47 protein-coding genes, 3 tRNA genes and 4 pseudogenes (1 of these 54 running past the window's edge) are annotated in these 57,671 nt (G+C 36.3%); 13 read left to right on the top strand and 41 right to left on the bottom strand.

Annotated elements, in window-relative coordinates:
• Positions 1–91 precede the first annotated feature (91 nt).
• From L950_RS05605 to nagA, 24 genes and pseudogenes are all read right to left on the bottom strand, one after another.
• Positions 92–166: transfer RNA gene (locus L950_RS05605), tRNA-Val, on the bottom strand.
• A 30-nt stretch (positions 167–196) separates the two neighbouring features.
• Positions 197–271, bottom strand: a tRNA-Val gene (locus tag L950_RS05610).
• Positions 272–301: 30 nt separating this feature from the next.
• A tRNA-Val gene (locus L950_RS05615) sits at positions 302–376 on the bottom strand.
• Positions 377–559: 183 nt separating this feature from the next.
• Positions 560–2,545: pseudogene (locus tag L950_RS05620) on the bottom strand (putative porin).
• A 28-nt stretch (positions 2,546–2,573) separates the two neighbouring features.
• Positions 2,574–3,386, bottom strand: a pseudogene (locus L950_RS05625) (purine-nucleoside phosphorylase).
• A gap of 68 nt (positions 3,387–3,454) precedes the next feature.
• Positions 3,455–4,944: pseudogene (locus L950_RS05630) on the bottom strand (sodium:solute symporter).
• 30 nt (positions 4,945–4,974) lie between these two features.
• A complete protein-coding gene (gene murQ / locus L950_RS05635; RefSeq protein WP_021191946.1) occupies positions 4,975–5,787 on the bottom strand; it encodes an N-acetylmuramic acid 6-phosphate etherase in 813 nt (270 codons plus the stop codon).
• Between the two features lie 84 nt (positions 5,788–5,871).
• A complete protein-coding gene (locus L950_RS32080) occupies positions 5,872–6,468 on the bottom strand; it encodes a polysaccharide deacetylase family protein (protein ID WP_231576901.1) in 597 nt (198 codons plus the stop codon).
• A 38-nt stretch (positions 6,469–6,506) separates the two neighbouring features.
• Complete coding sequence (locus L950_RS32085) at positions 6,507–6,989, bottom strand: glycoside hydrolase family 9 protein (RefSeq protein WP_231576902.1); 483 nt, start codon at positions 6,987–6,989, stop codon at positions 6,507–6,509.
• Positions 6,990–7,027: 38 nt separating this feature from the next.
• Positions 7,028–8,335, bottom strand: a complete 1,308-nt coding sequence (locus L950_RS32090; RefSeq protein ID WP_231576903.1) for a glycoside hydrolase family 9 protein — start codon at positions 8,333–8,335, stop codon at positions 7,028–7,030.
• 20 nt (positions 8,336–8,355) lie between these two features.
• Positions 8,356–10,176, bottom strand: a complete 1,821-nt coding sequence (locus L950_RS05645) for a PQQ-binding-like beta-propeller repeat protein (RefSeq protein WP_021191947.1) — start codon at positions 10,174–10,176, stop codon at positions 8,356–8,358.
• Positions 10,177–10,379: 203 nt separating this feature from the next.
• Positions 10,380–12,227, bottom strand: a complete 1,848-nt coding sequence (locus L950_RS05650; RefSeq protein ID WP_021191948.1) for a RagB/SusD family nutrient uptake outer membrane protein — start codon at positions 12,225–12,227, stop codon at positions 10,380–10,382.
• 10 nt (positions 12,228–12,237) lie between these two features.
• Positions 12,238–12,630, bottom strand: coding sequence for a hypothetical protein (locus tag L950_RS32095; RefSeq protein ID WP_231576904.1), 393 nt, complete (start codon positions 12,628–12,630; stop codon positions 12,238–12,240).
• A 32-nt stretch (positions 12,631–12,662) separates the two neighbouring features.
• Positions 12,663–15,509: a SusC/RagA family TonB-linked outer membrane protein gene (locus L950_RS05655; RefSeq protein ID WP_316930546.1), complete on the bottom strand. Its 2,847-nt coding sequence runs from the start codon at positions 15,507–15,509 to the stop codon at positions 12,663–12,665.
• Positions 15,449–15,727, bottom strand: coding sequence for a hypothetical protein (locus L950_RS32100; RefSeq protein WP_021191949.1), 279 nt, complete (start codon positions 15,725–15,727; stop codon positions 15,449–15,451). Before L950_RS32100 ends, L950_RS05655 begins: the two co-directional genes overlap by 61 nt.
• 57 nt (positions 15,728–15,784) lie before the next feature.
• Positions 15,785–17,008 carry an exo-beta-N-acetylmuramidase NamZ domain-containing protein gene (locus tag L950_RS05660; RefSeq protein WP_021191950.1) on the bottom strand — a complete coding sequence of 408 codons (1,224 nt, stop codon included), beginning with the start codon at positions 17,006–17,008 and terminating at the stop codon, positions 15,785–15,787.
• 482 nt (positions 17,009–17,490) lie between these two features.
• A complete protein-coding gene (locus tag L950_RS05665) occupies positions 17,491–18,132 on the bottom strand; it encodes an N-acetylmuramoyl-L-alanine amidase (RefSeq protein ID WP_021191951.1) in 642 nt (213 codons plus the stop codon).
• A 52-nt stretch (positions 18,133–18,184) separates the two neighbouring features.
• Positions 18,185–19,816 (bottom strand): SusD/RagB family nutrient-binding outer membrane lipoprotein, encoded by a 1,632-nt coding sequence (locus L950_RS05670; RefSeq protein WP_021191952.1) that lies wholly within the window; start codon positions 19,814–19,816, stop codon positions 18,185–18,187.
• A 162-nt stretch (positions 19,817–19,978) separates the two neighbouring features.
• Entirely contained in the window at positions 19,979–21,349 is a 1,371-nt protein-coding gene (locus L950_RS32105) for a TonB-dependent receptor domain-containing protein (protein ID WP_231576905.1), read from the bottom strand.
• On the bottom strand, positions 21,343–22,851 hold the full coding sequence (locus L950_RS32110; RefSeq protein WP_231576906.1) for a TonB-dependent receptor plug domain-containing protein: 1,509 nt from the start codon (positions 22,849–22,851) through the stop codon (positions 21,343–21,345). Before L950_RS32110 ends, L950_RS32105 begins: the two co-directional genes overlap by 7 nt.
• A 293-nt stretch (positions 22,852–23,144) precedes the next feature.
• Entirely contained in the window at positions 23,145–23,528 is a 384-nt protein-coding gene (locus tag L950_RS05680; protein ID WP_021191953.1) for an acyl-CoA thioesterase, read from the bottom strand.
• 327 nt (positions 23,529–23,855) lie between these two features.
• A complete protein-coding gene (locus tag L950_RS32115) occupies positions 23,856–24,152 on the bottom strand; it encodes a hypothetical protein (protein ID WP_231576907.1) in 297 nt (98 codons plus the stop codon).
• Entirely contained in the window at positions 24,149–25,462 is a 1,314-nt protein-coding gene (locus L950_RS05685; RefSeq protein ID WP_231576908.1) for a glycoside hydrolase family 10 protein, read from the bottom strand. The genes L950_RS32115 and L950_RS05685 overlap by 4 nt, the downstream gene beginning before the upstream one ends.
• Positions 25,463–25,531: 69 nt before the next feature.
• Positions 25,532–26,644: an N-acetylglucosamine-6-phosphate deacetylase gene (gene nagA / locus L950_RS05690; RefSeq protein ID WP_021191954.1), complete on the bottom strand. Its 1,113-nt coding sequence runs from the start codon at positions 26,642–26,644 to the stop codon at positions 25,532–25,534.
• A 68-nt stretch (positions 26,645–26,712) separates the two neighbouring features.
• On the opposite strand from nagA, the gene L950_RS36275 reads away from it, so the two are divergent.
• The 10 genes and pseudogenes from L950_RS36275 to lipB all read left to right on the top strand — a co-directional run bounded on the left by L950_RS36275 (position 26,713) and on the right by lipB (position 39,378).
• Positions 26,713–26,844, top strand: a complete 132-nt coding sequence (locus L950_RS36275; protein WP_316930544.1) for a DUF6728 family protein — start codon at positions 26,713–26,715, stop codon at positions 26,842–26,844.
• A gap of 10 nt (positions 26,845–26,854) precedes the next feature.
• Positions 26,855–27,241 carry a RidA family protein gene (locus L950_RS05695; protein ID WP_021191956.1) on the top strand — a complete coding sequence of 129 codons (387 nt, stop codon included), beginning with the start codon at positions 26,855–26,857 and terminating at the stop codon, positions 27,239–27,241.
• Positions 27,241–28,167: an EamA family transporter gene (locus L950_RS05700; protein WP_021191957.1), complete on the top strand. Its 927-nt coding sequence runs from the start codon at positions 27,241–27,243 to the stop codon at positions 28,165–28,167. Before L950_RS05695 ends, L950_RS05700 begins: the two co-directional genes overlap by 1 nt.
• A 65-nt stretch (positions 28,168–28,232) precedes the next feature.
• On the top strand, positions 28,233–28,838 hold the full coding sequence (locus L950_RS05705) for a hypothetical protein (RefSeq protein WP_156169546.1): 606 nt from the start codon (positions 28,233–28,235) through the stop codon (positions 28,836–28,838).
• A 115-nt stretch (positions 28,839–28,953) separates the two neighbouring features.
• Positions 28,954–29,475, top strand: coding sequence for a hypothetical protein (locus L950_RS05710; protein WP_132769398.1), 522 nt, complete (start codon positions 28,954–28,956; stop codon positions 29,473–29,475).
• Between the two features lie 641 nt (positions 29,476–30,116).
• Complete coding sequence (locus tag L950_RS05715; RefSeq protein ID WP_021191960.1) at positions 30,117–33,176, top strand: SusC/RagA family TonB-linked outer membrane protein; 3,060 nt, start codon at positions 30,117–30,119, stop codon at positions 33,174–33,176.
• A 73-nt stretch (positions 33,177–33,249) separates the two neighbouring features.
• Positions 33,250–34,852 (top strand): annotated as a pseudogene (locus L950_RS05720) (RagB/SusD family nutrient uptake outer membrane protein).
• Positions 34,853–35,048: 196 nt separating this feature from the next.
• On the top strand, positions 35,049–37,154 hold the full coding sequence (recG, locus tag L950_RS05725; RefSeq protein WP_021191964.1) for an ATP-dependent DNA helicase RecG: 2,106 nt from the start codon (positions 35,049–35,051) through the stop codon (positions 37,152–37,154).
• A gap of 225 nt (positions 37,155–37,379) precedes the next feature.
• Positions 37,380–38,567 (top strand): GTPase HflX, encoded by a 1,188-nt coding sequence (gene hflX / locus L950_RS05730; protein ID WP_021191965.1) that lies wholly within the window; start codon positions 37,380–37,382, stop codon positions 38,565–38,567.
• A 112-nt stretch (positions 38,568–38,679) separates the two neighbouring features.
• The gene (gene lipB, locus L950_RS05735; RefSeq protein ID WP_021191966.1) at positions 38,680–39,378 is read left to right on the top strand and encodes a lipoyl(octanoyl) transferase LipB; all 699 of its coding nucleotides are present in this window, start codon (positions 38,680–38,682) and stop codon (positions 39,376–39,378) included.
• A 60-nt stretch (positions 39,379–39,438) separates the two neighbouring features.
• Here the strand turns inward: lipB and L950_RS05740 are convergent, their stop codons facing one another.
• From L950_RS05740 to L950_RS25960, 4 genes are all read right to left on the bottom strand, one after another.
• On the bottom strand, positions 39,439–39,993 hold the full coding sequence (locus L950_RS05740) for a hypothetical protein (protein WP_197086271.1): 555 nt from the start codon (positions 39,991–39,993) through the stop codon (positions 39,439–39,441).
• Between the two features lie 262 nt (positions 39,994–40,255).
• On the bottom strand, positions 40,256–40,657 hold the full coding sequence (locus tag L950_RS05750; protein WP_021191969.1) for a hypothetical protein: 402 nt from the start codon (positions 40,655–40,657) through the stop codon (positions 40,256–40,258).
• A 218-nt stretch (positions 40,658–40,875) separates the two neighbouring features.
• Positions 40,876–41,268 carry a hypothetical protein gene (locus L950_RS05755; RefSeq protein WP_021191970.1) on the bottom strand — a complete coding sequence of 131 codons (393 nt, stop codon included), beginning with the start codon at positions 41,266–41,268 and terminating at the stop codon, positions 40,876–40,878.
• Between the two features lie 138 nt (positions 41,269–41,406).
• Positions 41,407–41,823, bottom strand: a complete 417-nt coding sequence (locus L950_RS25960) for a hypothetical protein (RefSeq protein WP_021191971.1) — start codon at positions 41,821–41,823, stop codon at positions 41,407–41,409.
• 101 nt (positions 41,824–41,924) lie between these two features.
• Here L950_RS25960 and L950_RS05765 point away from each other — a divergent pair, with 101 nt between their 5' ends.
• Both L950_RS05765 and L950_RS05770 read left to right on the top strand, forming a co-directional pair.
• Positions 41,925–42,647, top strand: coding sequence for a hypothetical protein (locus L950_RS05765; protein WP_021191972.1), 723 nt, complete (start codon positions 41,925–41,927; stop codon positions 42,645–42,647).
• Between the two features lie 346 nt (positions 42,648–42,993).
• Entirely contained in the window at positions 42,994–43,392 is a 399-nt protein-coding gene (locus tag L950_RS05770; protein WP_021191973.1) for a hypothetical protein, read from the top strand.
• A gap of 261 nt (positions 43,393–43,653) precedes the next feature.
• Here L950_RS05770 and L950_RS32120 read toward each other — a convergent pair whose 3' ends face one another.
• From L950_RS32120 to L950_RS05785, 6 genes are all read right to left on the bottom strand, one after another.
• Positions 43,654–44,448 carry a sulfatase-like hydrolase/transferase gene (locus L950_RS32120; protein ID WP_021191974.1) on the bottom strand — a complete coding sequence of 265 codons (795 nt, stop codon included), beginning with the start codon at positions 44,446–44,448 and terminating at the stop codon, positions 43,654–43,656.
• Between the two features lie 38 nt (positions 44,449–44,486).
• A complete protein-coding gene (locus L950_RS32125) occupies positions 44,487–45,011 on the bottom strand; it encodes a sulfatase-like hydrolase/transferase (RefSeq protein ID WP_021191975.1) in 525 nt (174 codons plus the stop codon).
• Between the two features lie 23 nt (positions 45,012–45,034).
• Entirely contained in the window at positions 45,035–45,202 is a 168-nt protein-coding gene (locus L950_RS32130) for a hypothetical protein (RefSeq protein WP_021191976.1), read from the bottom strand.
• Positions 45,203–45,481: 279 nt separating this feature from the next.
• Complete coding sequence (locus tag L950_RS35050) at positions 45,482–45,610, bottom strand: hypothetical protein (protein ID WP_021191977.1); 129 nt, start codon at positions 45,608–45,610, stop codon at positions 45,482–45,484.
• A 17-nt stretch (positions 45,611–45,627) separates the two neighbouring features.
• Positions 45,628–46,263 carry a hypothetical protein gene (locus tag L950_RS05780; protein ID WP_021191978.1) on the bottom strand — a complete coding sequence of 212 codons (636 nt, stop codon included), beginning with the start codon at positions 46,261–46,263 and terminating at the stop codon, positions 45,628–45,630.
• A 397-nt stretch (positions 46,264–46,660) separates the two neighbouring features.
• Positions 46,661–47,881, bottom strand: coding sequence for an exo-beta-N-acetylmuramidase NamZ domain-containing protein (locus tag L950_RS05785; RefSeq protein WP_084825384.1), 1,221 nt, complete (start codon positions 47,879–47,881; stop codon positions 46,661–46,663).
• A 211-nt stretch (positions 47,882–48,092) separates the two neighbouring features.
• On the opposite strand from L950_RS05785, the gene L950_RS05790 reads away from it, so the two are divergent.
• Positions 48,093–48,890, top strand: coding sequence for a hypothetical protein (locus L950_RS05790; RefSeq protein ID WP_021191980.1), 798 nt, complete (start codon positions 48,093–48,095; stop codon positions 48,888–48,890).
• A gap of 183 nt (positions 48,891–49,073) precedes the next feature.
• Here L950_RS05790 and L950_RS05795 read toward each other — a convergent pair whose 3' ends face one another.
• The 7 genes from L950_RS05795 to L950_RS05820 form a co-directional block, all read right to left on the bottom strand.
• Positions 49,074–50,141: a DUF5007 domain-containing protein gene (locus tag L950_RS05795; RefSeq protein WP_021191981.1), complete on the bottom strand. Its 1,068-nt coding sequence runs from the start codon at positions 50,139–50,141 to the stop codon at positions 49,074–49,076.
• A gap of 17 nt (positions 50,142–50,158) precedes the next feature.
• On the bottom strand, positions 50,159–50,848 hold the full coding sequence (locus L950_RS05800; RefSeq protein ID WP_021191982.1) for a hypothetical protein: 690 nt from the start codon (positions 50,846–50,848) through the stop codon (positions 50,159–50,161).
• Positions 50,787–52,295 carry a RagB/SusD family nutrient uptake outer membrane protein gene (locus tag L950_RS05805; protein ID WP_231576910.1) on the bottom strand — a complete coding sequence of 503 codons (1,509 nt, stop codon included), beginning with the start codon at positions 52,293–52,295 and terminating at the stop codon, positions 50,787–50,789. The genes L950_RS05800 and L950_RS05805 overlap by 62 nt, the downstream gene beginning before the upstream one ends.
• Before the next feature lie 73 nt (positions 52,296–52,368).
• On the bottom strand, positions 52,369–52,872 hold the full coding sequence (locus L950_RS32135; protein ID WP_156169550.1) for a hypothetical protein: 504 nt from the start codon (positions 52,870–52,872) through the stop codon (positions 52,369–52,371).
• A gap of 41 nt (positions 52,873–52,913) precedes the next feature.
• Positions 52,914–55,544 carry a SusC/RagA family TonB-linked outer membrane protein gene (locus L950_RS05810; RefSeq protein WP_156169552.1) on the bottom strand — a complete coding sequence of 877 codons (2,631 nt, stop codon included), beginning with the start codon at positions 55,542–55,544 and terminating at the stop codon, positions 52,914–52,916.
• A gap of 498 nt (positions 55,545–56,042) precedes the next feature.
• A complete protein-coding gene (locus tag L950_RS05815) occupies positions 56,043–56,846 on the bottom strand; it encodes an MBL fold metallo-hydrolase (protein WP_021191984.1) in 804 nt (267 codons plus the stop codon).
• Between the two features lie 93 nt (positions 56,847–56,939).
• Positions 56,940–57,671 carry the 3' portion of an L-serine ammonia-lyase gene (locus tag L950_RS05820; protein WP_021191985.1) on the bottom strand. It continues 696 nt past the right edge of the window, so the window shows 732 of its 1,428 coding nt (coding positions 697–1,428); its start codon lies beyond the right edge, outside the window — the gene reads right to left on this strand; the stop codon is at positions 56,940–56,942.

Here is a 57,671-nt window from a genome sequence, read left to right on the forward strand (position 1 = left end):
GTCGATCCAGTGACCCTCTGCTTGTAAGGCAGATGCTCTGAACCAGCTGAGCTAATTCTCCGTTAAGTATTTTGAACACTTCTGTTTGTCGTGGAGAATACTGGGTTCGAACCAGTGACCCTCTGCTTGTAAGGCAGATGCTCTGAACCAGCTGAGCTAATTCTCCGTTAAGTATTTTGAAACACTTCTGTTTGTGTGGAGAATACTGGGTTCGAACCAGTGACCCTCTGCTTGTAAGGCAGATGCTCTGAACCAGCTGAGCTAATTCTCCGTTAAGTATTTTGAAACACTTCTGTTTGCGTGGAGAATACTGGGTTCGAACCAGTGACCCTCTGCTTGTAAGGCAGATGCTCTGAACCAGCTGAGCTAATTCTCCATTTTTTTCAGACTTTCAATAAATTAGCTGAGCTAATTCTCCGCTTTAGTTCTTGGTATATAATACCTTTCCCTAATTGCGTATGCAAATGTACTGCAAAATTTCGACTCTCAAAATTATTTCAAAAGTTTTACGCTTAAAAACGCAATCCACTAGAAGCCACGCATATAATTTTCAATATTTTTAGTCATAGAATTTCCAAGAAACACCAAATCTTATATTCGCATCATTCATCGGATAACGACGAACAGTATAATAGCCTTTTGGCATGCCCAAATATTGGTTTACAAAATTACAACTGATAAAAAGTGTCACGCGTTGTATGTTTGCTGTAGCCCACGCATCAAATATAGGATAAGTCGAAAATTTAATCCCTGCATTATCATTATAAAACTGACTTGCATTAATTGAATAAGATGGTGTTGTAAACGGAGTGTTGAAACGTGCATCAACTCCAATGTTGAAATCAACCACTTTATAAAGCACATTGCTGTAATACAAACTATGCCAGGTATATATTTCAGGAGTTGCAAGTGTTTCCTGTTGATCTGTTTTTTGATATACAATTAAGTTATCCAAGGTAAATTTACTAAACTTGAACTTTTGTCCTACTGAAACCTTTAATAGATTAACAGATCCCAATTGCGCCGGTTCAATTAATTTAGCCAGGCGTGGATCATTTTTCGGATTATCAATCTCTTTAAAGTAAAGATAGTTATCCATTAAAAAGTATTCAACCTTTCCATTGAACCCAATTTTTGGATTGCTATACTGAAAAGCTAGATTTTGTGTTTTTGTTTTATTAAGATCCCGCTCCCATTGATGGTACGTATAATTCATTCGATTAAACACCATTTCTGGTGATTTATTCTGCGAATAAGCCGAAAGCGTAATTTTACCAACATTAGAACTTAATAAAAAGTCGGCTTTTGCTTCATAAAGATAATCACCAAAATTATGACCCATCACTATCTGATTGACTTTACCTGTCAGATTGACTCGATCTGAGAACTTATACCCCAGCTCCCCCTTTAGCATACCATTTTGATAAATCTGTTATTGATACCACTATCTGAATACCAATACATATCATGTTGAAAAGCAACATTTAATTTCGCTTCATTTAAAAATAGATTTCCCCCTCAAGTAAAAGCTATATTCAAATTCATTTGAAATAGAAGTAATTTCCGTTGTATCCTGCGTTAATCTGGAAGAACCATATGGGAAAGCACCATTAGCATCGGTTTCATTTTTAAAAAAATTATATTTCTGAATCCGTACAGAACTGTTATGTGCAACGCTATTTGTAGGGTAAATCTGCATTGTAGGCTTACCTGCATCAACGGTATCAAGATGACCTAGAAACATCGATTGACGAATGAAAAATGAATTATCACGCCATTCATTTCGAGGTCTATTGTCTCCTTGCCCCTGTAATCTTACGGGGTAACGATCGGATGATTGCTTTTCCTTATCTTTGAATATATTATCTGACAAAATCGAACCATTCTCTGAAGCATCAAGTTTATTAAACACTAAATTTGTCAACAAATTATAGCGGTGATTTTCGGACTCGTACCAAGCAAATAAAGCCGATTTGATATCGGAATACTTCTGATTGGTATAATATCCATCTGCTCTTGTTGCATGAAATTCTCCACCTATATTAAGTCTTGGATTTATATTTTGTGCAAGTCTTGCACGAAATACTTGATCATCAAAGAAAAATCCTACAGCATAAAGTTCCGAAAATCTGGCACGTGCCCTAAAATATTGAATAGAATCCGGTCTGTACAAGGTACGCTCCAAACTGTGAAATCCACTTTGAAAACCTATCGTTTTACTAGGTTGAAATAATAGGTCACGCGTTGCCAAACCATAGGAACCTAAATTGATACTGGGATTCCATGGTAAATTCTGTTTATTGTAATACTGAAAATTACGATGTGATGTATCTATTTGAACGGTGTAGGTTCCTTTTTTCATCATATCCAATGTTGTATATCGAATATATTTAGCAGACAAAATAACAGAATCCTGTTTCGCATCTTCTTTTGCCCGAGCAGAATCTAAAGCACTACTCCATTCATCATTACTTTGTGCTTGAACTTGATTTACAAAACCAAGAATACAACAAAAAATCGCTAATAAGCGCAGGGTCACCTTCATTAATATTTGAACTAGTATTGTTTAAAAACTATTGCAAAGCTATTAATTCTTTCAAAATTAACGTCATCTTTGGTTCAGCTTTTGCAGCTATATCTACGATGTCCTGCAAAGAAACAGGTTGCAGATGATCATGAAACCTCATCAGTAATCACAGAGATCGCAAAAACAGGTATATCCATATGATTAGCGACAATAACTTCAGGCACAGTACTCATCCCCACAATATCACCGCCAATCAATCTCATGTAACGATACTCGGCTTTAGTTTCCAAATTTGTCCTGGGGCAGCTACATATACAACCTCATGTGCCCTAATTTCTTTGTGGACAGCAATGTCTAAACCTTGCTTTACCATTTCACGGTTATAGGGTTGACTCATATCAGGAAAACGTGGACCGAATGCGGCTAAGTTTGAACCACGTAGCGGATTATCTGGCAACAAATTAATGTGATCGGAAATGATACCCAAATCACCTTTAAGAATATTAGGGTTTAAAGATCCTGAGGCATTTGAAACAAAGAGCTTCTGAATGCCCAAGACTTTCATGATACGGATTGGAAATGTAATTTCTTTCATATTGTAGCCTTCATAATAATGAAGTCTACCCTGCATCGCTACAACCCTACGACCATTCAGCATACCGAATATCAATTTACCGGAATGAAATTCAACTGTAGAAATGGGAAAGTTGGGGATATTGGAATACATCAATGAATACTGGACGTCGATCTCATCGACCAACTTACCCAATCCAGTACCTAGTATTATTCCAAATTCAGGCTGAAAATCGCCTATTTTCTTGCGGATAAATCCAGCGGTTTCTTCTATCAATTGATACATACGTGCAAAAAAACTAATTTAATCAAACTTAACTTAATTTTTTGCACGTACAAATCACTTAACTTTTTTTAATTATGTGAAAGCGCTCTATCGGAGGCTTTACCCGGAGAAGTTAAAATCAACAGTAAGAATGTTATAAAACCATTGATAATGATCAAGTCTAAACCGATTACATACGGCGTATAAACTTCTATTACATAAGTTTCAAAATATACAAAATAGCTGGTGATATTACACAAATGAAAGGCACTAGTTTGTCTTTAACTGCGTATTTTGTAGCAATACCTACAACAAACAGTCCCAACAATGGACCATATGTGTAACTTGCAGCTGTAAAGATTGCGTTTACGACCGAATCATCATTAATTAATTTGAATACTAAAATCACCAATAACATAACAATAGAAAAGCCAAAATGTACATAATTACGTTGCTTAACCAATACTGGATCATTTGGATTCTCTTTTTTATTAAAATTTAGGAAATCAATACAATACGAAGTCGTCAAAGCAGTTAATGCTGAGTCAGTAGTTGCAAATGTAGCTGCCGTCAATCCCATCATAAAAATTATTGCCGGAAGAATAGCCAAATGATTTAAAGCAATTTCAGGATATAAATAATCACGAGTAGCGAGCTGACTGATATCAATTCCATTTTTCTCTGCATAGATATAGAGCAGTGCTCCAACTGCTAAAAAGAAAATATTGATCACCACAAATACACTGGTAAAAGTAATCATATTCTTTTGAGCCTCTTTGATTGTTCCCATGGAGAGGTTCTTCTGCATCAGATCCTGGTCTAATCCTGTCATGGCAATGGTTACAAAAATCCCCCCTAGAAATTGTTTCCAAAAATTAGCTTTGCTACCAACAAAATCATCCCAAAAGAATATTTTAGAATAGCTACTTTCTTTAACTGCTTCGAAAGTATCAACAATTCCAAAATTTAGTCCTTTAGCCATAAAGTAGATGGAAAGAATAACCGCTGTTATCAAAAATGTTGTTTGCAGCGTATCCGTTACAATTATTGTCTTCAACCCGCCTTTATTTGTATAAAGCCAAATTAACAACAGACAGATTACAACTGTAACTACAAAAGGAATATTCCAAGCATCAAAAATAAAATGTTGCAATACAATAGCAACCAAATAAAGACGAAAGGCAGAACCGATCGTTCTTGAAATTAAAAAGATAGCTGCTCCTGTTTTATAAGTTGTATGACCAAAACGTTCTTCTAAATAGGTGTAAATAGACGTTAGGTTCATCCTATAATATAGCGGTAACAAGACATACGCGATGATAATAAAACCAACGGCATTTCCCAGCACAAACTGAAAGTAGCTAAATTCTGAAGCACCAACTGCTCCCGGTACTGAAATGAAAGTCACTCCTGACAATGCAGTACCAATCATTCCAAAGGCAACCATATACCATTTCGAATTGCGATTAGCCACAAAAAAAGTGGAGTTGTCTGATGATCCCTTTGAAGTAAAATGCGCTACGGCAAGTAAAACAGCAAAGTAGACCACCAAAAATGATAATAAAATTATTGGTGACATAAGTTTGTTTTATAATAGGTGATTTAGTGTTTAGTGTGTTTCTTGATATGCCTCTATTGCCTGGCGCACATGACCAAATTTTTCCAATAATTCTGTTGCTTCAGCTTCCGTTGCATTCGTTTCATCCATAATAATACGAACCCCGCGAGCCATTAATTTATGATTAGATAATTGCATATCAACCATTTTATTTCCCTGCACACGCCCCAATTGGATCATAATGGAGGTACTTAGCATATTCAGTACTAATTTTTGAGCAGTCCCTGCTTTCATACGTGTAGAACCTGTCACGAACTCAGGTCCAACCACTACTTCCACAGGCAATTGCGCCTCTCTTGCTATAGGTGAACCACTATTGCAAACGATACAGCCTGTTACTAATCCCGCGGCATTAGCGGCTTGTAAACCTCCAACTACATAAGGAGTCGTTCCTGACGCGGCAATACCGATAACAACATCCGTTTTATTAATACTATATTCAGTCAAATCCTTCCAGGCTTGTTCTGTATCATCTTCAGCAAATTCAACTGCTTTTCGGATAGCCGTATCTCCTCCTGCAATCATTCCGATAATCCAATCAAATGGAACACCATAAGTTGGAGGACATTCTGATGCATCCAAAACACCTAATCGTCCACTTGTACCAGCACCGATATAAAAAACACGTCCTCCATTTTTCATCTTAGCTACACACTCATTAACCAACGCCTCTATCTGCGGAATAGCTTTTTCAACAGCCATCGGAACGGTCTTATCTTCGTTATTAATATTCGTCAACAACTCCAAAACAGTCATTTTTTCTAAATCCTGGTAATGCGATTCTTTTTCGGTTGTATTTATCATCCTATCTTCTATATTATCCTTTATTCTATTGTAATAACACACGAATATCGACAAATTGATATTCCTCTTTCTTTAACTTATCTATCATTTACCTAAGCGGTGATAAAATTTATCTTTTCGACGTGAGTCTGTGCCCATATGTATGAGTATGATAAATCCATTTAATCCGTTTAGCTTTTTATTTTGTTCCCATAGCCCCATTTCAATATCATCAGAAGATAAATATCGTTTACCCATTTCAGGATAACTATAATCGGCGGCAGTTCGTAATCCAGGAGTATAATTAATGGGCACATATCCCATTTCCTCACTCCACGCGACAATCTCCTGATTGTACCATTCATACGAAGGAATAAAATATTTGTTATCGGTTCGAAAACCTAATTTTTCTAATTCCCTGAAATTTATCTCCAAATCTTGGATAAATGAATCCTTTGTTACTAATAAACCTTGTCTATTGTCCCAATCACTAAACAATAAATGTTTATCAGAGTGAGCAGAAAGATAATGTTTATTCCTTTTAATCTCCTTTACAACAGAACGAAATTTCGATGTTCTCAAAAAGTCTCCTGTTAGAAAGAAAGAACCCTTTACATCCTTTTCTTTCAATATTTTTAGCACCGTCAATCCACCATCAGCTAAATCATGCCCTGTAAAAACCAGCGCTAGTTGCTTTTGCAAGCTATCTCCTCTCACGATAGCTCCAAAAGAATCTTTAACTACTTTTTTATTTGAGGCTCCTCTAATGCCTTTTGTTCTTGAGAAGCTAACAAATAGATCAATGAAGCAGTACCATCCATTGTAGGTTCATTTGTACTGTAGTCACCATAATCGTCATGATAAACAACAAGATCACTTTGAAATGCGGCATACGGATCCTCATTCAGCAATTTAATTCCGATCAGATTACGATATGTCGAAGTCATTATGGGACCATCAACCAACCCACCATCAATTGGAAAATTCTTTAAATGAGTAAATGCAGAATGCGGATTAACAGGTGTATCTCCCCACGAAGGCAGACCATAAACCATGCTTGTGCCCCAAGGATTTGTACCAAAGATCCAATCTATATTTGCTTGTGCCAATTCATCGTATTGTGTATCCTGTGTCAATTCTTTATACCATAAACATTGAATAGCGAACGATACAGTTAAATTATTACTGCACCAAATAAAAGGAACACCCCCTATAAAAGGCATTTGTTTTTGCTCGTTCAAAGACCGACGCTATTCCAGACTTATAATATGAGACAATCTCCTCGCGAATCATTGCCTTTTAACAGTTTTCCCAGTTCATAATGCCCTAAATTAATAAATGGATACCATTGGTAATGTGCTGCGGTATCTGTTTCCATCCATGGCGTAATTTTTTCCTGTCGCGCATAAGCTATCGATTCATTTAAAAACCGCTTCTTATTTGTTGCCCCATAAAACATTGCTCCGGCCAGCTCCATATCATCAACCCAATTATCCTCGGCATAAATATAAGGAGACTTCACTGATACTGTTTGTGTTACCCCAGGTTTTATTAATGCAAAGTTATATGCTGTTTTGGCTTTTTTAGCCAAAGTTTTAGCATATTTAATATCATCATTTCGAAACAAAGAACTACCCAGATGGAAAGCGCTCGAAAACTTGGCTGCCGTTGAACTTGTACCTGTTGTATTATTCATAAACTTACCACGTTGCTGCGGTTCGCCATTTATAAAATACACCGGTCTTTCAAAACCTCTTCCATAAAAAGGATCTTCACCAGGCATTCTCATATTTGTATGATCACGGTCATCTGCAATCTGGTTAAACATTAAGTTTGGAGCAGGATGCATCTTTAGCAACCAATCCAATCCCCATTTTGCTTCGTCCAGCACATCAGCGCGACCATTCTGACCATCCAATCCATTTGCCTGCTTTTGATCACCAAATACTTTTGGAAAATCTCTATAAGCAGCTAACAAATGATAAGTAGCATTTGCCGAAGTCGTTGAATATTGCAAATAATCGGAAGCATCATGCCAGCCTCCTCCTGCATCAATACGTGAGCTATCTGCAATACCTACCTTATTAGCATGTAATATAAAACCGTCGTGTGTATGACAGCTATCTTTTAGAAACGGGTTAAAAAGCGTTCTTTGTTGCCGCATATAACGAAGTGCAAAATCGGCAGCTCCTTTATAGACATCCTTTCCAATTTTAAAAACTGGTGATTTCACTTTTCCAACTCTTAAATAATAAGAACCCGTATCGCGATATGCTGAAAAATCAAACCTAAAGCTTTGCACAAATGGTCCATAAGTTCCAAAATCTTTACCGATTATATTCGAAAATACACTTTTCTGTGTTTTCGCATCAATCAGTTCAAACCGAGTATAATCAGCCTTTTCCTTTGCTCCAAATACCGCAACTTTAATTCCTGCAGGTGTATACCCTAATTGGTTCACTCTTATCCATGCCTGTTCTTGCGCTTTCGCAAAGTTAAAAACAAAACATGCAAAAACAAGCATAAAAACTCGCTGTAAATGTAATAAGTTTTGCGTAGTTAATTTCATAATTTAGAACTTTTATAAAGTTAAAATTTTAGTTTAACAATTTTACCGTCCATTGTACTGCAAACTAACCCTTTATTACCCATAATCAACGGCGGATTGACCATACCATTTGATATTTTATATTGCCACAATACAGCTCCTGATGAGGCATTAACAGCTGACAGCAAACCTGAATGACTTGGTACAAAAACAATTTTATTGTTAGCGCTGATCGCTGACGGGGTTAGTTCATAAGGAAGTTTCAAATCTGATTTCCATGAGACTTCCATTTTATCAGCTTTGGTGGAAATACCAAGTAAATCACCATCCATTGTTTTCACATATACATATTTATGATCAGTTGATAAACCCATTGACTCTCTAACTCGTATCGTATCCTTCTTCTCTCTCCAGATAACCTTTCCATTTTTCGCATTTAAAGCTGTCATAAATCGATCTGGAGCTACCACATAAATGGCATTATTCACCGCAACGGGATAACAAGCAGCAGCTGAAAACATCCGATTAGCATGACCATTATTCCACTCCCACTCTAATTTACCTGACTGCGCATTTAAGGCATAAAAACCATTACCCCAAGAACCAAAAATAATTAGATTTTGATAATAAGTTGGGAGCGTAGAAACATACCCCTTTACGTCCTTAAAATTCCACTTTTCCTTTCCAGTCAGTACATCCAATGCTCTAAAAACTCCATCCGAACCGCCGATGTATGCCGTGCCACTCTGAATCAAAGGTGATCCCAAAACAGCTTTTCCTGTTTTAATTTTCCATTTTAACAGTCCACTTTCTGCATCCAACCCATAGATATAATGATCTGAAGAACCGACAACGACAACACCCTTCCATGCAGCTGGTGTTGAATAAACTTTACCACCAGTTTTAAATGACCATTTTTTCTGTCCCGTATTATTATCCAAAGCAAAAACATCACCTGAAGTATTTGCGGCAATGATCAAATCCTTATAAAGTGCCATTCCAGAACCGATATCACTCTCATCTTGAAAAACCCAATCCACAGCAACTTTAGAGGCGAATTTTTCATTAACAGCGTAATTTGGTCTCGGATATTTCTTTTTATCTAGTTCAAAATGATGATTTTCTAACGCGATCACTGCCCAAGGATCCAAGTAAGTTCCATCAACTGTACGTTCTTGATAAGTAGCCTTACCCTGGTCAATCGTCACAATATTATAACCACCATATTCATTCTTCGCGCGCAAATTTGACCTCCCCATGATCCCAGGTATACCCTCCCAGTCGTACACTTTATTTATATGACCATGTCCGCAAAAAGCCAATTGTACATTTCTAGATTTCACACGATCCAACGCTTCAAACCAATTATTTAAAGAAGAATCCTGCGGATAGTGATTGATATATATGAGAGGGACACTACGATCAGGATTAGCACTAAACACAGAATCCATCCACACTAGGTTTTCCCTCGGAATCTGACCGGGACTCATCCGCATGTTAGGACCAGAGTTTGTTCCCAAAAACATAAATCCTTTATATTTAAAGAAGAAGGTTTCACCTCCAAACACACTACGAAAAGTATTGGCCCCATTTTCAGACCAGTTACCATCATGATTTCCAGGTATTATATACCATGGCAATGACAAACTATCCAGTATCTGCTTGGCCAATTTCAATTCATGATCCGCACCAAATTCTGTAATATCACCTGATAAAATAACAAAATCAATATCCTTTAATGTATTCAGATCTTTTACTGTTCGGCGTAAATCTTCTTCTCCAGTTGCACCGCCAACATGCGTATCTGTTACATGGGCAAATTTGAAAGTTTGCGCATGCAAGAAATTGAAGGCAAAAATCATTATGCAAATAATCGTATAGGTTCTTTTTATCATGATAGGAATCAGTTATTAACGTAAATATACTTAAAAAAATGCACAAACATGCATGTTTGTGCAATAATAAAAAATAATAACGCAAACAAATACTTTTGTAAAATGGTCAATGGGACCAAATAAAAAGAGCCACTTAAATTAAGTGGCTCTAATAACCCAGTAGCCGAAGATTACCAGCCTGCTGTTTGTGTTAAAGTATATCCTCTGTCTACATATTGTTGCACTTGATTAAGTCCAACAGGTGACATATATGATCGTTCTGTGAAAGCGACTCTATTTGTAAAGTTGGCGACAACATAATAACCTATCATATCACTTGCATTTGCACCTGTAAATGTCACTATAGTACCATCAGCCTTCATAACTTTCAGCTTATTTTTATATGAATCTGCTAAATTAGTACCAGCAGCATTTTTAGGTAAATCTTTCAATGCATTAATCCAAGGACCAGACATATAATCTGGTTTATTAAAATTCATATAATTCAATTTTTTCCAACGTCTGATATCATTCAAACGAGCGCCCTCATATACGAACTCCATGCGACGTTCCCTTCTGATTTCCCACATCAAAGGCGACACATCACCATCTTTAGAAGGATCATTTGGAATCGCAGACAATAATAATGGCGCTGTTTTCTTAACACCTTTTCTCACTGCATCTGAATCTAATGGTCGATTTCTTATTGCATTGATTGATTTATCCAAGTCTGTTTGACTCACAGCAGTACCCCCATAATTTTCAGCCAATACCTGTTTAGCTTCAATCCAATTCAAGACCACTTCTGCCAAACGGGCCACAGGAGCATCATTTGTATTTGTATTACTTGTCCATTTCGCTGGATAAGTTTTACCGATGTAAGTCAATGCGTCCCTACTCGAAAATTTATGAACATAAGCTAAAGTTACAGCGGCAGTATTGACCGTATCCATAAAAGTCGCTTCAAATCTTGGATCTCTAGATGCTGCCAACGCCTTTAATGAAAAATCATTAGCTTTAGCTGCTGTTGAATTTTGCCACACTTTACCATCATTACAGATAAAAGATTTCAGCAAGCTCAAATTTGACGCTTTATCTTGACCTTCATATCCATTGCTGTACGAACCGATTGCATGCGTAACTTTCACCGCATCATTATAAGCTCTAAAGAAAATCACTTCCGGATTACCAGTTAGATCTTCAGAAGCAAATAAACTTTTAAAATCACTTCCAAAGGTATATTTACCTGAATTCATCACATATTGAGAAGCCTCAACCGCTAATTCTAAAAACTTTTTCGCTCTCGTTTTATCCACATTATGATAATGCTCCCAGGTACCTTCAAATAGCATCCAATTTGAAATCAGAGCTGCAGCTGTATAGCGCCCAACATAACCTTTACCATCATCAATACGCATATTTTCAAGAACAAACTTACAGTCTTCATACACTTTATCCATCACTTCCGTTCTTGGAGTACGCGCTTTATACATCGTATCAAAGTCTCTTGGATCAACTTCCGCATCAAAGTAAGGAACATCACCAAATACACCTACTAAACGAGAATATTCGTAAGCTCTGAAAAATTTTGCAACAGCAGTCCAGTGATTATATTCTTCTTGCGATAAATTAGGTTTTGCTTTATTCTCGATCCGGTTCAACATGATATTTGCTTTCCGTACCCAATAAAAATTCCAAGAAGGACCTGAATATTGCGTCAACATTTCAGTCGTAGCCGAAGAAGAACCACGCGTAGTAGGAACTGTCGATTCAAAACTAGCCTGAGATCCTTCTGAGGTAAAATCATCCGCCCAATTATATCCTCTCAATGGAGCAAATGCTACACCAAAACCAGAGTTATATCCTACAAAAAAGTTTGTATAAAAATCGTTGGCATACAATCTTACATCGCTTTGATTTCTCCAAAATTCAGCATCATTCACTTTAGTTGTTTCTGAACGATCTAGTAAGTCCTTATTACAAGAAACTAAACCTACCGTTGACAGTAAAACTGCTATAATATGTTTATTTAATTTCATTTTCCTAGTATTAAAAGTTTAACTGAACACCAAATGAAGCACTTTTGAATGTTGGAGTACCAACACCTGTACGACCGCCATTATAGTTGGTAGCATTAAAAATAGACTCTCCTTCCACCTCTTCAGGATCAACTGGCAATCCATTTAACTTGTCCCACGTAAAGAAATTTTCCAATGAAACGTATACCCGTAAATTATTAATTTTCACACGATCCAAAACATTTTTAGATATTGTATATCCCACTGTTAAATTTTTAATTCTCAGATAAGACATATCCAATAAGTATCGCGATTGAATCTGCATATTGTTCACATTGGTACCGCCTGCATTATTAAATGCCGCAGGATAAAATGCATCCTGATTATCTGGTGTCCAATAATCATTAACAAAACTTGCTGGCATCGCCCCATCAGAAACATTAAAGCCCGGAATAGCTAAAAATCCTGTTCCCCAAACTTACGCTGGCCAACACCCTGAAAGAAAGCTGAGACATCAAAACCTTTAAAATCTGCACCGATTCTGAATCCATACTGATATCTTGGTGTTGAATTACCAATAATCTTCGTATCTCCAGGATTATCAATTGTACCTTCGCCATTATCAATTTCTCCATCACCATTTAAATCCTTAAATTTCACATCTCCCGGACCATAGTAAAAATTAGATGAATTTTGATATCTCGGTTGATAGACGGCTTTCTCTCCATTAGGGCCTTCTTTCAGTAAATATGCTTTCTTACCACCATTTAGGTAATACTTTGACATATCTTGATTAAGATCTACCAATTGAGCTTTTCCGTTTCCATCTAACACAAAATCATCATATTGATACAATCGATCAGTCTCAAAACCCCAGATATCTCCATACACACGCCCATTATAATTCACGCCTGTTGTTCTTGATTCTGTATAACCAGTAAATACCGATTTAGAGTCGTCAATATTAGCTCTTAAGTTGATGCCAAGACCATTTTCAAACCGATGGTTAAAATCCACAGCAATTTCAATCCCTTTGGTTGTCAAGGTACCATAATTCCCCACTGGAGGTGTCGCACCTAAAGTCAAGGTTGTTCCCTCTAGTGGTGCAAACATGTTATTTGTCTTCTTTTGATACCAATCAACTGTAAGTCCTAATTTGCTCTTAAAAAAACGTGCATCTAAACCCACATCCAGAGTTTCCAAATCTTCCCAACTTACACGTGGTATATTCAATTTCGGAGATCCAACAGAGTTTGTTAATACCCCATCAATAACCCAACTCGTTTGGCCGGCATTCATATTGGAGATATACAAATCAGAAGGAACAGTTTGATTACCAATAATACCCCAAGAACCTCTGAATTTCAACTGGTTCAATGTTGGTTTAGCCCATTCCATAAAACGTTCTTCCGAAGCTACCCATCCCGCAGAGAACGATGGGAACCATCTCCATTTCAACTCTTTCGGAAATTTGGATGAACCATCATAGCGAAGATTTGCCTCAAATAGATATTTATTCTTATAAGCATAATTAATCCTGCCAAAGTACCCTAATTGAGACTCCCAATATTCACCTCCACTACCTGTAATTGTACCTACAGCAAGATCAAACTGTGGATTGGTAATATCAATTAAATCTGCTCTTTGTGTCCAATGATACTGTCCAGCAGAAGCAACACGATTCATACCTAACATAAATTTAAACACATGATCATCATTCAAATTTAAGTCATACGTACTATACGCATTGAAAGTATGCTTTTGCTCATTTTCAGATCGCATATAAATATGATCCTGCGCCGAACCATTTGCTGTATACGTATCATTAGAAAGATCATACGCTTGTATTGCTCCTGCATCGGTAGCAGAGACAACAGCTCCATCACTATTAACATATACTGGATTGCCGTTTGCGTCAACCCTTTTCTTCGCCGCTACCCAAGAATTTGCTGCTGTATATCGCGTCCCATTTCTTCTCCATGAAAAATCTTCATTGGTAAAATTATAGTCAATATCTACCCGCCAGTTTTTCTTAATATTTACCGTCGCACCAGCATTTAAATTAATGTAGTTACGTAACATAGAGGCATCATTCGCTGCATTATTCTCACTCCAGGGACTTCTAATTGGGTTTCCATTTTCGTCATTTCCCATCGGATACAAAGAACTCCATCGATACATGTATAACCACGGATCTGCTGTGGTGGAGTTTGTGGCATATGGGTAGGTCTTATTCCTTTGCGCAAACATGGCACCTCCGCGAACAGTAATGAATTTATTCAATTCAGTACTCAGACGTAAGGTAGCATTATATCTTGTGAATTTGTCTGCATCACCAGGTTTCAACATGCCGCTTTGGTTTAATGAACCAAATGAAGCAGTATATTTTGTTTTATTAACACTACCATTTAAGGATAGATTGTGAGTTTGCGTAGGTGCCCACTCTTTAATCATATAATCATATGGATCATAAGTACGTATACCAAATTTCTTCGTTGGTGCTGTTGGATTCACATACCAATCTCTTCCGTATACGGTCGGGTCATCCGCCCCAATAGTAGAACCATATTTTTTATCCCAATCAACAGCTTTTTCGTAACTCTCTCTATTTATTTTATAAAAGGCTCCTGTTTCCGTTTCTCCAACCCTTTCCATTGCATCTACTGTATATTTCAATGCATTCAAACGTCCCATTTCATACCGTTTAAAAGGATTCTGAAAGGAAAAATTGTTGGAATAATTCACATTGATTTTTTCAGATGTATTTCCTGTCTTACTTGTAATCAATATAACACCAAAAGCCGCCTTAGATCCATATATAGAAGAAGCTGCGGCATCTTTTAAAACGGTAATCGACTCTACATCCTCAGGGTTGACATATTGAATACTTGGTATTTCAACATTATCTAATAAAATAAGTGGATTAGATGTCCCTTGAATAGAAGAAATCGCACCACGGATTCTGATTTTTGGGTCAGCCCCAACCTCCCCACTAGGTATAGTAACACTCAACCCTGGCGTTGTACCTTGGATTGCACGACCAATATCTGCAATAGGCCTACTCTGTAAATTCTCTTTGACATTAATAGTAGACACAGCTCCTGTTACATTTCCTTTTTTCTGCGTACCATAACCAACCACAACGACTTCTTCCAAAGCTTGATTGCTAGATTCTATGGTTACATTGACTGTATTAGAAGTTACAGTCACCTCTTTTGTTGCATAACCCACAGAAGTAAATCTTAATTTACTTCCAATTGGAGCAGCAATTTTGAAATGACCTTGACTATCAGTTTTGTAGATGCCGTCCCTCCAACAACTACTACGCTTACCTCAGACATGGGCCCATCTGGTCCAGTCACTATCCCCTGAATTGCATTTTGAAGTACAGATTTGGATGAAGCTAAAAGTGACTGTGTTACTTTAGGATTATTTAGAATACTCTCTTTGCTCACATTACTGAAAGACTTAGAAGGCACACTTAATCCCACTGCAACAGAAAATAGTATAAATTTTCTCATTGTATTGTAGCGTTTTAAAATAAATGATTGCTTATATTGATAATTAGTTTGTTTGTTTTATTCAAAATCTGGGTAGATCAAATATTTTTTACGCATCAATTTATATGCGTCTAAATCCTTAGCCCATGATGCTCTAATTTCTTCTTCCGATTTACCCGCAAGAATCTGCAATCTTAATTGATCTGTTCCCGCTAGCTTGTCAAAAAAGGCAGGTCGAGCAAAGAAAGTTGACTTATCAGGAGTTTTATTGTAAAAATCCAAGAGATATTTCAGGGTAAACTTGTGCTCCGAAGGAATTATATTTCTCAGATCAACACCATAATTAACAGCACCTTTACCTTCCACATGTTTTGTCATACCATGGCGATCACCTGGAGTAAAAGTAAATGAACCATAAACTGGATTGGTATAACCAATAATTTGAAAAGGCCAGTCCGTTCCACGTCCCACGGAAATATCAGTCCCCTCAAAAAGACATAATGATAAATACAGCCGAACCGATAACGCATTTGGAAGACTTGGTGAGGGAATAACCGGCAGTTCATACATCATCTTATGATCATATCCTTTTACAGGGACAACCGTAACATCACATTGCTTTCCATTTTCTAACCATTTTTCACCATTAACCATCTTCGCCAATTCACCAATTGTCAACCCGTGAATCATCGCTATTTTGTGCCATGAAACATCAGATTTAAATTTATCATCATGTCTTACTGGACCGTCTACTTGATCTCCATTTGGATTAGGTCGATCCAAGACAATCAATTTCTTATTATGTTTTGCACATAATTCCATTATACGATGTAACGAAGTGATATAAGTATAGAACCGAGCTCCAACATCCTGAAGATCGAAAATCATAACATCGATAGTGTTTATGATTGAATCCTGTTTCTGATTACCGCCATATAAAGTATATAAAGGCAATCCTGTTTTAGAGTCAACATCATTTCCAAATTTCTCTCCCCTTTCTACATCACCTCTAAATCCATGCTCAGGCGCAAAAGCGAATTTTAAATCCACTTTCTCCCGAAATAATAGATCAACCAGATGTTCCTTTGATCGTCCAACAACAGAAGTTTGATTCCCCATTATCCCAACCTTCTTACCTTTCAACATCGGTAAGTAAATTGCAAGTTGATCTGCTCCCGGTAAAATATCTGTATTATTAGTGACAGTAGAAGAAGAAGTCTTGCTTACAATTGCTGATTTACTAGCACACGAATTGAAAGCAAGAAAACTTGTCAATGCAAGGAATGCAAATAGTCTTTTCATAGTTAAATTAAATTGATGATAGCGTACCTACCATACTGCCAAATAGTTGATAATTCGTCAATAAATGTAAGTAGATGTTTTCGTTTTCTAAATTAAATAACTCATAAAAACGCAAAACAAAGTAAGTGATCACTTTTATTTTATCCATATTCAATTGCTATTTATTTAACATTTTTTAACAGAAAAAATCACTTCAATAACGCAACTAATTAAATAACAACATATTAAACAAAATTTAAAGATGTAAAAGTGGTTCAAATAGTGTAACAGATACACCTTAATGTAACATTACTGATACATATGCAGAATGTAGCATAAAACAGCAAACGACACTTTCTTAAGAAAAAGATAAGAGAAATATCTTTCGGGGATCAAAAGCGACAAAAAAAACTCCTCAAATGCAATGAAATCCTCAAAAAAATATAAATAACAAAAAAGGAACCCATACGAGCTCCTTTTATTTCATTGATCGATTCGATCTATTATAAAGATAAAAGTTTCAAATCAGTCAGATTTTCCCTCAGCTTTAACATAAAGGCATCCCCTGGATCTGATTTAGACGTAAAATAGTCAGGATCAGTCTCTTTCCAATATTTAGTCTTTCGAAAAGCTCCATATTCATGATGGCCAATTACAAAATCAATCGGGTACTTACTTTTCAAGTATCTGATCAGCTTCTCATTTGCTTTTAACTGCTTTTCGGTAAGTGGATACTTATCTCCTCCAATATTTTCAATACCGATAGCACAATAGTTTAAACCAATAGTGTGTCTCGCAAACACCGTATCGGGTAAAAACTGATAAATGGTTCCATCTCTATCAATAACATACTGGGAAGAGACGTTTAAAGCACTTGCTTTTCTAAGTTCAGGCCTTCCGGGCAATAGCACTGGATTGAATGTATTAAATGTTGCCTGAACACTGTTATTCGCGGTCCAGTGCACTACTACCATTGTTGGCTTAATAATGGCCTTTTGCTGTACAATACCATGCCTTTTTTTCAAATAATCTAAAGACAATTGCTCACGCTCAGCATTCCAAATAATTGGTTTTTGAATAATTTCAGATGTCTGCGCAAATGAACGAATGGCAAAAAATAAAAATAGAAAATAAAAATATCTCATTTCACTAATATATAAAAGGGTTTACAAAAAAAATGTAAACCCTAATTATTTTTTATTTATCCCACCAAATACGTTGATTTTGATATGTTGGCAAATCCGCCTCCGCATTAGCCGCTTTTACTTGAGTTAGGTTATAATTAATTTCATAAGATGGAATTGCAAACCGTCTAGGCCATTCTATTTGCGACGGATAAGCAGTGGCAAATACATGGGACGGCCTTTTAAATCCTTTATAAATACCCGTTGATTCATTGTAATTCCCTGATGCATCCGTACAATAATTCATTCTTCTCAAGTCAGACCATTGCTCAGGGGAGTACGAAAGAGCGATATATTTTTGAATCATGATATGACTTAAAGTTAATTTTCCAGCTTCCTGCACTATGGAAGAACTTGCCATATATGCTGCTACATCAGAAGCCTTAACACCCATTATTTCCATATGCGCCTTGATACCGGCTTGATAAGCGGTTAGCGCAGCTCCCAATTCTCCTTTTTTAAAGCGAACTTCTGCTTCAATGAACTTCATTTCAGAATTAGTTAATAATAATCCTTTACCTCCTTTTTCAGTATACCAAGTTCCTGTTGAAAGTACTCGTCCATTTGCTGCAACCTCCTTACGCATTGAAATATAAACAGAATCTTTATTTGAAAATTTATTTGTCGCGCTGGCATAAACATAAGAAGCAGGGCCTGTTTTTGGCAAATCCGAAGTCATATCTACAAATAAGGTTTGACGATAACTGCCATCTGGATTCTGAGAACTTGGAACTAATAAGTTTAATCGCGGATCAATAACATTAGCATTACCAGAGGGGGCGCCATGATAATTATTGGTAATATAATTATAATATAATTGCGTAATACGGGCTGAAGTCCCTGTATTCCCCCACTGCAAAGAAGCTTTACTCTGATCACTTGTCGTAGCTGTCTCATCGATATATTGTATAATTGTACTCTCATCATTTAAAATTGGAGCTTTCGCCAAAGCGTCTAATACAGCTTGTGAGTTATATGTAGGTAATTTACTATAATGATTTAAAAATCTAGCTTTTAATCCATAAGCTAATTTCAACCAATTCTGTACGTTTCCCTTATTATAAATGTCTCCGGCAGATAATGGAGCTGCTCCAGAAGCTTGTTCTTTAGACAAATCTAAGATAGCCTCATCAATTAAAGCTAAAATTTTGGTGTACACATATTCTCCATCATCAAACTTAGGTGTGAGATTATTAACTTTATCAAACTCGTCATACGGCAACATTCCATATAAATCAGCCATATAACCAAAGCCCCAAGCTTTAATCAGTTTTGCTACTCCAATATAGTGGTAAGCTCCAACTTTAGTTGCACTCTCAATTAATGGATCAATATTTACCGCAGTATTCACATACCATGATTGCCAAGGCCAGCCTGTTGAAGAAGCTGTTGAATTCCACCTGGTTAAATTCCAGTTGTTGTTGTTAGCATTTACAACTGCCAATTGTTGACCTAAAAATGAAGTACGTGTACCTGCAGACTCATATCCATCGATAAACTGAGCCAACATTGATGGCAGTCGTTGTTGAGGTGTAGGTACTGTTGAATTCGCAGAATTAGGATTTTCATTGACATCTAACCATTTACTGCAAGAATTGAGTAGCAATAGTATAGAAGTTGTGGCTATATAAAATATTTTTTTCATTACGTTAGAATTTTAAATTAACACCAAATGTAAATCCAGCAGTTGCAGGAACGCCTGCATAATCAATACCTACCGAACCTGATCCGATAACACCCGCCCCCGCTGCACTTGTCTCCGGATCCATCCCTGAATAATTTGTAAGCAACCACAAGTTTGTTCCGGTTACATTAAAAGAAGCACCTTTGAAAACTTGGATCTTTTTAAGATAGATGATGGTAAACTATAAGTCAATGAAACCGAGCGTAAACGCAACCAATTAACTTTTTCAACAAAAAAAGGAGTGTTATTTGCATAAATATCTCGATAATATTTTTCTGTAGCAATAACTTCACGCGTTACTGTCTCGTATTCTTTTGTAACTGGATTTAAAGATTTTCCTGTAAAGGTAAGTGTCTGGCCTCTATTTTCTGTTTCTTTACTAAGCCCATAAGTTGTCATCAGATATTCTGTCCCATTCAAGATATCTCCACCTTTACGAAAATCAAATAAGAATGAAAAATCCCAATTTTTATACGTGAAATTATTAGTTAATCCTCCAATAAAATCTGGTTCACGATTGCCAATTGGTGTAGTAGTCAATGTGGATGTCAAAGGATTTCCTGTTTCCCAATCTAATAAAAGATTTCCGTCTGCATCCTTCTGCCATGTTGATCCCGACAGGCCCATAAAATTCCCATTACCAAAAGAAGCAGCTTTACCGTTTCCCACCTGCACATCAGTAACATATAATATTGGGAGTGCCGCAGGAAGCGATTTAACAACACCTTTATTATGTGAAAAATTCAACATCATATCCCAAGTGAAATGATCTCGTTTTATTGGAGTTGCATTTAACGAAATCTCAAAACCTTTATTTTCAATTTCACCCGTATTTACATAACTTAAGATATAACCTGTAGCGTTTGAAACACGAGGTTGTAAGATTTGATCTTTCGAATTATTTTGATAGTATGTAAAATCTAGCCCCAATCTATTTTTTAGGAATTTCAATTCCGTACCAAATTCCATAGAGGTTGTTGTCTCAGGTTTTAATTGATCATTACCTCGTGTCCAGGCATTTCTATAACCTCCACCTATCGTTAATTCAGGACCAAACAAATAAGTATTGGTTTGATATGCCGGAGCATCTTTTCCCACTTGAGCATACGATGCTCGTAATTTTCCAAATGATAACATATCATTCTTTTCCATTAGCTCAGTGAAAATTAAACTTCCTGAAACAGATGGGTAGAAAAATGAACGGTTTTGGATTGGCAAAGTTGAAGACCAATCATTTCTTCCAGTAACACTAAAGAACGCCAAATTTTTATATCCCGCTCTAAATTCACCATAAACACCTAATAAGCGCTTATCCGTGATTACTTGATTTAAATATTTATCTCCATTTTCGGCATTATTGATACTTTGAAAATTTGGAATAGAAAAATTTTCTGCACGTAAAGAATTTGCCTGTATGTGAGTATCTTCAGCAGAAGTCCCTAATAACAAATTTAAATCCCAGTCTTCAGCAATTACTTTATGGAAATTTAACATGAAATTGAATTCAAATAGGAGTATTGTCTTTTTCCTTCAGAAAGCATACCATTCTGCCAGGCCAATTTGACTGCAGATCCAGGAGAAATTAATGTACTAAAATCCGTAGTATAATTATCGATACCTAGACGATATGTAGCATCTAACCAACTCGTAATTTTAGCAGAGGCATAAGCAGTACCTAAAAAACGATCTGTTTTATCATTTTGTGGATTCTTATTAATCGTCCAATATGGATTATCCGCATTATCTAACAATGGAATATTTGGCAATAATAAATGCTGTGAACCATCAGGATTTATCCAATCTCGCATATTTGAATTTCTCGGCCAAGCAATTATAGATTCCATATAGCCCGAACCAGAACCACCCCATAAACCAGATCCAGTTAAAGTTTTACGAGTTGAGGAACGTGCAAAAGAAGCATTAGCACCAAAGGTAAAGATATCTGTTTTCTGCTCTGCATTAAATCGAAATGTAGTCCGGTCGAAATCTGTTGTTGGCACAACACCGCTCTGTTTAATATTTGAACCCGATAGATAGAAGTTCCCTTTTGCAGATCCGCCAGAAACATTAAATGAATTATCATATGTAGTTGCGGTTTGATAGAAATCTTCCATATTATTATAGATTTTCTCCCCATCTTTAAAAGCATCACCCCAGGATAAGCTAGTTTCAGGAATAAATAAACCATTGTAATATGATCCTTGTTTAAACTTATCCTGTTGCTTTGGCAGACGATTAACCCAATTAGTACCGATACGCGAATTAATACCAATAGAAGTTGCACCTTCTTTACCCTTCTTTGTGGTAATAACCACAGCCCCGGCCGCTGCCCTCAAACCATAAAGCGCAGCAGCAGCCGGGCCTTTTAATACTGAAATAGACTCAATATCTTCGGGATTAATATCTAATGCTCGATTACCATTTGTCGTTGAAATATTTGTATTTCCGTCAAATGCTGAATTATCACCTTGACCAGTCGAATTATCCATGGGCATACCATCAATAACAAACAAAGGTTGATTATCTCTTTCTAAAGATGTGCCACCACGAATAACAATAGATGCCGAACCTCCGGGGGAACCTCCAGAGTTGGTTACATTCACACCTGCAATCTTACCATTCAGAGAATTGATCACATTAGGATTTTTATTCTTCATCAGCTCATCGGCCTTAATATCCTGAACAGCATAACCTAAAGCTTTTTTCTCCTTCTTTATCCCCATAGCAGTTACAACTACCTCGGTCAATGCTTCTTCACTGTTGGAAAGGGCAATATTGACGGTAGAGCTTGAGCCAACAGTCTGTTGCAATGGTTTGGAACCAATAGTGCTAAAAATAAGCACATCTCCAGGATCTGCTTTAATGGTAAAACTTCCATCTGGATTGGTCTGCGTACTTACTGCTTTGCCTTTGATGCTTACAGTCACATTCGACATTGATGTCCCATCAGATGCATTGGTCACTTTTCCCGAAATAGTTTTCGTTTGTGCCCACAACTGGTAGATAACATCACTCCCGAACAGAATAAGAGTAATTTTTTATTCATGATAATAATTTAGTTAGTAGCAATTGTTTATATCGGATGTTTCGATCCCGACAGGTTTATACGAATTACTTTACAATAGTATAAAAAGGTTCTAAGCTTTGCAAGATTATGCGTAATTATTTTCAAAAAATGCCATAAAACACACTTGAAAATCATTAAGTTATCATACAATCGATTGATAAACCTTAAAAACAAAAAATACAATATGCAAAAGACCGCACCACTAAATTATTATCACCATCATCACAAATTTATTTTCACATCGTAATGTTGTCTGATATATTCCTGTTGTTCTTGAGAGTCAAATTCCAAATCGAGGGTAGCCCGCTCTCTCTCCTTCTCAATTTCGATTTTAATCACACTTTTATAAAACCGAAAGATCTCCTTTTCACTTTCCAATATAAGTCGCGGAACACGAACAGATTTGCCTTCAGCATTTTTCGCAATCATTGTAAAATATGATGAATTGCAGTGTTTTGTCTCACCAGATTGAATATTCATCGATTCAACACGAATTCCAACTTCCATCGAACTATTTCCTACATAATTGACCGAAGCGATAAGTGTTACCAACTCCCCTACTTCAATAGGCTTTAGAAAGTCCACTTTTCCAACGGACGCTGTCACACAATAATTTCCGGAAACTTGGAGGCAACTGCAAAAGCAATTTGATCCATCAATGACAAAATATAGCCGCCATGAATCTTTCCGCCAAGTTGGCGTTAGAGGGTAACATCAACTGAGATATCCGTATAACAGATTCACCAGCTTTTTATAAGTATCTTCCATATCTAAATATACTTCAGATAAATACGAACTCCAAATCGCTTGTTATCAAGCAATGTAATTAAGACACCGAGACTATAATGTACGCTACCACATCAAAACACGAATTCGCAGAACAAAAAAAAGGGATACCTTTTTGGATATCCCTTTTAATAGATTTATTTTAAATTACTTAATCTTTTCCGCCATATATGGACTCTCATTACTCAGACGGTCCACTGCTTTTACTGCCACATACTGTAACTTTTTACCATTCTTACTTTTTGCAAGTTGCTTGGCAGTAACCGAAGGATCAAAAATCTCATATGACCACTCACCACCATAGTTGCAGTAAAGTATCCAGTGATAAACTTGATCTACTTGTTTATGTTGCCACTTTGCAAAAACAAAATCTTTTTCTGCTGTCAACAACAAAGTTGGCTTCAGCATCGGATTTGCATTCAACCAAGGCGTTCTAGGTATCAATACTTTATTTTGGTAAGGACCTTCAAAATTGCTCTTGTCATCGTAGGGTTTTTAATTAAACCGGCTAAGCTCCAATGAACAATACCTTTGCTATCTGGCACGATATTACGCATCGCAGCAATTTGATTTACAATTTCAGTTGAATATTCTGCTGTACGTTTCCCGACAGTATTGATACCTGGCCAAAGATGTCTGTGCATTGTATTTTCACTCTCCCACCATTTCAATAAAGTTGTGAAACTTTGCTTAGCAGGCTGTATAGGCCAATACAATTGTGGCGTATAATAATCGACCCAGCCTTTATTAAGCCATAGCTTTGCATCTGCATACAATTGATCATATTGACTAGATCCTTGAATACCTGCCGGATAACCTGGTTTCCAGATCCCAAAAGGACTAATACCAAATTTCACAAAATTCTTTTCAGCTTTTATTTCTTTATAGATCCGTTCAATGAATGTGTTTACACTATTTCTACGCCAATCTGCACGAGCCAATGTACCACCATTCTTTTTGTAATCATTCCAACTGTCATTATCCGGAAAATCCTGCCCTCCATTATATTCCGCATAAGGATAAAAATAATCATCAAAATGTACCCCGTCAATGTTATAACGTTTTACAATATCCATTACTACACGGGCAGCATGGTCTTGAGTAGATTGTTTTGATGGATCAAACCAATACCATCCCTGCTTCAAACGGACAACGGAATTGGGCATCTTTTTAGCCATAGATGCCTCTGTCAACTTACCGCCAGAAGTATGGTGAGCACGATAAGGATTTAACCAAACATGTAATTCAATCCCCCGCTTATGTGCCTCTTCAACCCAAAATTCCAAAGGATCATAATATGGAAAAGGAGCTTTCCCTTGTTCTCCTGTTAAAAAATATGACCAAGGCTCGAGATCACTCTTATACATCGCATCCGACGAGGGGCGAACCTGAAAAATAGCTGCATTGAAATTATTTGCTTTCAAAAATTCTAAAATCTGGATCGCTTCCTGTTTTTGTTCATCCGTAGATAAAAAGTTTTTACTTGGCCAATTTATATTTGCAACAGATGCGATCCATGCAGCACGAAATTCACGTTGCACTTCAGGAAGCTCCACAGCGATTTCTTTTGGTACTTCAACCTTTTTCTCTTGTATATTAATGTTAACCTTTTCACGTTGCGGTTTATCCTTTTTATCCGGATGCTGTACAATTACAGCAGGTGTGGCTTTTACCTCTTCTGTTTTTCTATTCTTTTTGGAAGAGCATGAAAATAAGAATAAAGCAACTGAAAGTATTAATAAGTGATGTTTCATTAAAAAATGTTAAGGAATTATTTCAAAATAAGTTACAAATGTACGGATTATGAATTTGTATCAAGAGCACTAGCGCGATATTAACTTTCCTTTAACCAGAACATCTTGAAGTTCAAAATTAGAAGTAAAAATGATCACATTAGCTATACTTCCTATATTCAGGTTTCCAATATCTGTACGCTTTAGCAGTCTTGCTGGATAAGTAGTTCCCATCCGTATCGCCTCGTCCAATGGAACACCAACCTGTTGCACTATATTTCTAACCGATTCAAATAAAGAAATGGCTCCTCCCGAAATCGTCCCGTCGGGCAGTGAATAATAACCGTCATTCAACACATGTTGATAGATTCCTTTTGCACAAGCAGCAACTGCATCTGATATCAAAAACAATCGTTCGCCCATTTGTTTTTTAGCCACTTTAACGGCCTCGGAACTGACGTGATGTCCATCTGTAATTATACTCGAACATGCTGTTGGATGATTGAAAATAGCTCCTACCATACCAACCTCCCGATGATGTAAAGAAGACATCGCATTAAATAGGTGGGTACTTGTGGGAATCCCCAGATCAAAACCTTTAGTGCCTTCCTTAAATGTTGCATCACTATGCCCTGCACTTAATAAAAGTTCATACGATTTTAGGTACTCAAGAACATCATCGTCCATACATTCCGGAGCAATGGTCATCATTTTCACAACCGTATTGTGCTCGCCAAGCAAATCCTTAATATTTTCTTTTGTTGCTTTTACAATGAGATCAGCCGGGTGAGCCCCTCTCTTCTTTGCATTCAAGAATGGCCCTTCAAGGTGCAAGCCCAATAATGCATCATGTTTAAAATTGTCAGCAACCTGAATCGCTTCTTGAAAAACTTTAAACGTATTTGTCGCTAAAGTCATCATATATGAAGTCGTTCCTTTTCGAACCAAACGATCAGAAATGCGCTGTAAAGATGCTGAAGTCAAATGCGCCGAAAATAAATCATCACCGTCGCCATATAACTGTAAATCAATGAGACCCGCACAAATATTAGCTCCATTAACAACAATCTGTTCAAAATCAGCTGGAACTTGATTAGGCTCTACTATTGCAGTAATCTTTCCATTTTCAATAAGCAATGTTTTATCTTCAATAAGATTATAATCTGAAAAAATTCTTCCACCAACTAAAGCGAGTTTATTCATTATCTTTTATTTTTGATTGTTTAAAGATAATCATTGCGATTATCAATTTACTAGCGTAACTTAGTTCCATGTACTTTTTTAGAAAAAAAGAACCCAATCGCCCAACGAACGGCAATCTAAAAGCTATGCATATTATTAATGCTATAGCCATCATCGTTTTCATTCTGGCGCTGATTTACAAGTTTTTCTTTGCATCCTAAATACCAGCATATGTCTCAAAAAATTATTTTAAATACCGAAAAAGCACCAGCCGCAATTGGTCCTTACAACCAAGCTATAAAAGCTGACAAAACATTATACGTTTCCGGACAAATTCCTTTAATTCCTGAAACTATGGAATTAATCACAACAGGAGCTGCAGATGAAGCACATCAAGTGTTAAAGAATGTTGATGCCATCTTAAAAAACGCAGGCTATGGATTTGAAGATGTTGTTAAAGCATCTATTTTCTTAAGTAGTATGGATGACTTTGCTACAGTAAATGAAGTCTACGCACAATACTTCACTACAGCACAGCCTGCACGTGAATGTGTTGCTGTAAAGACTCTTCCAAAAAATGTAAATGTAGAAATCTCCGTGATTGCTTGGAAAGATTAATGGCAAACATAGAACAAGATACTGAAGGCCGCGGAAAGTATTTCTTAGCGGCTTTTTTAGGTCCTTTAATCTGGGGGTTTATGGCTGTCCCTATACGCTTATTAAAAAATTGGTCAGCAGAAGATATCCTCCATTACCGCATCATATTAGCCGTTTCACTTCTTTGGCTCTTCAATATCGTTTTCAGAAAGGCCGACATTAGAGCTGATTATAATTATTTTAGGCAACTGCCCAAGAATAACAGAACTAAGATTACCTATCTTACCCTTATTTCGGCTATACTTTTATTTGCAAACTGGTATACGTATATCTACTGCATTAATAGCATCAGTGTACAGGCCGGTGCCTTTGCTTACATCTTATGTCCATTAATCACGACTGCAGCAGGCTATTTAATTTTAAAAGAAAACTTAAATATAGCCCAAAAGGTATCTTTACTTATTGCTATTACTGGTGTATGCATGTTGGCAACCGGATCACTTACAGAAGTATTATGGTCTTTAACCATTGGCTCACTATATGCCTTTTATTTGGTATTACAGCGTATAATACAAGGGTTTGACAAGCTCAATATGCTGGCAATCCAACTTGCCATCTGTACATTATTCATTATACCTCAAATGCTCGTTGATCAAAGTCCAATACCTCAAGACAGCACATTTTGGACTGTTACTTTAACCATAGCACTATTGTTCACAATCATACCGCTCTTCTCGAGCATGTATGCTTTAAAGAGAATATCTTCTTCGACACTGGGGATCATGTTATATATTAATCCCATCATTGCATTCGCACTCGCTGTTACATACTTTCGGGAACAGGTAGATCCTTATAAGTTCTGGGCATATGGCCTTATTTTCATTGCCATTATTATCTTCAATTCTGATAAAATAAAATTTCTCTTTAAAAGGAAAAAACACATGTAGCACAACCTGTTTTAGTTACGTTTACATGGTTAATAAACTAATATTAACCATGTAACCTTAATGCAATGAAAATCTATCGATTTTTTACACTTTCTTTTTTAGTGCTCACGATACTATCGTGTAAAAAAGATCACCTTTCTTATGATGAGCTTTATAAAAAAGCATCAGAGAAATATCAAGAAATGCAATTGTTGACACAAAGTATTTCATGCGGAGACATCAGCAAGTGGTACGTCGATACCTTATTGTTAGATCCAAATACTCGAGGTTACTTACCCGTTTCTCCCACAATAAAAAACAAATATGATCTTCTAAAAAAAGAACATACTAATTTATTAACAAAAGCCATGGACGCTGATGATCGGCCATATCCAAACTTTGTATCTCTACATATGCCTGTACATTTCGGAATCATATGCCAGAATGGATTTGCAAAGGTAAAAACTGTCGAAGATTTCAATACCGAACAGACACGAAAGGCTCTAAACGAAAGAAGTGAAACACTGCAGCATTACTTTAAAGATAAACCATGTACCGCGGCGAATGATTGGATAGTTACTGGCATAAAAAAGATTGTTCCCAAATATGGATTCCAACCATTGCTAATCAAACATATCGTAATGGATTTTATACAATTCTTACAGAATATAATACCTTATATTTCCATCTAACACAATTAGATAAAGAACTACAAAATTGTACTCCGAATAGTGGCCCCGCCCCCAAATCCGTACGATGTGAAAATAATAAACCGATTTTAGTCTTTTAGATTTATACTTACTCGATATGAAATTTATAAAACTAGTCAGCTATTTGTTTCTATTTATGTTACTTTTTAGTGCTTGCAAAAAAGACGATTTTACTTCTGAACAATGGTCTGCTAAAGCTGAAGAAAAGAAAGCCGAAATTGATAAACTCATTGCTTCAGAAAAATGTGAAAATTTGAACGACTGGAACATTGAAAAAGTCAGCAACTTTTGGTGTGGGCATGTTTATTTCCCTGTGCATAAACGTTTCAAATCACAATTCAACAAACTATGGGAGGAATATCTAGCACTTAGATCCAACGAAGTCAATGCCGGTATCAAAGAAGGAATTATTTACGAACCCTGTGAGGAGTATATTTTGTTTAATAGTGAACCCACTCAACTTTCCTGCGTAAATGGAAAAGCCAAATTGCTGTACATAAAAGATTTAAGCTTATCAGAAAGTAAAATACGTATTGCCCCTTTAAAAATAAAGATCGACAAATACCTGAATAATCTTACTTGTAGCGGAACCGAAACTGGGGTACGACAATACTCTTAAAAAACTGTGGAGTTGAACATATAGCTTATATTAGAACAGCAGAACGTCCGGAAATCATGAAAGATATTGCACTTTACAATTCCTTAAAAAAGAATATCATAGAACGTGAAAAGCCGAATTGTTCGACAGGAAAATATACATATCCCAAAGGAGTAAAATGCGTCAATAACAAACCCGTTGTTGAGCTCTCAGAATAATAAAACAAACAGCAGTATTTTTAAAATCGGCTAAGCTCTTAAAGTATTGGCCGATTTTTTTTGATCTCCCCCTGTACGTCTGAACATATATTTTATGAGATTAAAACAAATTATGATACAAAACATAATTTCCCTGTAAAAAACATTGAAATAAAACAACCTGATAAATAGCTATTTACAGGAAAAAATGTTAAAATGTATCACATATGTTATAAAACTCTTTTAAATTTTATAGAACAGTAGTACATTAGATTCCTAGAATAAGAATCCTTCTTATTTTTACCTTGTATTGATATTTATTCACATTTGCGAAATTACGTATCCTACCTATCTTCAATATGAGACATCTACTGACCAATGTGCTAAATTGAATTAGCCATTTACAATAAATCTATTCTTATGAAATGTGTAAAGACATAATTAGATCATAACACATATTACTGAATGAATAGTAAATTACAAACTACATTAAAGATACTGGGTATTGTTCCGACAATGCTTTTTTCAGCATCTTTACTCCATGCCCAAAATAATCAAGTAAAGGGTACTATTGTGGACAGCCAATCTAAAGCCGCAATAGCTGGAGCAACCATTAAAGTTCTAGGTACTTCTAAAGCTAGTTCTACGGATGCTAATGGTGTTTTTCAAATTAACGTTGACGATAAGAATCGTATTTTGAGCATTAGTGTGATTGGTTACGAAACCAAAACTGTTACATTAGGGCCAAATGAGACTACTATCAACGTGAGTCTTGTACCGCAGACACAACAATTAGAAAGTGTAGTCGTTACAGCACTAGGAATTAGCCGTTCTCAAAAATCCTTAACTTATTCGACCCAACAACTCAAAGGTGATGAACTGAATCGCGTAAAAAGCACCAACTTAGCCAATAATCTAAATGGTAAAGTTGCAGGTGTCAATATTGCTTCCAGTTCATCGGGCCCCGGCGGTTCTGCTAAAGTTGTGCTTAGAGGTAATAAATCTGCATCAGGCAACAATCAGGTATTATATGTTGTTGATGGTGTACCTATCAATAATCAGACATTAGGAACACAACCTGATAACGTATTTGGTGGCCAACGCGATCCCGGAGATCCAATTGCTATGATCAATCCAGAAGATGTTGAAAATATCTCTGTACTAAAAGGAGCATCTGCTGCGGCTTTATATGGTAGCCAAGCGGCAAACGGTGTTATTCTGATTACAACAAAGTCTGGAAAAGGAGGACGTACAACCGTCAATTTCTCTTCCAGTGCACAAATCGAACAAGCAACATCTTTACCCGAATTTCAAAATCAATATGGACAAGGATCGGGTGGAAAATCTAGTGCGACAAGTGTATCCAGTTGGGGAGAGAAAAGCGATCAAGCTAATTTTAATAATGTTGACAAGTTCTTAAGAACAGGGAGTAATTTTACAAATTCATTGACATTATCAGGCGGAAACGAGAAAAATCAAACTTATTTTTCTTACGCGAACACCTTAGCAAAAGGAATCACGCCAAATAATGACATGACCCGTCACAATTTCAATCTGAAAGAAAGTGCTAAATTCTTTGATGACAAATTAACGGTTGAAGGAAGTGCCAATTATATTACCCAAAAATTGGATAATGCACCAACATCTGGTTTTTATTATAATCCTCTAGTAGGACTTTATTTATTGCCTCGTAGTATTGATATTTCACCTTACAAAGATTTTGAGAAATTTAATCCAAGCCGTAATCTTTATGATCAGAACTGGTTTACTTTATCCGATGATCCTACAACCCAACAAAACCCATGGTGGATCGTAAACAGAAACCAGAACAGTTCTAAAAGAAACCGTTTATTATTAAATGGAAGTGCCAAATATCAAATTGCACCATGGATTAATGTTCAAGCACGTGGAAGTGTAGATCGTACAAGTGAAGTTTGGGATCGAAAAATATATGCAGGTACTCAAAATATTTTAGCTAGACCAAATGGCGGCTATAATTACACGAATACAACCATCACACAACAATATGGTGATCTAATCGCCAATATGAACTTCAATGTGAACGATAAGCTTCAGATTACCGGTGTCGTGGGAACAAGTATTACAGACTGGAAGACTGAAGGAGTAGATTACACCAGTGGAACAGCAGGTCTGCAATATCCAAATCAGTTTATCATTCAGAATTCGACTACACCTACTCCGACAGGTTTATCAAATAACAGAAGACAACTGCAATCTGTTTTTGCCAGTGCTAATCTATCATACGATCAATGGTTATATCTTGATTTAACTGCTCGTAATGATTGGTCAAGTACACTTGCTTTCACAGAATCAAATTCATTCTTTTATCCATCAGTAGGTTTAGGTGTTGTCTTAAACGACAAATTGAATATGCCTGATTTTGTCAACATGGCCAAAATTAGGGGTTCATATGCTATCGTTGGTAATGATTTACCTCCTTACACCACCTTATTAACCAATAATCTGAATGCTTATGGTGTTATCAACCTCAATGATATTGCTTTTCTTAAGGGTCTTAAACCAGAGAAAACACATTCATTAGAGATTGGTACTGAATGGCGTATGTGGAACAACCGTTTAAACGTAGATGTAACCTACTATAAGACAAATACGAAGAATCAGTTCTTCAAAATTGCTGCCAGTCAAGCATCATTGTATGATCAATATGCCATCAATGCTGGAGATATCCAAAATCAAGGGGTTGAAGCATTAGTGTCATTAGATGCCATTAAGAATGACAATTTTACCTGGACAACAAGTTTAAACTTCACTTATAACAAAAATAAGATTATCAAATTAGATGATCGCATTAAAGAATTTGCATTAACCGGAGATGGACGTAACAATTACGCTTCCAAATTTGAAGTAGGCGGTTCTTTTGGTGACATTTATGGTCAAGATTTTGCTCGTGATGATCAAGGCCGTATTCTAGTCTCGGCAGACGGTACTCCCCAAAAGAATTCCAATTATACCAAATTAGGAAATTCAAATCCTATTTGGCAAATGGGATTGAACAATAGCTTTAGTTACAAAAACTTCAACTTAAGTTTCTTGATCGACGGTAAGTTTGATTACGAAGTGATGTCCATAACACAAGCGCTTCTTGACGGTTATGGTGTTTCAAAAGCAAGTGGAGATGCCCGCGCTAATGGAGGTGTAACAATCAATGGCATTACAGCTGCTGGTGCTGAAGTAACAAATGTTGCAGCAGAGAAATGGTATACAACCGTTGGTGGTATGGGACCTGTAAGCAGTCAATATATTTATGACGGAACAGTTGTTCGACTACGTGAATTAGTGCTAGGCTATGACTTTAATCTTAATGATAGTTTCTTTAAAAAGCTCCGCGTTTCGGCAGTCGGCAGAAATCTATTCTACTTTACTAAGAAAGCACCTTTTGACCCGGAAGTGACCATGTCTACCGGCAATACATTAAGTGGAGTCGATATCTTCATGATGCCTCCAACTCGTAATTATGGTCTTACTTTGAATGCAACTTTTTAATAAAACAACGATGAAATACAATTTCAAAAATATAAGTAAGTTGATGTTAGCTTTTGTGGTACTTGGAAGTGCCATGAGCAGCTGTACAAAAAACTTCGAAGAATATAACAAAAACAACAACGGCCTGACAGATGAAGACCTGGCTGCCGATGGAAAAGATTTAGTACTATTCTTCAAAACAGCACAGATGGCCATCTACAATTTTTCTGGAGGTGGTGATCCAAATTCATATCAACTTCAACAAAATTTGAATGCCGACGTATTCTCTGGTTATTTCATGTCCCCTACACCTTTCAATAGCGGTCAAAATAACCTGAATTACGCTATGGTAAATGGCTGGAATGGTGAACCCTTTAAAGTGCTTTACCTTGATGTGATCAATCTATTGATAAACTACAAAAAAATGGATTGGATAAAAACTATCCAGCACTTGGCGGAGCCGCAAAAGTAATTAAGGTAGCTGCTGCTAATCGTGTAACTGATATTTACGGACCTATTCCATATAGCAAAGTAGGCACATCTGGAGATATTCCTTATGATAAGCAAGCTGATCTTTACACTGCTTTTTTCAAAGAATTAGATGAAGCGACGGAGGCTTTAAAGTCATTTAATGCCCAAAGTCCAATGACCGACAAAATTGAAGAGATCGATTTAGTATATCCGAATTTGGATAACCAAACACGTTTTAAGAACTGGTTAAAATTAGCTAACTCACTTCGCTTGCGTTTTGCTGTGCGTATTGTAAAAGTTGACCCTCAACTAGCAAAAGCACAAGCAGAGAAAGCGTTAGATCCAGCAAATGGTGGCGTTATTGAAGCGAATAGTGAAAACTTCAAAGTAAAAGTTCCTACAGACGGTACATTCAGCAATCCCCTTTGGTTTATTTCAAAGAATTGGGCAGATACCCGTATGAATGCTTCTTTACAGTCATACATGACAGGTTACGGCGATCCACGTATTTCCAAATATATGGAGCCAGTACCAGTTGACAAACAGACAACCGGCTTCGCGGGCAAATACATTGGTATCCGTACAGGTGCAGCAGGTATTGAAAAAGACAAATACCAGATGTTATCAGCGCTTAATACGGGAGGAAGTACGCCGTCATTCACAGCAACCACTGCCCCAATTTTAATGACTGCTGCTGAAGTCTATTTTTACGTGCTGAAGGCGCATTGAGAGGTTGGGCAAATGTTGGTGGAACAGCAAAATCACTTTACGAAAAAGGTGTTGAAACCTCTTTTGCACAATGGGGCGTAAGCGGTTTATCGGCCTATTTACAAGACAATACGAGTAAAGCTGCTGCTTACGTTGATCCATTCAATGCAAGCAATAATGCAGCTGCACCAACTAACTTAACTATTCAATGGAATGATGCAGCCTCTAATGAAGAAAAGTTGGAACGTATTATTACACAAAAATGGTTAGCGATCTTCCCAGAAGGACAAGAAGCCTGGAGTGAGTTCCGTAGAACCGGATATCCAAAATTATTCCCTGTTGCGGTGAATAATAGCGCTGGTCTTATTGACACTAAGATTCAGATCCGTCGTTTACCATTTCCACAAAATGAGTACAACACGAATGCAGCTGAGGTACAGAATGCCATTTCATTACTTGGCGGTGCTGATAACGGCGGTACACGTCTATGGTGGGATGTGAATAAAGGAAATTTTTAATCAACATCTTATCCTATTTAAAGGCTGCCTCTTCAATAAAGGGGCAGCCTTTTTTATTAATATGCGAAAAAAATATCTGATACCACATCACCGGACTAAATACTCCTTTTTAATTAACATATACAACAACTTTAGCAATCATCTATACTATTTTGCTAATTTTTAAGTAAAATCCTTAAATTAGCAAAGTAGAAGAATGGCTGATTTATCTTTAATAACCCCAATAGAATATCTGAAAGGCGTAGGCCCTCAGAAAGCTGATGTAATTAAAAAAGAATTGCAAATTTTCACCATTGGTGATCTGCTTAGTTATTACCCTTTTCGCTATATTGACCGTACCGTATTTCATAAAATAAGACAACTGGATGCCGATATGTATTCGGCCCAAGTATTAGGGAGACTTATTGGGCTTAAAGAAGTTGGTGAAAAAAGAGCAAAACGTTTGGTTGGACAATTCAAAGATGAAACAGGGAGCATCGAACTGGTGTGGTTCCAATCGATCACCTGGTTACAGAAATCATTAAAAGTAGGTTCGGCCTATGTGCTCTATGGCAAACCATCTGTATTTAACGGACAGATATCGATCACACATCCCGAAATGGAACCTTATCAAGCTCAAGTAAAAAACCTGGGTAATATGACTTTGCAACCTGTCTACTCCTCCACTGAGAAACTGAAGAAGTTCAACTTGGACAGTAAAGGGATTCAAAAATTACAGCAGACTGCTTTAGAAACCGTATTTCGTCAACTCACTGAACAGCTACCAGCTTATTTATTGGCCAAGCATCAATTGATGGACCAAGTCAGAGCCACTGTTGCGATTCATTTTCCACAGAGTCAAGAGGAACTGACGCAGGCCATAAAACGTATCAAATTTGAAGAATTATTCTATATTCAGCTCAAATTACTAAAAAATAAACAGCTCAATACTAAAAAATTCAGGGGACAGATTTTCTCTAAAGTCGGCGACAAATTCAATACCTTTTTCAAAGAACGGATTCCTTTTCCGTTGACCAACGCACAGAAACGTGTCGTCAAAGAGATCAGACAGGATACTGTTACCGGCGCACAAATGAATCGTTTGGTGCAGGGCGATGTGGGATCTGGGAAAACAGTGGTTGCACTTTTAACTATGCTTTTGGCCATAGACAACGGTTTTCAAACTTGCATGATGGCACCAACAGAAATATTAGCAACCCAACATTATACGGGGCTAAAAGAGTTACTGGGAGAGGATATCTGCAATATTAAATTGTTAACAGGCTCTACGAGTACTAAGCAACGCCGTATCATACATGAAGAATTGGAAAATGGTTCGTTGGATATCCTGATAGGAACCCATGCCTTAATTGAAGACAAAGTCAAATTTAAGAATTTAGGTTTTGTTGTTATTGACGAACAACACCGGTTTGGAGTTGAACAGCGCGCTAAACTTTGGCGTAAAAATAGCATTCCACCACATATGCTCGTGATGACCGCTACCCCTATTCCGCGTACTTTGGCAATGACTATGTATGGCGATTTGGACATTTCGGTTATCGACGAACTCCCTGCGGGAAGAAAACCGATTAAGACAGTTCATTTTTTCGAGAGCTCCAGATTGCGCATGTTTGGTCTTATCCGTGAAGAAATAGCAAAGGGGAGACAGGTGTATGTTGTATTTCCACTGATCAAGGAAAGTGAGAAACTAGACTTATTATACTTAGAAGCAGGTCTGGAAAATATCCAACGTGAATTTCCGCTTCCTGAATTTAAGATCAGTATTGTCCATGGCAAGATGCCTGTCAAAGATAAGGATTTTGAGATGCAACGTTTTGTGAAACATGAAACCCAGATTATGGTTGCAACAACCGTAATTGAAGTCGGTGTTAATGTTCCCAATGCTTCTGTCATGATTATTGAAAACTCGGAACGATTTGGTTTATCTCAGCTCCATCAGTTGAGAGGACGGGTTGGCCGTGGTGCAGAGCAATCGTTCTGTATCTTAATGTCAAGTAATAAGTTGAGCAAGGAAGGGAAGTTGCGATTGAATACAATGGTACGAACAAATGATGGATTCGAAATCGCAGAAGTTGATTTAGAACTTCGTGGTCCGGGCGATATTTCAGGTACGCAACAATCTGGTGTACTGGAATTAAAATTGGCCAACCTTGCAACAGACCAACAGCTTCTGTCAGAAGCCCGAAATTCTGTTATTGATATCTTCAAGGAAGATCCAGAAATGACAGAAGAACGTCATGCATCACTCAGACAATACCTCGCTAGAAAAACGGACGGTATTGCATGGGATAAGATCTCATAAAGTACTTATCTCCCTCCTATTCCATTATGCATTAGTCTATAAGCTTCTTTAATAAAATTATAGGATCCGCTTTTGGCATAAAACAATTAAACTAAAAACGATTATCTTTGTATTATTATTGAGTCATCGTGCTATGACGTCACATCATTTTCACGTCTTTTTGCAGTGCCCCTGGGCCTACTCATGCAAATCTTAATAAGCAATACAAAATTAGAATAGAAAACAATGGCAAAAATCAAAATATACGACACCGCAGTAAGACCCGAAACAGCTTTACTCGTGAGTGTAATTCCTCAGGGATTAAGCGAGGAAAAAGCACACGAGTATCTTGAAGAATTAGAATTTTTAGTTCAAACTGCAGGCGGGATAACAAAAGGTATTATCACGCAAAAATTAACTTATCCAGATCGCTCTACCTATGTAGGGGCAGGAAAATTGGAAGATATTAAAGCTTTTGTTATCGCAGAAGAAATTGATATGGTCGTTTTTGATGATGAATTATCTCCTTCTCAATTACGTAATATCGAACGTGAGCTTCAAGTTAAAATATTAGACAGATCAAATTTAATTTTAGATATTTTTGCAAGCCACGCTAAAAGTGCGCAAGCAAAAACACAAGTTGAATTAGCACAATTACAGTATTTATTACCCAGGTTGACAAGATTATGGACCCACTTGGAACGCCAACGTGGTGGTATTGGTATGCGTGGTCCTGGTGAAAGTCAGATTGAAACTGATAGACGTATTATTTTAAATAAAATAACTGTTTTAAAAGAACGTCTTGATCTGATTGACAAACAGAATGAAACACAACGTAAAAATCGGGGTGAAATGATACGTGTTGCTTTAGTCGGCTATACCAATGTCGGGAAATCAACCATCATGAACATGATTTCAAAATCGGATGTTTTGATTGAAAACAAATTATTTGCAACATTAGATACAACCGTTCGTAAAGTAGTGATTGATAATTTACCATTCTTATTATCCGATACTGTAGGTTTTATCCGTAAACTTCCCCATCATTTAGTTGAATGTTTTAAATCAACATTAGACGAAGTTCGCGAAGCGGATGTATTGATTCATGCGGTTGATATTTCACACCCAAATTTTGAAGATCATATTATCGCTGTTAATGAGACATTGAAAGATATTGGAGCTTTAGATAAACCAATCATTACGGTATTCAATAAAATTGATGCTTATGTACCGACAGTTGAAGAGGGTGAAGAAGGTGAAAAAACAGTAACATTGGAAGATTTTGAAAACAGCTGGATGGCCAAGAATGCTGATCCAGCAATCTTCATTTCAGCTACAAATAAAACAAACTTAGAGGAATTTAAACAAAAATTATACGATATCATTGTGGAAATTCACCGTGAAAGATATCCTTATAATAATTTGCTTTACTAATCCGAATTTATAAGTACTTAAAGTACGCTTGAAAAACAGGTTATATCCAATGTAAAATCAAGCGTGCTTTAATCATTTCAAACTGGGCTAAAACGCATATAGCCACATCACTATGCAAAATAAAAAAGTAACCTTTATCGATTGGGGCTTGGTTGACTATCAAGAAGCCTGGGATAGACAAGAAGAGATTTTTAATAAAACCTTAGCTGTAAAACATGAAAACCGGGTTAACAGCACAGAACTTCCAACGGAAAACTTTTTAATTTTCAACGAGCACCCTCATGTATATACCTTAGGGAAATCTGGGAAACCTGAACATCTTTTATTGGATGAAAAAGCGCTCGAAGAGAAAGAAGCAACCTACTATAAGATCAACCGTGGCGGTGATATTACCTATCATGGTCCTGGTCAGATTGTTGGATACCCAATTCTGGATTTAGATAATTTCTTTACCGATATTCATCTTTATCTACGCACGTTAGAAGAGGCGATCATCCTAACCCTAAATGATTATGGAATTCAGGCAGGAAGATACCCAAGTTTTACAGGTGTATGGATCGATGGGGACAACGAAAAGGCACGGAAAATCTGCGCGATGGGTGTCCGCGCAAGCCGATGGGTAACCATGCATGGATTTGCATTCAATGTAAATGCCGATCTAAGCTATTTTGGAAATATTGTACCCTGTGGTATAGACGACAAAGACGTTACCTCTATGGAGCGAGAACTGGGCTATAAACCCAATATTAACGAGGTAAAAGATAAGCTAAAAGGGCATATCGCCAATCTCTTCGCTATGGAATTGGTTTAAAATAAAAAAGGACTTACAAAAGCTTCAGGTCCTTTTTTATTTTATCTTTAATTGACTTTTCTAACAATAAAACATACATTCATAACGGACGGCTTTTCCATTTTCAAAAGTGATCATAAATAGGCCTGCGTCACCATCGGGGATTCGATAAACATGCGGGGCACCGATCCAGTCGGTCGAAACCAGATGTCCAAAATGTTTCACAAATTCCTTTTCATCATAATTCATATCGATTCGCTCCTCTCCCATCCACAAGGCTAGCTCATTGCTGAGGGTAACCTGATATACGGACCCAAAAACTTTTCCCTTGACATTTTCTTCAAATGCCACGATATTATTATCAGATCGATAATAATATACAGGTTCCCAACCGCATTCGGGCATATCCGGAATAACCGATACTTTTTGCATCTGAAGTTGCTTCATCTGACTTTCTGTTATCTTCCCATCATAAAGAAGCAACCCCTTCCAATCGAAATGCATCCGTAAAGATGTCACCTGCTTCTCCACCACATCGAATGCCGGACGAACTTGAAACCGATCTGCCAGATACAATTCAAAATCAATATCAACTTCGGGTCCTGTAATCCAGCATTTTCGAATGACTCTTTCCAAAATGTCAATGCCTGTTTTAATTTTTTATCATCGGTCCAGGCAATTTCCCGGAGTCTTCCTACCCATAAAATTTCCTGTTTTTGATCCTTACCTTTTACTTTGAGATATTCTTTTAACACTTTATCATAGGTCAATTCCGCACCTAGAAATTTTGCCTGAATGAATTCTGGTCTCTCATGAAAGTGATCACCCACATATACCCAACCGTCCGTGTAGAGCGGAAAGTAATCGATACAGACCAGCTCATTGAGTCTTGCTCTTCTTACTGCAGTGCTTGAAACTTCTGGAGCTTTACGCACCCGTAATTCCGATACCTGAACAAAAAATGAGGGCACTGGCTTCCTTGTGTACCCCGATAGAAATATTGCGCAGGTTCACCCGCTGATCGCTTACCAAACATTGCCCGTTGGAGAGGTTGCTTCATTATAAACCCAATATCCCCATTACTCACCTGCACCTTATATTGTGTTTTTGTAGAGTCCAAAACATATACAGGAGCTTCCGTCGGAAATATCCCCAGCAGATCCATTTTGTTATTTTCGGTTCGATAGAGATGCCCCCATTCTGAAGTGTAAACAGGACGATCACCGGCCGATTGAGCAACAGTATCAAGTGTTGTAAAACAAAGTAACACAGCAAACAAACGATATAGTCTTCCCAACATAAATATGGTATTATTAATTATTAAAAGATCTTAGCAATAATAATTCTTATATTCGACAGTTCACCTCCATGAGACAAAAATAAACGAAAACCACGGCAATAAAATCACTTGAATCCGTTATTTTTTTAAAATTATAATAACGAAATATTGTACTATACAAATTTTCTTGAGTCAATATTGGCCTAATTTATAGAAATGAGGTGCAATGATACCCGACCCTATTCTTTTTCCAAGAAACCAATTTGCTTTTCAAGGGCAAGAATTGTCTTCTCTTGTGTTCTTATCGTCTGTTCCAAAGCATTGATCACTTTATTCATTGCCTCGTCCATCTTAATTGCATTATCATCTGGGCGCTGCTTGGAATGTTCAAGAGAAACCCTTTCATCACCGTTACTGTTCCTATACATTTCACCTGTACCCATCAGTAACCAGGTTGGACATATATCATTATATTTAGTTAAGATCGCTATCATTGCATCCGAACTAAGTGCTGAAAATTTTTGAACGCCTTTAAAATTAGCATAAGAAAATCCCAAGCCTTCAAAAAAAATAGCTTTGCTTATCCCCTTACTTTCTGCAATTAATAACACACGTTCTTTAACTCCCGACATGATTTCTCTTTTTTAACCTATACTTTATGATGCAACACAGCGCTCTCATCATTATAACCTCTTAACTCGCAATTTCTGCGTGTTATTTTACGCTATTTCAATATTACTTTATCCCTACTTAAATATCACCCGTATGGGTTACTTCTTTTTTGACGATGTATTTTCCTGTTCGTAAACTGATAATTGTCGCTCCATGAAGGAAATTATCTTTTCCTGGGATTTAATTGTTGCATTTTGAGATGCTATTACTTGATGTAAGGCATTAATTACAGCATTACTAATGCCTTCCTGTTCGGCAGTTAAGTAGGTCTCATTAAATTCTTTAACGATTGATTTAGCACATAACATAGCTCCTTCACCTCTTAGTAACCATTCTGCTGAATAATCGGGATAATTTTCTAACAAGCTGATTAGCCACTTTGATTGAATATCTGTCCCGTTGTTCAGGGCTCTTGTAAAAACGCCTTTACTGGCCCCAATAGTAGCTTCTAAAGCAGAAACACTCATACCTTCCCGATCAGCAACAAGCTTAATTCTCTTCAAATAATCACTCATATGTGCAAATTTAATCTTAAAATAATTTGTTTTGACTTAAAATAATCCCTAAATTAGTTTTATGAAGATAATTAAAACCATTTTAAACCAAAATTTCCATTATGAAAAATACGCAAAAGAAACTAAAAGCGAAACATTTTCGCTATTTAAGTAAAAAGAATATCAAAAATCCCATGATCTACATCCGTGATTTTTTCCAACAGCAAACTGATATCATTAACTGGCAAAAGGATATCAATCTCTTTGTAACAACTGGAGCTTATCCAGCGATGTCGACCGGTGGTTATCCCGAAAATGGCTACAATTGCCATCAAATGATTAAGCAGATGGAAATAGCTTATGTTATTTTTAAACAATGTGGACTACCCAAACATAAGAATCCCTTAACATTATTTGACACAAGAAAAGATTACTTCAATTATTCGTATGGACCTGAATTCACTTGTAATAATAAAAAAAGCCCCTACGATTTGATTCGTAAGTTTTTCTCTTATCAGCCCTTACAAAAATGGTATAAAACCATGGATGGCCTGATGGAACAGCTAACTTTAAAAAGATCTATCGGCGATGAACATTTCGGTGATAAAATTGTCGTTATTCGCGAGTTTCTCATTCGTTTGGCGTACGCACTTTATTATATCTATGAGCATGGGGGTATCACTATTCCTCTACCTCCCTATGTTCATATGGAATCAAGGAAACCACGTGAAGAAGCGGAATCAAATAATGAATCATTAGACGATCCTCATGATATACGAGATGAAGAAAAAATGTCGGAAATAAACTCGACAAAACTGGAAACAGAGAATAAGGCGCAAATATAAAAGAAGGAGCTACACAGAAAATAACAGGACTATATATGGAAGCAACAGATCATCTTGACCCGGTAAACACTTTAAAAGAGAACATGACCTGTATTCAGCCAACCTTACAATCTCTATAATCTTAAAAAAACAGAGCATTTAACGAAAAAAATATATTATAAAACAAATAAATAATAAGGCGTCTGAATACAATGTTACATTTCATCTCCATTCTCACCAAAAAGATGTGACAAGAAATAACACAAACTAAAATGTAGCAAATGAACACAACATACCCCCCTTGATATAGCCTTTCAGACAGCCTATTTAATGCTACCCAACAGCATAATAATCCAATATTACAATCATGAAAAAAAAACTAAAATGGAAAGAGTTTAGGTATTTACCTAAATATACCTTTAAGAATTATTCAAACTCTTTAGAGAAATTTGCAAAAAGCAATACGGACTGGAGTAAAAATTTCAACCACCTTGTTAATATTTCTGTCAGTAGCAGCAGGATGCGCTGCCAAGATTTCAACTATGGTTACATTTATATGAATATCGGTTATGCAATCGACCTCGCGTGGTTGATTTTCATCCAATCAGACCTACAAAAATGTAAGAAAAAAGATTTATTCTTAAATCATAAACACGAGATAGCTTGTTCGTGCAATAATAACTTAGGAATCTATCCTCCTGATTTCTTAGCTCGAATGTTTCGTTTCAAAACTCATAGAGAATGGTACGAAATCATGATGAATTAATAGAAGTTTTTCCATTACCTCATTAAAAGATTCTTTCATACAAAGTGCGGACAGTATAATTCCCATTGCACAATTTCTCACTAATCTTCCCATTGCTCTGCAGACGATACATGCTGTGGGAGGAATAGAAAAATGTTTGGAGCATAAATTAAACTCAGGAATAAATTAGATAGCTAAAAAAAGTAAAAGCCCTCTAAAATATTATAGAGGGCTTTGTTTTGTTATTTTCATATATCATTTACCAAAATTTATTACGAAGTACTACCGATCAGAAACTACGTCTGGATAAGGAACAGAAGCTTTAGTATTTTTAATAATTGGCATCTGAGCATCTACATGTCTTAAATAGCCTCCCAGCTTATGTGATAACCTTTTTACAATTTTGGGATTATTCATCGCAAGATCTTGCTCTTCTCCGATATCGTTCTTGATATTAAACAGTTCTTTTTTCTGCGTTTTATGCCAATAGATCAGTTTCCAGTCACCGTCTCTCACTGTACTTGTTGCACCTATTCCGGGTCCAGTCTCGCCCCAGCTATTTGGAAAGTGCCAATATATGGCCGATTTACGATTTACCTGCTTATTCGCTTTCAGTACAGAAATAAAATTTTCTCCGTCTATGTGTTGCACAGTTTTTGTTTTTTTAACTCCTGCCATGTTCAATACTGTCGGAAATATATCCTCTATTATAACGGGATATTCCGTTACCGAATTTTCTTTAACAACAGCGGGCCACTTAACCAGCATGGGTACTCTTATCCCACCTTCATATGCCGATCCTTTGCCACTTTTTAAAGGTTCATTCCATCTGTGTTTTTTACCTGTTCTGCCACGATCCTGTATCGCATAACCACCATTGTCAGAAATAAAGAGGATGATCGTATTATCAGTCAAATGTTTACTTTCCAAAAAATCCATCATATCGCCGAGGCTCTTATCCATACCTTCTACCATTGAAGCATATTGTGCTTCAACATGAGTGGCTCCTTTATCGATATATTTCTGATAGAACCGTTTATCTGCATTAAAAGGTACGTGCACTGCATAATGTGACATATACAAAAAGAAAGGTTTTTGATTTGACAATGAGTCATTCAAACTTTTAGTGCTTTTTGCGTCAATGCTTCTGTCAAGAATATATCCTGACTGTAATATTCTTCCAAACCCGGTACTCCCCAAGGACTTTTGGGCGTTCCATCTTTATTATTCCCAAAATTTTCTGTTCCCAGAAAGCTACCAGGACCACCCGCTGCATGACCGGCAATATTCACATCAAACCCCAAATTTATAGGATCAGCTCCAGGTGTTCCCACAGCTCCAAAGTGAGCCTTTCCTGCATGAACGGTTAAATATCCGTTTTCCTTTAATAGTTGAGGCAAGGAATTGACAAATACAGATCGCTCTATGGTATCAACGGGTTGCATACCATTTACGTTCCACAAAGGAAAATCCAACTCATCATCTTTAGCATCTACGGAAGCATTTCTGTTTAATGTCCAATTGGTCACCCGATGTCGTGCGGCATTCATGCCACTCATTAAACTTACCCGGCTTGGAGAACAAACACTACTGGCATAAGCCTGTGTAAATTTCATGCCTTGACTGGCAAGACGTTCCATATTCGGTGTCTGATAAAAATTGTTTAACGGAGTTTTTCTTTCCAAAAAGGAACCGAAGTATCTTCCCATCCCATATCATCTACGATGAATACGATAATATTCGGTCGTTCTTTTGTTTGGGCATGAACTTGGCCACTTCCGATTGCACAAGAAAATAATAACAGGAAGAAGGTTAATTTTTTAAATAGCATGTTTAGATTTATATGTCCTAATTTACAAAGTATTATTCTTTAATCAAATTTGGTTCTTAAATGCAAAAGCCCCTGAGCAGATCAGAGGGCTTCCTGTTACTATTAATTTCCCCTAGTAATGGATATATCTTTTAAAAAATCATTATTTAGCAAAAGCTTCATTTACGGCCTTTCCTCTCCAGGTCGGAGGCTGCTCAAACTCTAAGAACGATAAATTAAAATGATTCTACGGAAGCACAAGCTCACAAAATATTACTTTTATTAAAATTTCAAAACTTATTACACCCAATCTAGTTCTTCATCTGAATCTGGAAATTCCGAAGGACGGCTTTCTTTATTTGTTTCCTCTTCAAACTTGCAGATCTGACCGTTACGAATCAATATGGCATCAAATATTTCTGCAGTCATATATTTTGTGTTTAGGGTCAGAAATTCCTCTTTACGATCTGTAGATAATAGCCACATCCGTACGGTGGCCACACATAATAATAGCACATTGGTTTATCTTTAATGGAAAAAATGACCGATCGTGATTCGACATCATCACCCTTAACTATAACCAACTCTTTACTTGAACTTATATCAACTGTATTTTCATCATCTATGGACACTTTAATGATATGCATCTTCAGAATAACTTTTCTTACTCTTTCAGGAAGTGTATCTACTTCACGGGCTAAAATCGGTGGAGTACTTATACATAATTCTTCTTTCTCCGCGTCAAAATTTGTTGTGGGATAATTCATAAAGAAAGTTTGCCAACTGGTCTTTGGTGAAAAACGGAAGTTCTTTAGCGGATTTATGTTCCCGTATCCTAATTTCAATTGTCCTAGATCATGTTGACGATCATTTCGAATGACCATGTAAAGCTTCTTTTTGAGACGTAAGAAGGATTCATACTTAGCGGAATCATCTTGTATGATTTTCATCTGCCTATAAATCCTGCTGGCTAATGTATTGGAGTATGCGAAATCTGCTCCTGCTAATTTGCTGTTCTCTGACAAATTATAATCTTTTCCTTTTTTTCGATATGGATTCTTAGGTTTTTCGAAATCGAACATGATTTATGCTATACTGGTTTTACTAAAAATAGTTTATTTATTGGATAAATACAATTATTAGCTTTATGAATCATTAAGTGCGTAAAAGTCCATGTAAGTCCGTAAAAGTCCGTGAAAGTCCATACTTTACTCGGGATTGAGTCGGTAGTGCCTTGACATTCATAGGGAACACCTTCGGGAATGGTTCGACTCTCTTTCGCCTATTGTTCGGGAGGGGTTCGGCAAGGAGGCAAACAAACGCCGAACAGAAGGCATACCATCGCCGAACTTGTCTCCTACTTGTCTCGAATGATTCTCAAAGGAACTTCAAACCTCTGCCGATTAATGGCGTGTTTTAATTGGTTTTAATGAAAATGATGTGCCACCTGTAGAATAAGTGATTTTTTCCTGTATTACATCAATCTTTATAAAGGACATATTTCTGACGCATCTTTTTATAGCTTTCTAAACCTGCTTTCCAACTTGCTCTGATTTCCTGATCGCTCACATTGTTCTCTATCTGCTTTCGAAATTGGTCTACTCCGGCCAGCTTTTCGATACTACCGATTTGCTTGGAATAGCTCTGGTCAAAGAATTTATCTTTTTCCGGGGATTTATTGTACATTTCTTTTATCCATGAAAGATTGATCTCTTTGCTGTCAACGAGACTTTGCAAATCATAATCTCGTAAATCTAATCCGTAACAGACTTCATTCATGAACAGTGGTGTTTCACTCATTCCTTTTTTACTAACGGGTGTGAAGGAAAATGTGAAGATTCCTTTATATATCGGACTGCCAACAATGGTGAATGGAAAATCTGTTCCACGACCGTGATTCAATTTGGTTCCTTCAAAGAGGCAGGTGCTGGGGTATAGAATTATACTCTGTTCAGTATTGAGATTCGGTGATGGGCTGACAGGTAATTTATATAGCATACTGTGGCTATACCCTTCTATTGGAATGATTTTCAATTTGCATTTACGCTCTGTTGCCATCCACTTCTCTCCGTTGATCATCTGAGCAAATTCGGCCGTAGTCATACCGTGGGCAATGGGTACCGGGAACTGACCGATTCCTGATTTATGTTTCATATCGAGTATGGGTCCATCAATGAGGTATGCATTGGGATTTGGTCTATCAAGGATAAGCAACTCTTTACCATTTTCGGCACACGCTTCCATTATATCCCGTAAGGTATTGATATTGGTATAAAAACGGACGCCCATGTCCTGCACATCAAAAATAAAGATATCGACATCTGCTAAATCCTTTGCTGTTGGTTTTTTCTTATTTCCGTACAGGGAAATTATGGGTATCTGCGTTGTGGGATCTCTTTCGTCCGATACTTCGGTTCCATTACTTGCATTTCCTCTAAAGCCGTGCTCTGGGCCAAAAATCTTGACAATATTAACTCCTCTGAGCAGGAGGCTATCGACCAGATGACGTTCTTTTATTACTGTTGATAGATTGCCTAAGATGGCAACTCGTTTATCTTTTAAATAGGGTAGGTATTTTTCCGTCTGTTCTGCTCCGGTTCGTATCTGATCGTTGCAATAGTTTAATTTTGTCTGTGCTTTACCAATCGTAAGCATCATACAAATGGCTATCATAAAACTGATTAATTGTTTAGCATTCATCATAATAGGGTTACAAGTGTAATCTATATAAAGATAGTGATTTCATTTATTTTGGAATGGAAGAAAATTGAGGTATAAAAAAGACGCTTAACTTATTTAGATATTATTTATTACAGTATTGACTGATTAAAACACTTATAAAGTATCAAAAATATCAACATAATAAATAGAAATATTTACATAAATTCACATAACTAATCCCTAAAAAATTATGAAAAATTCAATTTACAAACTTACTTTGTTTCTAGTTGTGCTTTTATTTAGCTGTTCTAAACAAAATGGAACTGAAATCACAAAAGATGAGCTAAACAAAATTAGCAGTACAAAGTCTCAAAACATTAATCTCTTAGCTAATGGTCCTCCATCTATAACTTTAGAAGTCACTGTCAGCGGAACAATCATCAATACAAAGGCCACTTTAGTAGGAGTTTCCGGAGCAACCCAAATCAATGGGTCAATAGAATGCCTGGGTGTTGACGGAACCTATCAGAATTCTGCAATCTTTGGTAGTACTGGAACCGCAAATTTCCAAGGTATTGCTTCAAAACAATATAATATTAAGGCGACTTTTGATTATTTAATAAATGGAATTATTAAAAACATTTCTTTAACAAAAAGCATCACAATATCTTCAGGAAGTGGAAATAATAATTGCACGTATCCATCTTCACTAACAAGTCCACAATTTCCTGACATAATCACTAATGTTGGACCTAATAATACTGATTTACATAAAAAAGATAATGAAATTTTAGTATTGTTTCCTAATGATTTAAGTTTAAATACATACATAGTTCTTCTATACAGAGAGAAAAACACACAAGATCAATGGTTACAAACTCCACAATTTCATTCTTCTGGAACCGGCTCATTGAATGGACCAAGGAAAACTTATTATGTGATAAATGGCTTAAAAAGCGGAACTGAATATGAAATAAAAAGTGCTATCCGTGCGCGCAGACTTACTTATATATCCAACAATTTTACGGCTTCAACCATGTATGAGTAAATAATTAATTTGAATATTCCAGACAATAGATGATCAGATTAGTTTTCCCTTAAAACAGAAAACCTCGAAACTGAAGTTCGAGGTTTTCTTAATTAATCTATCAATTCTTAAAGTCTTAACAAAAGACAATTAAAATCGAGTCCGAGCACTATATTGAAAAATATAGTTAAATCACTCTATAGCTTATTTTGCATTTGGATTTTTAGTTGCTTTCAAATGAAGCTCATAAATATACTTACCAGGTCTATTAATTTTTGTATTGAAACGAATATTTAATTTCACTGGTCCCTCCTGCGTCAAATAATTTAGACCAAATGGTGGATTCCAATTTTTAGAATCAGCGTAATCTACGGATTTTATCCATTGCGAGTATATTCTATAATAACAGTTAAGACCGTTTGATTGAGTATCCCAGTAAATATCTGGAAATCTTGTCTGCGCATAATCATATAAGACAGCAGTATCAGTAACAGTTGTTTTATATGCAAATGTTGACAATGTTTTAAGAAAATCATTTCCAGAAGGTCTTCTCTCTAATGCTTTACCTGGAAACACTGCTCCATTTTTGTCAATAACTTTTAGTACTATTTGATTTGGTCCATCTGCAACACGTGTTATTTTTAACGTTGTATTTGTGGTTTGACCTTTAGTTTGATCAACCCATTGGTCATCATACGGATAACGAATACTTGTTTCACTATTAGCCTCAACAGCAATAAAGTAAGGTGCATTTTCATAAGAATATTCCTTAACAGGAGAAAGTCGAACAGTCGTTATCCCTTTATAATCTTTAGTTCCTTTGGGATTTTCAACACGTAAATCAACTTCATAATCACCGACTGGAACTTTATCTGTTGCTTGTGTAAACATGAATTGACCACTTTTTTCCAAAACTGTAAAAGGTAATCTCTTTTCAATAGCTCTTTTACTATTTATAATTTCCAGAGTAGTATCAGTTTTGGGATCATATTTTTCCTTCCAGACCACAACATCAGACTCTTTAAAAAAAGCTTCTTCTCGTTTTCCAGTTTCTTTATTTCTAATATCCAATAAAGTGATTTTAAATGGAGGAGTGGAAGCATCAGGAATAATTCCAGTTGCGATATAAAATGTGCCCTGATCAACCGTTATAGGATTAGATCCATAACGAATATTATCACTCAAATAACCGACTTCTATTTTCTTACACCCTGTGTAAAAAAGAGAGAAAACCGCAGTGGCTATAATAATTTTTTTATAATTAATTTTCATTTTGATTCAATTTAAAATTATCTCCTAAAAGCCCAAATATGTGTGTTATTCAGAACATGTATAACTCCTGTATTAGTTAAAAGTCCTGTTGTCTGGCACAAGACCCTGATATCATTTAACTTTGTATTACCTGAGGGATCATTCAATGAACCATTTTTCATAATATCACGTTCACCAATAATCTTAGTCAAATAAATAAATTTTGGTCCTTGCGAAATAATACCATCTACCAAGTAATCATTACTTGTTGATTGTTCTAAAGTTGCTAATAATTTAGTAGATGGTTCCTCCGTCTGATAAATAGTACCGGCCTCGGTCAGATCATCACGTGTAATTCTACCCGAGAAAAAATAAACACTCATTGAATCCTGCAACATTTTAGGTGTGTAGTATTTAAATAACGAATCAATATTGAAATTCAATTTTTCATTCTGTTTGCGAATTTCTTGCTGTTTCGACAACAGAAAATTACGAATTGAATAATTCGTAGGAACAAAAAATGTTTTTGCAGCATTGACCTTATCCTTCAATCCAGCTTTATCTATAATCATCAAAGTTGTATCAAACAAATGTTGAGGATGTGATTTCAAAAAATCATAAGTAGTCATATTAACGTAACCAATACTTAATCTACCATCGATTACGTCATCTTTTACAACTCGTAAAAAACCAATAATTACTGCTGTTAGGAATATTATTTTTTTCATAATTTTCTTCATTAATATCTACCATCCAATATGGGTTCTGGGTGATTAAACGATTAGTATTTAATATTGTATTGTGAATAGGAAATAAATAACCTTTTTGAGCTAATCTTCCTGCATCCATACTCCAAGAAGTCAATTGAACAAATAAATTATTATTTCCTGATTTCCATGTGTTTCTCACTATATCAAAATACGCATGTCCTTCTCCAATTAATTCTCTTTGTCTTTCTTTTAATATATCACGTTTAAGGTTTGCTCCACCACTATTTAACATCGTTTTTGCACCTGCTCTCGTTCGTATGCTGTTTACAGCTGTCAACGCATCTCCATCACGATTTAGAGCGTTTAGTGCTTCAGCCTTTAATAAAATCATATCAGCCAAACGGAATATCACATAATTACTTTCTAGTCGAGGGTCCGAATTGGTGGCAGCATTTTTATAAACAATATCTGAATACTTCATTAAAGAGTTGTTTTCAGTATTCGTCATATTACGAAAGAATTCTAATTTACGCGAATCTTCAACTGAGTTATCTCCGTAAATTTCATCAAGTTTTGAATTTGTAATAAAATAATTTGGTACATTAAACGGCATGTTGACATAAATTTGATTCGAAACAGTTATGAATCCTACTGCAGCAGAAAATATGTTTACATTACCATCATATTGTGATGATTCATTTTCACTATCTTTAGTTGTAAATACAAAAATATTCTCTTTTGCATTTGCATCTTTGAAAACATTACGAATACTTCCTTTTGGTTGCAATGAAAAGATTTCCTTTTTTGAAATTATTGAATCTGTATAAAGAATAGTTTTAGCATAGTCATTTTGCCAAGCAGTTGTGTGGGCTAGTAAAGCTAATGCAGCCGCTTTATTAGCACGACGTCTACCGTTGCCTTCAACACCCTCCCAAGTTAATAATGATGATGCTTTTTGTGCATCTTCGACAATTAATTTAAGAATTTCATCTGTAGGAGTTCTTCCTTTCAAAACAGCCTGATTAGCCGTTTCAGTTGGCGTAGTTTGCAATGGAAGATCGCCCCAGACACGAGACATATAAAAATAAGCCAGCGCCCGCATGAAATATGCCTCCCCCAAAAGATAGTTCTTATTTCCCGATGAAAATTTATTATCATCAAGTTCTGGTACCCGCTTAATAATCAGATTGGATAAATCGACCACTCGATACCAGTTTGTCCAATTATGAACCCCTGTTTCACGATATGGAAGTGCAAAATTACCAGATGTATATACTCCTGAATGATTTGTTCCTTCAAGCGTTGTTAATATTCCTATTGGTGCATCTCCCCAAATAAAAAAACATTGGTTTGTAGTCATTGCCTTACGGAATAAACCATATGTCCCTAAAACGGCACCATTGATATCTTTTTCATTTTGCCAATACGTATCTGAATACGTATCGTTTATCAATTTATTTTCCAAGTCTTTATTACATGAACTCGCTCCAAATAAACCAATTAAAATCAAGGCCGCTACCCCAATTTTTATATATTGTTTAAACTGTATTTTCATAATAGTATCTATTAAAATTCGAATTGTACACCCAATGTATATTTTGATGGTAGTGGATAACCATCTCCATAGTCAAATCCTCTCCCATCAACACGTTCAGCATCAATCCCCGAAAATTTTGAAACATATGTACATTGTCCATAGTACCATAAATACGGAATGAATTTATACCTGTACGATTCATCCAAGCATGTTTTGTTTTATCAAAACGGTACGCTAAATTGATGTTCTTAATACGGATATACCATCCTGGTTCCATGAACATCGATTGACCAGCTCTCCAGGCATATAATCCCATATATGGATTCGCGGCAGGATAACGACTTATGTCACCTTCTTTTTGCCAAAAATCATAATTATCTAAATTACCAATTGAAGCTTTTGAAAGATCTTTAGGATTACCATAGAAGAACCCATTAGACATACGCTGCGCAAAAGTACTATTGATAATATCTCTTCCAAAAGTAAACGTCGTCAGAATTTGCAATGAGAAATCCTTATAACTAAAATAATTGGTAAAACCACCTGTTACTTTAGGGTTAGGATCACCAAAAAAGTCATATCATTTTCACCTATTGCATCTGATATTTTATAATCACCATTTACATCGACCCAATTTGGATATCCCGGCTGTAATGTTCCCCATTTTGAAGCGCCCACAGCACCCGTATATGGATTTACAATAATATCATTGGAAGTACTAATTGCACCATTTACTAAATAACCATAAAACATATTTAATGGTTTCCCAACAACATAAACTGCTTGATCATAATACAGGTCACGATTTCCATCTGGAAGAGCTGTTACTATATTTTTATTGAATGAAAAATTAATAGATGGTGTCCATTGTAAAGCTTTTTCCCTACCAAATACTTTTCCCATTAGGTTAATTTCAAGACCTGAATTACGCACACCGGCTGCATTTGTAAATGTACTCAGATATCCAGTATATTCTGGAATCCATACACTTAACATTTGTCCAGTCGTAGTTCTCACATAAGCATCTACATTGACCGTCAGTCTTCCATTGAAAAGCAATGCATCTACACCAGCATTCCAAGTCTCCGTTCTTTGCCAAGTGATATCATCATTTGTTATACCGGCATAGTTTGGTATAACTGCGGTACCACCACCATATGTACTACCATAATTTCCTGGGTAATTCCCATTACCAGCGATATAAGCATTATAACGATCATTATCACCGATACTACTTTCATCACCTGTTCTACCCCAACTTCCACGTAGTTTCAGTTCTTTAACCCATTCCGACTGCGATAAGAAATCTTCTTCTGTTAAGATCCATCCTGCTCCTAACGATGGAAAATATCCCCACTTATTATTCTTTCCGAAACGTGAAGAAGCATCTCCACGATAAACTGCATCAAAAAGGTATTTGCCCTTATAATCGTAGTGAGCAGCTCCTAGAAAGGATAACTTTGCATATGTAGATTGATCGGAATAGCCACTTAAATTTTGAGATGCAACACCTTTAATAACTTGAATGTTATCATTTGGAATATCTCTGCCTAGCAAATATAAGCCCTCATTTTTACGAGTCTCATATTCTTGCACAAAAGTTGCAGTAATATTATGTTTATCATTTAAAGTCTTAGTCCACAATATATTATTGGTCAATAAGTATTTTCGATATTGTGTATAAGTCGATTTTGCGTATGCTAAACCATCTGTATTAATAATGGACGGAGAAGCAAAGTCATTTTTAGCTGTTGAATAATTAATAATACTTCTTGTACTGATACGAAAGTCTTTTAAGAAAGTATAACGTAATTCTCCAACTCCACTTAGATCAACGTTCACATTATCATTCCGCTGATAATCATACGGATTAATGATACTATTTACATCATCATCGCTCATACCTAACAATGAAGTTGGCATACTGATTGGATTAATCCCGAATACACTTCTATATCTACCTTGTTTTAAGAAATCAGTGGTCCCCTTTCCTTCTAATCTTTTGCCTGTAGAAGCTTTAAAATTAGTTAGAAACTCAAGATTCTGAGTAATATTAAAATTTACATTACTGGTAAAAGAATACCGTTTATAACCTGTACTTTTAACTATTCCTTTCTCGTTGTACATACCTCCACTGATACGATAATTTACATTTTCAGTAGCACCGGATACAGCTAAATCATAATTCTGAACGTAGCCTGATTGATAAAATAGATCTTGGTAATCATTATTATTATTAAATGCAGGATTTAAACTATCAGTAAGTAATTGAGGAATATTTTGCTCTTGTGCATCATTCGCATATTTATAAATTAATTCCATCTTTTTTCTACGCTCTGCGGCACCAATCAATGTTTCCACCTTTCCTGGTTTCGTCACATAACCTTGGTAGGTATTTAAACTCAATTTAGGCTTTCCAAGCACCCCTCTTTTCGTCTTAATAATGATAACCCCATTATTTGCTCGAGCGCCATATAATGCTGCCGCAGATGCATCTTTTAATACATCGACAGATTCAATATCATTTGGATTTAAACTCGCTAAATAATTTGTTCCAGTAACATTAAAGTTTTTAATCTCATCATCTGATACTGGTATACCATCGAGTACATATAAAGGATTACTACTTAAATTATCTGCATCAAAGTCACCGCTTGATCTTGGAATGTTTGTGTTTCCACGAATTACCAAAGAAGTCTTAACACCTGGCTGTCCTGTAAAGTTCTGGACATTGACTCCTGGCAATTTACCTTGTAAAAGAACATCAATACTAGCCGCAGGCAAGTTTTCAATTTCTTTACTTGTAATACTGGAAATAGATCCTGTTGTTTTTCGTCGACTAATTGTAGTATAACCTGTCACAATAGCTTCACTCAGATCATTAGTAGATTCTTCAAGATTAATGGTGACATGCGTCTCTTTATTCACTGGTATTTCTTGTTTTTTATACCCAACACCACTAATAATTAAGGCAGTAGGAATACCTTTAACTTTAATAGTAAAGTTTCCATCACCTCCACTTGAAGCTTGATTTTTGGTACCTCGTTCGGATACTGTTATCCCAGGTAATGTTCTTCCTTTGTCGTCTTTTATTGTTCCAGTAATATTAGTTACCTGTGCAAACAATAAATTACATGACATCAAAAAGAAGAGAAAAATTGGTAAAATTTTCTTCATAACAATTGATTTGGTTAGTAAATTTTAGGTTAATTTACAGCAATTGAAATGGTAACTCAAATTTTACATTTTCTTAATTTTCATTCTAAACAAAAGAATTAACTTGATTGCATCGCAAACGATTGTTCTATTTTCACGCAAACGTATGCGTAATTTGTACTATTTTTTTTCCTGAAATCGGGAAATTTTTACATTTTTTAACATATTAATTACATTGAATTTTTCCCATTTCAAGGAGTATATGGGCATTTGTTGTTTCGTAATAATTTAAACGGTTTTTTTATGAAACAATATATTAATACACTATGCAACTAAATTTTAGTGCTTAAAAATTCCATTTTTCACAAATACTAAACATGAAAACTTTATGAAATTATTTTACCAAATAAATGTTCTTGAATTTTAGCTCGTTAAGGATTTTAACATAAAAAACAAAACCGTTAAAGTTTATAACTTTAACGATTTAGATCGTTACATTATGTAATGATAAGATTTTCCCTATCCGCACTGACTAATGACCTGATTGCTTTCTATATTATGGAGGTCTAAAACATCAAAAATTTCTGTTTCTTCATAGCGTGTGGCAACGGAAAGTAGAATGTCTTCACAATGTGTTCTAAACGTTTCGTGAACCAGTTCTACGGTGTTATTTTCGCCTGAAAGGTGCGTTAGAATTAAGTGTTTGAGACGGGCTGTTCGGTATTTGTTGAATAATTCTAACGCAACTGCATTGGAAAGATGCCCCCACCCGCTGCTGATTCTATTTTTTAGAAAATAGGAATATCGCCCGTTTCTAAGCATCTCTTCATCGAAATTGGATTCTAGCAATAGTACATCTGCATGTTTGATGACATGCTGCACATTTGAACACGGACGACCTATATCGGTCAACACGCCAATATTATGCGTTCCATCGGAAATCAAAAAACTGCAAGGTTCTTTTGCATCGTGATACTTAGGTATACCATAAATCTTCATTTCTCCGATCTCGGTAACGGCATCTGGGGTAATGATGTGCACCAAGTGGCCAGGAAGATGCAATCTTGTTCCATCGTAACTGCCCTGAGTGATATACACCGGTATATTATATTTTTTGACAAAAACAGATAAACCCCGAATATGATCCGTATGTTCATGGGTAATAAAAACGGCTTTGATCTGAGTTGGAATTATACCTAGATTATGCATACGGAGATGAATGTGCTTATTATTAATACCCGCATCTACTAGAATAGCTGTATCGCCTTTCGCGATATAATAACAATTTCCATTACTGCCTGAGGCAATAGCACAATACTTCATATGTATTTCATTTATTCTTTATTGACATTATATTGCATGATCAGACCTCATTCATGCAACATAAATATTTTTATGACAACGGGTTCTTTAACATTAACATTCCGGTAAACTTAACGGAATCTGTACAGCCAAACCGCCATCTGCCGTTTCTTTATATTTAACGTTCATATCTAACGCGGTCTGCCACATGGTCTTGACAACTGTATCGAGACTGACTTTGGCTTTATCAGGGTTGGATTGCAGGGCCAACTGCGCAGCTGTGATAGCCTTTATAGCTCCCATCGTATTTCGCTCAATACATGGTATCTGTACTAAACCTCCAATAGGATCACATGTTAGGCCCAAATGATGTTCCATGGCGATTTCTGCGGCCATGAGAACCTGTCTTTGCGATCCGCCGAGACATTCGGTCAATGCTCCAGCTGCCATTGCTGATGATACTCCAATCTCAGCCTGACATCCGCCCATAGCGGCAGAAATAGTTGCTCCTTTTTTAAATATGGAACCGATTTCGGAAGCGGTTAGAATAAACTGAATAATTTTATCTTCTGAATCTCCATTATGGAAGGTAATAAAATATTGCAATACGGCAGGAATAACACCAGACGCTCCATTTGTTGGCGCGGTAACGACTCTTCCAAATGAAGCATTTTCTTCATTTACTGCTAAAGCAAAACAACTTACCCAATCCAGGATATATTGAAAATTCTCTCCTCCTGCTTTTATTGCTGCGATCCAGCTTTCATAATCGTGATAGCTTCGGTTTTTAAGCAATCGCTGATTCAGTTTTGCAGCTCTTCTTTCTACATTAAGTCCTCCTGGTAG

It is taken from the genome of Sphingobacterium sp. IITKGP-BTPF85, assembly GCF_001006065.1.
In the GTDB taxonomy this organism is placed as follows: Bacteria; Bacteroidota; Bacteroidia; order Sphingobacteriales; family Sphingobacteriaceae; genus Sphingobacterium; species Sphingobacterium anhuiense.

Excerpts from the sequence above, each read along its gene's own strand:
- L950_RS32130 (WP_021191976.1), bottom strand. The coding sequence starts at position 45,202 with ATGCTATTTAAAAAATTAACCTTCTTCCTGTTATTATTTTCTTGTGCA.
- L950_RS32095 (WP_231576904.1), bottom strand. The coding sequence starts at position 12,630 with ATGCCAGCAAGTTTTGTTAATGATTATTGGACACCAGATAATCAGGAT.
- L950_RS05770 (WP_021191973.1), top strand. The coding sequence starts at position 42,994 with ATGAAAAAAAAACTAAAATGGAAAGAGTTTAGGTATTTACCTAAATAT.
- L950_RS05785 (WP_084825384.1), bottom strand. The coding sequence starts at position 47,881 with ATGAATGCTAAACAATTAATCAGTTTTATGATAGCCATTTGTATGATG.
- L950_RS05700 (WP_021191957.1), top strand. The coding sequence starts at position 27,241 with ATGGCAAACATAGAACAAGATACTGAAGGCCGCGGAAAGTATTTCTTA.
- L950_RS05710 (WP_132769398.1), top strand. The coding sequence starts at position 28,954 with ATGAAATTTATAAAACTAGTCAGCTATTTGTTTCTATTTATGTTACTT.
- L950_RS05695 (WP_021191956.1), top strand. The coding sequence starts at position 26,855 with ATGTCTCAAAAAATTATTTTAAATACCGAAAAAGCACCAGCCGCAATT.
- murQ (WP_021191946.1), bottom strand. The coding sequence starts at position 5,787 with ATGATAAATACAACCGAAAAAGAATCGCATTACCAGGATTTAGAAAAA.
- L950_RS05715 (WP_021191960.1), top strand. The coding sequence starts at position 30,117 with ATGAATAGTAAATTACAAACTACATTAAAGATACTGGGTATTGTTCCG.
- L950_RS05810 (WP_156169552.1), bottom strand. The coding sequence starts at position 55,544 with ATGAAGAAAATTTTACCAATTTTTCTCTTCTTTTTGATGTCATGTAAT.
- L950_RS05650 (WP_021191948.1), bottom strand. The coding sequence starts at position 12,227 with ATGAAATTAAATAAACATATTATAGCAGTTTTACTGTCAACGGTAGGT.
- L950_RS05780 (WP_021191978.1), bottom strand. The coding sequence starts at position 46,263 with ATGTTCGATTTCGAAAAACCTAAGAATCCATATCGAAAAAAAGGAAAA.
- nagA (WP_021191954.1), bottom strand. The coding sequence starts at position 26,644 with ATGAATAAACTCGCTTTAGTTGGTGGAAGAATTTTTTCAGATTATAAT.
- L950_RS05665 (WP_021191951.1), bottom strand. The coding sequence starts at position 18,132 with ATGAGATATTTTTATTTTCTATTTTTATTTTTTGCCATTCGTTCATTT.
- lipB (WP_021191966.1), top strand. The coding sequence starts at position 38,680 with ATGCAAAATAAAAAAGTAACCTTTATCGATTGGGGCTTGGTTGACTAT.
- L950_RS32085 (WP_231576902.1), bottom strand. The coding sequence starts at position 6,989 with ATGCCTTTTATAGGGGGTGTTCCTTTTATTTGGTGCAGTAATAATTTA.
- L950_RS05660 (WP_021191950.1), bottom strand. The coding sequence starts at position 17,008 with ATGAAAAGACTATTTGCATTCCTTGCATTGACAAGTTTTCTTGCTTTC.
- L950_RS05750 (WP_021191969.1), bottom strand. The coding sequence starts at position 40,657 with ATGTTGGGAAGACTATATCGTTTGTTTGCTGTGTTACTTTGTTTTACA.
- L950_RS05795 (WP_021191981.1), bottom strand. The coding sequence starts at position 50,141 with ATGAAAATTAATTATAAAAAAATTATTATAGCCACTGCGGTTTTCTCT.
- L950_RS32120 (WP_021191974.1), bottom strand. The coding sequence starts at position 44,448 with ATGTCACATTATGCAGTGCACGTACCTTTTAATGCAGATAAACGGTTC.
- L950_RS32125 (WP_021191975.1), bottom strand. The coding sequence starts at position 45,011 with ATGGAACGTCTTGCCAGTCAAGGCATGAAATTTACACAGGCTTATGCC.
- L950_RS05645 (WP_021191947.1), bottom strand. The coding sequence starts at position 10,176 with ATGATTTTTGCCTTCAATTTCTTGCATGCGCAAACTTTCAAATTTGCC.
- L950_RS32100 (WP_021191949.1), bottom strand. The coding sequence starts at position 15,727 with ATGAGAAAATTTATACTATTTTCTGTTGCAGTGGGATTAAGTGTGCCT.
- L950_RS36275 (WP_316930544.1), top strand. The coding sequence starts at position 26,713 with ATGTACTTTTTTAGAAAAAAAGAACCCAATCGCCCAACGAACGGCAAT.
- L950_RS32090 (WP_231576903.1), bottom strand. The coding sequence starts at position 8,335 with ATGAAATTAACTACGCAAAACTTATTACATTTACAGCGAGTTTTTATG.
- L950_RS32105 (WP_231576905.1), bottom strand. The coding sequence starts at position 21,349 with ATGTTAAATTTCCATAAAGTAATTGCTGAAGACTGGGATTTAAATTTG.
- recG (WP_021191964.1), top strand. The coding sequence starts at position 35,049 with ATGGCTGATTTATCTTTAATAACCCCAATAGAATATCTGAAAGGCGTA.
- L950_RS25960 (WP_021191971.1), bottom strand. The coding sequence starts at position 41,823 with ATGAGTGATTATTTGAAGAGAATTAAGCTTGTTGCTGATCGGGAAGGT.
- L950_RS35050 (WP_021191977.1), bottom strand. The coding sequence starts at position 45,610 with ATGACTGCAGAAATATTTGATGCCATATTGATTCGTAACGGTCAGATC.
- L950_RS05800 (WP_021191982.1), bottom strand. The coding sequence starts at position 50,848 with ATGAAAAAAATAATATTCCTAACAGCAGTAATTATTGGTTTTTTACGA.
- L950_RS05705 (WP_156169546.1), top strand. The coding sequence starts at position 28,233 with ATGAAAATCTATCGATTTTTTACACTTTCTTTTTTAGTGCTCACGATA.
- L950_RS05790 (WP_021191980.1), top strand. The coding sequence starts at position 48,093 with ATGAAAAATTCAATTTACAAACTTACTTTGTTTCTAGTTGTGCTTTTA.
- L950_RS05755 (WP_021191970.1), bottom strand. The coding sequence starts at position 41,268 with ATGTCGGGAGTTAAAGAACGTGTGTTATTAATTGCAGAAAGTAAGGGG.
- L950_RS05815 (WP_021191984.1), bottom strand. The coding sequence starts at position 56,846 with ATGAAGTATTGTGCTATTGCCTCAGGCAGTAATGGAAATTGTTATTAT.
- L950_RS05685 (WP_231576908.1), bottom strand. The coding sequence starts at position 25,462 with ATGAAACATCACTTATTAATACTTTCAGTTGCTTTATTCTTATTTTCA.
- L950_RS05765 (WP_021191972.1), top strand. The coding sequence starts at position 41,925 with ATGAAAAATACGCAAAAGAAACTAAAAGCGAAACATTTTCGCTATTTA.
- L950_RS05670 (WP_021191952.1), bottom strand. The coding sequence starts at position 19,816 with ATGAAAAAAATATTTTATATAGCCACAACTTCTATACTATTGCTACTC.
- hflX (WP_021191965.1), top strand. The coding sequence starts at position 37,380 with ATGGCAAAAATCAAAATATACGACACCGCAGTAAGACCCGAAACAGCT.